This is a genomic window from Aeromonas enterica, from assembly GCF_054052465.1.
This window is the reverse complement of the sequence record NZ_JBSTYL010000020.1, coordinates 1-56,364: the sequence shown is the minus strand read 5'-3', so window position 1 is coordinate 56,364 and position 56,364 is coordinate 1. Positions and strand designations below refer to the sequence as shown.

Annotated in this window: 55 protein-coding genes, 1 tRNA gene and 1 pseudogene (1 of these 57 only partly in view); 44 read left to right on the top strand and 13 right to left on the bottom strand. The window is 59.1% G+C overall.

What is annotated here, in order from left to right; all coding sequences use genetic code 11:
• Positions 1–1,511, top strand: the 3' portion of a protein-coding gene (locus ACW5XD_RS18010) for a replication endonuclease (RefSeq protein ID WP_456496048.1). It extends 937 nt beyond the left edge of the window; only the last 1,511 of its 2,448 coding nucleotides appear in the window; the start codon falls outside the window, past its left edge; the stop codon is at positions 1,509–1,511.
• 281 nt (positions 1,512–1,792) lie between these two features.
• Positions 1,793–3,433, top strand: coding sequence for a methyl-accepting chemotaxis protein (locus tag ACW5XD_RS18005; RefSeq protein ID WP_456496047.1), 1,641 nt, complete (start codon positions 1,793–1,795; stop codon positions 3,431–3,433).
• A 239-nt stretch (positions 3,434–3,672) separates the two neighbouring features.
• Here ACW5XD_RS18005 and ACW5XD_RS18000 read toward each other — a convergent pair whose 3' ends face one another.
• Both ACW5XD_RS18000 and ACW5XD_RS17995 read right to left on the bottom strand, forming a co-directional pair.
• Positions 3,673–4,065: a DUF2158 domain-containing protein gene (locus tag ACW5XD_RS18000; protein ID WP_456496046.1), complete on the bottom strand. Its 393-nt coding sequence runs from the start codon at positions 4,063–4,065 to the stop codon at positions 3,673–3,675.
• Between the two features lie 40 nt (positions 4,066–4,105).
• Positions 4,106–4,300: a hypothetical protein gene (locus ACW5XD_RS17995; protein WP_456496045.1), complete on the bottom strand. Its 195-nt coding sequence runs from the start codon at positions 4,298–4,300 to the stop codon at positions 4,106–4,108.
• Positions 4,301–4,567: 267 nt separating this feature from the next.
• On the opposite strand from ACW5XD_RS17995, the gene ACW5XD_RS17990 reads away from it, so the two are divergent.
• On the top strand, positions 4,568–4,846 hold the full coding sequence (locus ACW5XD_RS17990; protein WP_456496044.1) for a hypothetical protein: 279 nt from the start codon (positions 4,568–4,570) through the stop codon (positions 4,844–4,846).
• A gap of 31 nt (positions 4,847–4,877) precedes the next feature.
• On the opposite strand, the gene ACW5XD_RS17985 is transcribed toward ACW5XD_RS17990, so the two are convergent.
• From ACW5XD_RS17985 to ACW5XD_RS17975, 3 genes and pseudogenes are all read right to left on the bottom strand, one after another.
• Positions 4,878–5,132, bottom strand: a complete 255-nt coding sequence (locus ACW5XD_RS17985) for an ogr/Delta-like zinc finger family protein (RefSeq protein WP_456496043.1) — start codon at positions 5,130–5,132, stop codon at positions 4,878–4,880.
• Between the two features lie 55 nt (positions 5,133–5,187).
• Entirely contained in the window at positions 5,188–6,141 is a 954-nt protein-coding gene (locus tag ACW5XD_RS17980; RefSeq protein WP_456496042.1) for a phage portal protein, read from the bottom strand.
• A gap of 106 nt (positions 6,142–6,247) precedes the next feature.
• A pseudogene (locus ACW5XD_RS17975) lies at positions 6,248–8,050 on the bottom strand (terminase large subunit domain-containing protein); the annotation flags it as partial.
• 180 nt (positions 8,051–8,230) lie between these two features.
• Between ACW5XD_RS17975 and ACW5XD_RS17970 the strand changes: the two are divergent.
• From ACW5XD_RS17970 to ACW5XD_RS17830, 29 genes are all read left to right on the top strand, one after another.
• Entirely contained in the window at positions 8,231–9,139 is a 909-nt protein-coding gene (locus ACW5XD_RS17970; RefSeq protein WP_456496041.1) for a GPO family capsid scaffolding protein, read from the top strand.
• Positions 9,140–9,148: 9 nt separating this feature from the next.
• A complete protein-coding gene (locus ACW5XD_RS17965; RefSeq protein WP_456496040.1) occupies positions 9,149–10,204 on the top strand; it encodes a phage major capsid protein, P2 family in 1,056 nt (351 codons plus the stop codon).
• A 38-nt stretch (positions 10,205–10,242) separates the two neighbouring features.
• Positions 10,243–10,929 carry a phage terminase small subunit gene (gene gpM / locus ACW5XD_RS17960; protein WP_456496039.1) on the top strand — a complete coding sequence of 229 codons (687 nt, stop codon included), beginning with the start codon at positions 10,243–10,245 and terminating at the stop codon, positions 10,927–10,929.
• A gap of 119 nt (positions 10,930–11,048) precedes the next feature.
• Positions 11,049–11,510, top strand: coding sequence for a head completion/stabilization protein (locus tag ACW5XD_RS17955; RefSeq protein ID WP_456496038.1), 462 nt, complete (start codon positions 11,049–11,051; stop codon positions 11,508–11,510).
• The gene (locus tag ACW5XD_RS17950) at positions 11,507–11,998 is read left to right on the top strand and encodes a phage tail protein (protein ID WP_456496037.1); all 492 of its coding nucleotides are present in this window, start codon (positions 11,507–11,509) and stop codon (positions 11,996–11,998) included. Before ACW5XD_RS17955 ends, ACW5XD_RS17950 begins: the two co-directional genes overlap by 4 nt.
• A gap of 11 nt (positions 11,999–12,009) precedes the next feature.
• Positions 12,010–13,158 (top strand): DUF2586 domain-containing protein, encoded by a 1,149-nt coding sequence (locus ACW5XD_RS17945; RefSeq protein ID WP_456496036.1) that lies wholly within the window; start codon positions 12,010–12,012, stop codon positions 13,156–13,158.
• Positions 13,155–13,616 (top strand): phage protein, encoded by a 462-nt coding sequence (locus ACW5XD_RS17940; protein ID WP_456496035.1) that lies wholly within the window; start codon positions 13,155–13,157, stop codon positions 13,614–13,616. The genes ACW5XD_RS17945 and ACW5XD_RS17940 overlap by 4 nt, the downstream gene beginning before the upstream one ends.
• Positions 13,617–13,619: 3 nt before the next feature.
• Positions 13,620–13,934, top strand: a complete 315-nt coding sequence (locus tag ACW5XD_RS17935; protein WP_456496034.1) for a phage holin, lambda family — start codon at positions 13,620–13,622, stop codon at positions 13,932–13,934.
• 5 nt (positions 13,935–13,939) lie between these two features.
• Positions 13,940–15,019, top strand: a complete 1,080-nt coding sequence (locus ACW5XD_RS17930; protein WP_456496033.1) for a DNA-methyltransferase — start codon at positions 13,940–13,942, stop codon at positions 15,017–15,019.
• Complete coding sequence (locus ACW5XD_RS17925; RefSeq protein ID WP_456496032.1) at positions 15,016–15,474, top strand: glycoside hydrolase family 24 protein; 459 nt, start codon at positions 15,016–15,018, stop codon at positions 15,472–15,474. Before ACW5XD_RS17930 ends, ACW5XD_RS17925 begins: the two co-directional genes overlap by 4 nt.
• Positions 15,471–15,893, top strand: a complete 423-nt coding sequence (locus tag ACW5XD_RS17920; protein WP_456496089.1) for a hypothetical protein — start codon at positions 15,471–15,473, stop codon at positions 15,891–15,893. The genes ACW5XD_RS17925 and ACW5XD_RS17920 overlap by 4 nt, the downstream gene beginning before the upstream one ends.
• Complete coding sequence (gene lysC, locus ACW5XD_RS17915) at positions 15,781–16,029, top strand: Rz1-like lysis system protein LysC (RefSeq protein WP_456496086.1); 249 nt, start codon at positions 15,781–15,783, stop codon at positions 16,027–16,029. The genes ACW5XD_RS17920 and lysC overlap by 113 nt, the downstream gene beginning before the upstream one ends.
• Positions 16,026–16,298 carry a putative phage tail assembly chaperone gene (locus ACW5XD_RS17910; RefSeq protein ID WP_456496031.1) on the top strand — a complete coding sequence of 91 codons (273 nt, stop codon included), beginning with the start codon at positions 16,026–16,028 and terminating at the stop codon, positions 16,296–16,298. The genes lysC and ACW5XD_RS17910 overlap by 4 nt, the downstream gene beginning before the upstream one ends.
• Before the next feature lie 5 nt (positions 16,299–16,303).
• A complete protein-coding gene (locus tag ACW5XD_RS17905) occupies positions 16,304–16,480 on the top strand; it encodes a DUF6890 family protein (RefSeq protein ID WP_456496085.1) in 177 nt (58 codons plus the stop codon).
• Between the two features lie 11 nt (positions 16,481–16,491).
• A complete protein-coding gene (locus tag ACW5XD_RS17900) occupies positions 16,492–18,405 on the top strand; it encodes a phage tail tape measure protein (protein ID WP_456496030.1) in 1,914 nt (637 codons plus the stop codon).
• Complete coding sequence (locus tag ACW5XD_RS17895; RefSeq protein WP_456496029.1) at positions 18,402–18,725, top strand: DUF2590 family protein; 324 nt, start codon at positions 18,402–18,404, stop codon at positions 18,723–18,725. The genes ACW5XD_RS17900 and ACW5XD_RS17895 overlap by 4 nt, the downstream gene beginning before the upstream one ends.
• Positions 18,722–19,903 (top strand): baseplate J/gp47 family protein, encoded by a 1,182-nt coding sequence (locus tag ACW5XD_RS17890; protein ID WP_456496028.1) that lies wholly within the window; start codon positions 18,722–18,724, stop codon positions 19,901–19,903. Before ACW5XD_RS17895 ends, ACW5XD_RS17890 begins: the two co-directional genes overlap by 4 nt.
• Positions 19,900–20,493, top strand: coding sequence for a phage tail protein (locus ACW5XD_RS17885; protein WP_456496027.1), 594 nt, complete (start codon positions 19,900–19,902; stop codon positions 20,491–20,493). The genes ACW5XD_RS17890 and ACW5XD_RS17885 overlap by 4 nt, the downstream gene beginning before the upstream one ends.
• The gene (locus tag ACW5XD_RS17880; RefSeq protein ID WP_456496026.1) at positions 20,490–22,229 is read left to right on the top strand and encodes a phage tail-collar fiber domain-containing protein; all 1,740 of its coding nucleotides are present in this window, start codon (positions 20,490–20,492) and stop codon (positions 22,227–22,229) included. Before ACW5XD_RS17885 ends, ACW5XD_RS17880 begins: the two co-directional genes overlap by 4 nt.
• A 9-nt stretch (positions 22,230–22,238) precedes the next feature.
• Positions 22,239–22,784 carry a hypothetical protein gene (locus ACW5XD_RS17875; RefSeq protein ID WP_456496025.1) on the top strand — a complete coding sequence of 182 codons (546 nt, stop codon included), beginning with the start codon at positions 22,239–22,241 and terminating at the stop codon, positions 22,782–22,784.
• 14 nt (positions 22,785–22,798) lie between these two features.
• Positions 22,799–23,680, top strand: coding sequence for a hypothetical protein (locus ACW5XD_RS17870; protein WP_456496024.1), 882 nt, complete (start codon positions 22,799–22,801; stop codon positions 23,678–23,680).
• Positions 23,677–24,219 (top strand): baseplate complex protein, encoded by a 543-nt coding sequence (locus ACW5XD_RS17865; protein ID WP_456496023.1) that lies wholly within the window; start codon positions 23,677–23,679, stop codon positions 24,217–24,219. Before ACW5XD_RS17870 ends, ACW5XD_RS17865 begins: the two co-directional genes overlap by 4 nt.
• The gene (locus tag ACW5XD_RS17860; RefSeq protein ID WP_456496022.1) at positions 24,216–25,829 is read left to right on the top strand and encodes a hypothetical protein; all 1,614 of its coding nucleotides are present in this window, start codon (positions 24,216–24,218) and stop codon (positions 25,827–25,829) included. The genes ACW5XD_RS17865 and ACW5XD_RS17860 overlap by 4 nt, the downstream gene beginning before the upstream one ends.
• A 382-nt stretch (positions 25,830–26,211) precedes the next feature.
• Positions 26,212–26,865 carry a phage virion morphogenesis protein gene (locus tag ACW5XD_RS17855; RefSeq protein WP_456496021.1) on the top strand — a complete coding sequence of 218 codons (654 nt, stop codon included), beginning with the start codon at positions 26,212–26,214 and terminating at the stop codon, positions 26,863–26,865.
• 642 nt (positions 26,866–27,507) lie between these two features.
• Positions 27,508–28,269 (top strand): COG4705 family protein, encoded by a 762-nt coding sequence (locus tag ACW5XD_RS17850; RefSeq protein ID WP_456496020.1) that lies wholly within the window; start codon positions 27,508–27,510, stop codon positions 28,267–28,269.
• A 129-nt stretch (positions 28,270–28,398) separates the two neighbouring features.
• On the top strand, positions 28,399–28,803 hold the full coding sequence (locus tag ACW5XD_RS17845; protein WP_456496019.1) for a DUF6979 family protein: 405 nt from the start codon (positions 28,399–28,401) through the stop codon (positions 28,801–28,803).
• A gap of 273 nt (positions 28,804–29,076) precedes the next feature.
• A complete protein-coding gene (locus tag ACW5XD_RS17840) occupies positions 29,077–29,607 on the top strand; it encodes a phosphatase PAP2 family protein (RefSeq protein WP_456496018.1) in 531 nt (176 codons plus the stop codon).
• 362 nt (positions 29,608–29,969) lie between these two features.
• Positions 29,970–30,302, top strand: a complete 333-nt coding sequence (locus tag ACW5XD_RS17835; RefSeq protein WP_456496017.1) for a DUF6506 family protein — start codon at positions 29,970–29,972, stop codon at positions 30,300–30,302.
• An 18-nt stretch (positions 30,303–30,320) separates the two neighbouring features.
• On the top strand, positions 30,321–31,133 hold the full coding sequence (locus tag ACW5XD_RS17830) for a helix-turn-helix domain-containing protein (RefSeq protein ID WP_456496016.1): 813 nt from the start codon (positions 30,321–30,323) through the stop codon (positions 31,131–31,133).
• Positions 31,134–31,412: 279 nt separating this feature from the next.
• Here ACW5XD_RS17830 and fadR read toward each other — a convergent pair whose 3' ends face one another.
• Positions 31,413–32,126, bottom strand: coding sequence for a fatty acid metabolism transcriptional regulator FadR (gene fadR, locus ACW5XD_RS17825; RefSeq protein ID WP_456496015.1), 714 nt, complete (start codon positions 32,124–32,126; stop codon positions 31,413–31,415).
• A 332-nt stretch (positions 32,127–32,458) separates the two neighbouring features.
• Here fadR and nhaB point away from each other — a divergent pair, with 332 nt between their 5' ends.
• Entirely contained in the window at positions 32,459–34,039 is a 1,581-nt protein-coding gene (gene nhaB, locus ACW5XD_RS17820) for a sodium/proton antiporter NhaB (RefSeq protein WP_456496014.1), read from the top strand.
• Positions 34,040–34,124: 85 nt separating this feature from the next.
• Positions 34,125–34,646 (top strand): disulfide bond formation protein DsbB, encoded by a 522-nt coding sequence (gene dsbB, locus ACW5XD_RS17815; RefSeq protein ID WP_456496013.1) that lies wholly within the window; start codon positions 34,125–34,127, stop codon positions 34,644–34,646.
• A gap of 76 nt (positions 34,647–34,722) precedes the next feature.
• Here dsbB and ACW5XD_RS17810 read toward each other — a convergent pair whose 3' ends face one another.
• The 3 genes from ACW5XD_RS17810 to uvrB form a co-directional block, all read right to left on the bottom strand.
• Positions 34,723–35,376, bottom strand: a complete 654-nt coding sequence (locus tag ACW5XD_RS17810) for a DedA family protein (protein ID WP_456496012.1) — start codon at positions 35,374–35,376, stop codon at positions 34,723–34,725.
• A 168-nt stretch (positions 35,377–35,544) separates the two neighbouring features.
• Entirely contained in the window at positions 35,545–35,802 is a 258-nt protein-coding gene (locus tag ACW5XD_RS17805) for a YkvA family protein (protein WP_456496011.1), read from the bottom strand.
• On the bottom strand, positions 35,799–37,811 hold the full coding sequence (gene uvrB, locus ACW5XD_RS17800) for an excinuclease ABC subunit UvrB (RefSeq protein ID WP_456496010.1): 2,013 nt from the start codon (positions 37,809–37,811) through the stop codon (positions 35,799–35,801). Before uvrB ends, ACW5XD_RS17805 begins: the two co-directional genes overlap by 4 nt.
• A 133-nt stretch (positions 37,812–37,944) precedes the next feature.
• Here uvrB and ACW5XD_RS17795 point away from each other — a divergent pair.
• The 5 genes from ACW5XD_RS17795 (at position 37,945) to ACW5XD_RS17775 (ending at position 43,720) form a co-directional block, all read left to right on the top strand.
• Positions 37,945–38,020, top strand: a tRNA-Asn gene (locus ACW5XD_RS17795).
• A gap of 773 nt (positions 38,021–38,793) precedes the next feature.
• The gene (locus ACW5XD_RS17790) at positions 38,794–40,479 is read left to right on the top strand and encodes an aspartate:alanine antiporter (RefSeq protein WP_456496009.1); all 1,686 of its coding nucleotides are present in this window, start codon (positions 38,794–38,796) and stop codon (positions 40,477–40,479) included.
• Positions 40,480–40,704: 225 nt separating this feature from the next.
• Positions 40,705–41,670: a tripartite tricarboxylate transporter substrate binding protein gene (locus ACW5XD_RS17785; protein ID WP_456496008.1), complete on the top strand. Its 966-nt coding sequence runs from the start codon at positions 40,705–40,707 to the stop codon at positions 41,668–41,670.
• 46 nt (positions 41,671–41,716) lie between these two features.
• Positions 41,717–42,178: a tripartite tricarboxylate transporter TctB family protein gene (locus tag ACW5XD_RS17780; protein WP_456496007.1), complete on the top strand. Its 462-nt coding sequence runs from the start codon at positions 41,717–41,719 to the stop codon at positions 42,176–42,178.
• A 9-nt stretch (positions 42,179–42,187) separates the two neighbouring features.
• Positions 42,188–43,720 carry a tripartite tricarboxylate transporter permease gene (locus ACW5XD_RS17775; protein WP_456496006.1) on the top strand — a complete coding sequence of 511 codons (1,533 nt, stop codon included), beginning with the start codon at positions 42,188–42,190 and terminating at the stop codon, positions 43,718–43,720.
• Positions 43,721–43,816: 96 nt separating this feature from the next.
• Here the strand turns inward: ACW5XD_RS17775 and ACW5XD_RS17770 are convergent, their stop codons facing one another.
• The 4 genes from ACW5XD_RS17770 to ACW5XD_RS17755 all read right to left on the bottom strand — a co-directional run bounded on the left by ACW5XD_RS17770 (position 43,817) and on the right by ACW5XD_RS17755 (position 49,073).
• Complete coding sequence (locus ACW5XD_RS17770) at positions 43,817–44,482, bottom strand: response regulator (RefSeq protein WP_456496005.1); 666 nt, start codon at positions 44,480–44,482, stop codon at positions 43,817–43,819.
• Positions 44,483–46,066 carry an ATP-binding protein gene (locus ACW5XD_RS17765; protein WP_456496004.1) on the bottom strand — a complete coding sequence of 528 codons (1,584 nt, stop codon included), beginning with the start codon at positions 46,064–46,066 and terminating at the stop codon, positions 44,483–44,485.
• A complete protein-coding gene (locus ACW5XD_RS17760; protein WP_456496003.1) occupies positions 46,063–47,274 on the bottom strand; it encodes an ROK family protein in 1,212 nt (403 codons plus the stop codon). Before ACW5XD_RS17760 ends, ACW5XD_RS17765 begins: the two co-directional genes overlap by 4 nt.
• A 131-nt stretch (positions 47,275–47,405) precedes the next feature.
• The gene (locus ACW5XD_RS17755) at positions 47,406–49,073 is read right to left on the bottom strand and encodes a methyl-accepting chemotaxis protein (RefSeq protein ID WP_456496002.1); all 1,668 of its coding nucleotides are present in this window, start codon (positions 49,071–49,073) and stop codon (positions 47,406–47,408) included.
• A 128-nt stretch (positions 49,074–49,201) separates the two neighbouring features.
• Here ACW5XD_RS17755 and ACW5XD_RS17750 point away from each other — a divergent pair, with 128 nt between their 5' ends.
• The 5 genes from ACW5XD_RS17750 (at position 49,202) to nrfA (ending at position 56,280) form a co-directional block, all read left to right on the top strand.
• On the top strand, positions 49,202–49,657 hold the full coding sequence (locus ACW5XD_RS17750; RefSeq protein WP_456496001.1) for a YchJ family protein: 456 nt from the start codon (positions 49,202–49,204) through the stop codon (positions 49,655–49,657).
• Positions 49,658–49,867: 210 nt separating this feature from the next.
• A complete protein-coding gene (gene glpA, locus ACW5XD_RS17745; RefSeq protein ID WP_456496000.1) occupies positions 49,868–51,562 on the top strand; it encodes an anaerobic glycerol-3-phosphate dehydrogenase subunit A in 1,695 nt (564 codons plus the stop codon).
• Positions 51,559–52,836 (top strand): glycerol-3-phosphate dehydrogenase subunit GlpB, encoded by a 1,278-nt coding sequence (gene glpB / locus ACW5XD_RS17740; protein ID WP_456495999.1) that lies wholly within the window; start codon positions 51,559–51,561, stop codon positions 52,834–52,836. The genes glpA and glpB overlap by 4 nt, the downstream gene beginning before the upstream one ends.
• A gap of 103 nt (positions 52,837–52,939) precedes the next feature.
• Positions 52,940–54,142, top strand: a complete 1,203-nt coding sequence (gene glpC, locus ACW5XD_RS17735; protein WP_456495998.1) for an anaerobic glycerol-3-phosphate dehydrogenase subunit GlpC — start codon at positions 52,940–52,942, stop codon at positions 54,140–54,142.
• A gap of 695 nt (positions 54,143–54,837) precedes the next feature.
• Positions 54,838–56,280, top strand: coding sequence for an ammonia-forming nitrite reductase cytochrome c552 subunit (gene nrfA, locus ACW5XD_RS17730; RefSeq protein WP_456495997.1), 1,443 nt, complete (start codon positions 54,838–54,840; stop codon positions 56,278–56,280).
• Positions 56,281–56,364: the final 84 nt, after the last annotated feature.

The following is a 56,364-nucleotide window of genomic DNA, read 5'->3' as shown; positions in this document are numbered from 1 at the left end:
ACCCCTGGAAGACTGTCAAGGCTTCCCAAGCCGGCAAGACTGACAGCACAACAGAAAATCCCAAGCACGATGGCTCATCCCCTCGCGACTCACAGCACTACATCAGCGAACTGTGGAAGCGCTGCCGCTCAGCCCTCGACCGCAACGTGTCACAGCGGGTGGAATTCCTGGTGGAAGACCCCATCGACTATTTCGGCTTTCGAGTGGTCGAGCCTCACCACGATGGCACGCCCCACTGGCACTTGCTGATCTGGGTCAAGCCAGAACACCAGCACCGCCTGATCGGTATCCTGCAGCGTTACGCCCTGAGCCATGACAAGGATGACCTGGTGCGCAAGCGCCACCCCGACAGCAAGCAGCCCTATAGCGATATCACACCCCGCTTTGACTGGAAGGTGATGGACCCAGAGAAAGGCGGCGCCGTGGGCTATATCGTCAAGTACATCGCCAAGAACATCGACGGCCACCGGGTCGGCGACGAGGGCGACCTGGAAGCCGAAACCGCCGCCACCGAAGGCGCCCGCCGGGTGCGAGCCTGGGCCTCACTCTGGGGCCTGCGCCAGTTCCAGCCTTTGAAGGGCCCGCCGGTCGGGATCTGGCGTGAACTGCGCCGCCTGCCTGGCCGCCTGCAAGAGGCCAAGGGGATCCCCGTTGCCCCGCTGGCCAGCCCTATCATGGAAGAGTGCCGGCGTTATGCCGACGCGGTGGACTGGAAGAACTTCACCCAGGCCATGGGCGGCCCCTGCTGCCGGCGTGATGAACGCCCCCTGAGCATCCATCGCACCGCCCTAGCTGAGCACTACAACCAATATGGCGAACTGCAAACCAAGCTTGTGGGCGTGCGGGCCACTGACGGCCTTATCCAGCAAACCCGCACGGGGGAATGGGTGCTGCGTAAATGTGGCACACAGAACGCCACCAAGGCCCAGGGCAGCGAGTTTTGGGGTGTGGACGAGCGCAGCGAGTTAAGTGTTTGCGAGCGAAGTGAAGCCCTTCCCCCCCTTGGAGCTCTGGCAACAACTGTACGGGACGATCACCGAGGATCTAAAGAGGATCCATTGAGTGAGAAAAATCTATTTCATTTGGGGCTTGATACCGAAGAAGTGACCATGATCCGGCGAGGGTTAATTGTGAGGACGGAGGATCGCTTCGTATGCATCCGAAACGGAGAGCTGAAAGTGACCGAACGGCACCCGTACTCACAACCAAACGAGCCATCGCCGTACCAGATTAAGACCGAGGCCAGACTCAGGGAGGCAAAACTCCAGGCGGCCCTGGAAGATGTAAGGGACCTGCTGGTCCAATCGGGGGATCCAGCAGTCTGGCTAGCAAGTATGACAGCTGCAGGTACCGACGATGCCCTGATGCTACTAGATGCTCTCGGGGATGGAGACGCTGAGCAAGCTTGTGCCCAACTTGACCGACTGCGTGATAATATCAACCTTCAAACGTGGCCACTCCCTCCTGCCGAAGTGCGGCAAGAGGCCATAGTAAATGCTGAATTTTTCTGAGCACCAGCCGATGGCATGCTACTAAATTCATAGATATCGTTTCAATTTGCTAAGTTGTAAATCCTACCTCTTAGACTACCTGTTAGAAAGCTCTTGTATTGTCACTACCGAAAGCAGAAAAAACATTCATTTCATAACTGATTTTGGCAACAACGCCCGAACTATGTCACCCTGACATTGAATTAGTCGATGAAAAAAACTCAAGTTTTTACCAACAAGGTCGATGAATTGACATTGTTTACATTTTTAAATTTTTACGGGTAAACCAAAGGTATATAAATATGTTAAAACATATGACAATAGGACAAAAATTAATAGCTGGTTTCTCCATGTTAGCCCTCATGGTGTTGATGCTTGCTTGGTTTTCTGTATCTCAACTTTCAACCCTGCATCGAGATACTACTGAGATAACAGGAAACCTGATTCCTTCTATTCGAGCATCAAGTCAAATGCACATAGCTTTGTTAGATGCTCGTCGTGCAGAGCTAACAATGATTATTGGCGCACTCAATAGTGATGAATCAGAAATTAACACAAGTGCACAACGTTACGATACGGCTAAGCAGGAATTTAATTCTGCACAACAAGCATACAATCAACTTTCATTTGTCTCTGAGAGAGATAAACAAGACTTCTCAGAATTGAGCATGAAAGCCAATGAGTATTTTTCATCCCACGAAATACTGCTGACAGCTATGCAACAAGGGGATCTAAATCGCATTCAAATCTTACGCAAAAATGAAACAAAATCCTCACTTGAGCAAGCTGGGCAGAAAGCTATGAGCTTGCGAGAAGAAAATGATAGAATCGCAGCAGAAATGACATCCCATAACCAAACTTTGTATGAAAGTGCTCGTAACCTGAACATCGCAGTAGGGCTTGGAACTGTCATCTTTGTTGTTATTGTTGCGCTGCTGTTGATCCGCCAAATCCGTCATCCGATTATGACTTTACTTGAGCAAACTCGTCAGGTATCTGAGGGCAACCTTTCTAACCAGTTAGATATGAAGGCCTTTGCTCAGGATGAACTGGGACAGCTGGCGAAAGGCTTTAATGTAATGCAAGAAAACCTGCGCTCTTTGGTCAATGAAGTTTCCGGCTCTGTTGTTCAGCTCGGTTCATCTGCTGAGGAAATTAGTGCTGTAGCTTTGCAATCTGCTCATAATATGGAAACTCAAAAGCATGAATTGAATCAGTTGGCAACAGCAATGCATGAAATGCAAGCAACAGTGCAAGAGGTCGCTCGTAATACTAACGACGCAGCTACTGCTGCAACACAGGCAAGTACGACTGCCGCGCAAGGTAGCAACACAGTGAACGATTCTATTGTGCGGATTGAGAAAGTCGCAGGAGCCATTGAAAATACTGCCGTGGTGATCCGCCAGTTAGGTGAAGATAGCCGTAATATTGGGATGGTATTGGAAGTTATCCAGGGCATTGCTGAACAAACCAACCTTCTGGCACTTAATGCGGCGATCGAAGCAGCTCGTGCTGGTGAACAGGGGCGTGGTTTTGCAGTGGTTGCCGATGAAGTTAGAACCTTGGCAAAGCGAACTCAGGATTCTACGTCTCAAATTAATGGCATTATTTCTGAGTTACAGCTTCGCGCAAATGAAGCGGGTATTACCATGCAACAAAGCCAAAATATGATGGTGGAAACGGTTAATACTGCACGTGAAGCTGGCACATCAATAGCTGAGATTAGCGGTTCTGTCAGTAGTATTTCACAAATGAATATCCAGATTGCCACTGCCACAGAAGAGCAAGGAGCGGTAAGTGAAGAACTAAACCGTAATGTGGTTAACATTAGTCATGCTTCGGAAGAAGTAGCCACCGGCGCCAAACAGATGGCGCAGGCATGTAATGACTTAAACCATCTGGCTACTCAGTTACAAGATGTGGTAAGGAAATTCCGCATTTAAATAAATTATTTATTTAAAAAAGATCTTTGCTCGAATCGGCTGTACAGATTTAGTTATCACCTGACACCACAGTCAAACCGGTGTCCTAATTACAGCTACTTTGGGGGCGCATCGATGCGCCCCTTTTATTATTCAAGATTAAGCTCTCTCTACCGTTCGCCGGAATGATACCAACCAGCGCAGTTGGGAACCGGTGCATCGTCAAGGCCGGAAGGCCCCTCGATACTTAGGTCTTAGCTCTAAACTGCCTGTGCAGCGATAAGAGTCTCAGAAGGAAATAAAACTGACAAAGGGTTTCGGTTGTCCTTATCAAGCCATATGCACGTAACATGAGACATACCATTAGCCCTCTGCACACCCAGAACGGTCATTGACGGCCCACCACTACGAAGTTGCGCAACCTGACCTGGCTCAAACCGTGTGGGTGCATAGCCATGTGGTTCCTGATTTTCTTCCAACCTCAACACATGACTCGGGAAAGCCCATTCTACAGGCTCTCCGCCCAGTTCAAGATTGAACCATGTGCAGTAAACCTCATCGCTATCATCAACCGTCGGTTTGACGGTCATACGCTGGCCGCCACTTGAGAGTGTCACTACCTGGCCAGGATAGAAATATTGGAATCTTTGCATCATCGATCCTTAACTATGCCAATAACTAACTTTATCGGCATCAAAGTGGTCTACTCAACGAAGGCTCTTTTGAGTTAGCCTGAATGTCGATCTCATCCTCATCATATGCACCGTAAGACAGGCCTGCATCATTTTCGACAGCACACCACATCTTATGCCCATCTTTGGTAACAACCGTCATAGCCTGGCTGTCTAATTTGCGGATAACAGCATCACCCCGCTTGTAGTTTGTCACACACCCTCCCTAGTACATCTGATCACTCCTGCCACAGTACAAATATACAGTGAAATGAGAAATAACCACCTACTCTGTAGCGGTATTAAGTACGTGGTTGAATCCTCTCACATTAATTCAGGTCAACAGTTCAATACATCGATAGCGTCACAAAAAGTGACTAGCGAGCGCTGTCTGTCACTTTTTTCTGGTGATAGCCAAGCAACACACGACAGAGCTTCAAGTGAGCATCTATATTCAAAGGAATGAAGACATGGAGGTGCATACATGAACTTGGACCAAGAGAAGATGACGACGTTAGTGCTGCAGTATGGTTTTCACAATTGGTTTATATGCCCCTGTAACCAGCTTGATGATCCCCTATCAGGGCACTACAACTTCACGACCGATGAGTTCGTTCAATGGTGTGAAGAAGATGGTGGACAGACTTCCCCGATCCCTTCTTTGGCAGAAATTAACATCGCGCTCAAAGCATTGCCCAAATGCACGCTACTCGTCTCTGATAACGACCCTAATGATCTGTGGTGCTGGCGATTAGATCCGTAAATCAAAAGGGGGCGCATCGATGCGCCCCCTTTTACTGTCCCAGGTTAAGCTCTCGCTGCAGGATCTGCCGCCCATCCGGGCTAAGCGAGTTGATAAGACTCAAGGCCAACTGGCTGGTCGTGCGTCCCGATGGGCTCAATGGGTGGCTGTACGACATCTGTGACACCCAGCTATGTCCGCATTCCGCATCGGTGCACTGGCAATATAAATCCGATGTATCCCGGCTCAGACGGTGCGTTTTGGTGATGCGCCCCAGCGCGCCACACTCCCGACAAAATACCCGCATACTTCCCCCCTGCCCTGACGATAACTCCGCCCGATTATAACCATCCGTTGGGGTTTCACACAGCAGTGACATCCTCCAGGCTGCGGTTGAAACTGACCTGCAACCGAGACGGCAAGCCCGCCCCGTTGATGGCATCCGCCACCAGTTCACACATCGGGATCACTTCATTACGTGCATAGGTCCGGTCGTACTGCTCCGGGTTGCCCAGCCCCCCGCTGCCGTTCGCCGGGATAATACCCGCCAATGCCGCCGGGAACCGGTGCGCCGTCAGCACATCCTGGGCGGTGATTGCCTTGATGGCCGCAAACTCGTCCTTGGTCGCAATGTCCCCCACCGGAATAAGCTTGATCCCGTCCGGCTTGCCGTTGGGGATGTTGACGAACATCGAGCGAAAATTCCCGACCCCTTTACTGCTGGCGATCATCTCCTTCATTTCATCCTCCTGCTCATCGTCCATGTTCGGATCGGTGGCGTAGAAGATAAAGCCCATGTGGGCGCCATTGAGGAAATACTTGCGCCGAAACAGGGTGGCATCCTGGTTGAGCAAGGCCGACTGCAACCCGCCCAAGTAATCGGGCTGGCCATAGACCTGCTGCACCGGATCGTATTGGGCCAGCCAGATGATGTCCCGCGCGGGGTAGCGCTTGTGATTGCCGTCGCGCTCCAGCATCAAAAAATCCCCTTCAGGGCAGCGGCGCAGATATAACCCTGACAGTGGGTGCAGCCCCACCACCTGGCCAAAGCCATTGCGCAGTTTGAGCAGTGCCCCATCCCCGAACTGCAGCAGGTTATGCACAAAGGCGGTGATCACCTCTCGGGGCACGCCCTCGGTACTGATGAACCGACCCGACACCATGTTGCGCCGCGCCATCAAAATGGCGCCATGGTGTGCATTGGCGCGCGCCACCTTGGCCAGGCCATGCCGATCGAGCGGCGGCATGTAGTATTCCCCCCACGGGCTGTAAAACACGTCTGTGTAGTCGGTCATCCAGGCTGTGGGATCCACCATTTCCGGAATAGAAAAGGTCACTGCCGAGCGGGCGCTGACCACATTGGATGGGATGGGCCGCTGGGCCCGCTGATGAAAGCGCTGTTTGCGGCTCATGTGTTCCTCGTTGGCTGATAGCCCAGGTGGATTTACGCCGGCGCGACGTATCGAGCGGCTCGTTGTCCACTGCGTGAGCGATGGCAAAGAACACGTCGGCGTGGCCGGTCTCACTGCTGCGCGATGCCCTGAACGTCATCTGACCGCCACCGGTGGTGCTGCGCTTGATACTCATGAAGGCGAGCGGGATCTCGGTATCTTCCTGATCCCACTCGATACGGTTTGACTCGACCACGTCCACCATCTTGAGGACCAGTCGAGCCTTGCTCTCGACGTTGTAGTTAATCGGGGTAATGGTGGACTTGAACACCGGCTGCAGCAGGTCATAGACCCCACTGCCTACGCCGGACACGTCGATCCCCAAATACGTCACCCGAAACTTCTTGGCGATCTTCTCTATCTCGCCAGCCTGATAGCGAAAGTTCATCCCGCGCCAGAAATGCTTCTCCAGCACCCGGAATTTCTCGCCAGGGAACAGCGGTGGGGCAACCACCACCAGGGTGGCGTTGTCGCGGGTTCGGCTCGGGTCGTACCCCAGCCACACCTCCCGCTTGCCAAAGGGCTCGGGCAGTCCCTGGGTGTAGTCGTTCCAGTTACTGATCTCAGTGCCGGCCCGCTCCATGTGCTGAAACTTGAACACCGAGGCTTCATCGTCAACGAACTCGCACATGTAGAGGTGATCAAACACCTCAACAGCGGTCTCTTCACGCAGCGCCTCGATGTCGATCATGTCAAAGCCAGCTGTCACCACATCTTCCAGCGTCATGATGTAGCGCCATACCCGGTCCGGGCAGACACGGCCCCCATCGCGCAGCTCGGTATCGGTCGGGAAGTCCATCGCCTGGCGCGCCGGATCTTTGCCCTTCCAGTCGTCCCCGGTCCACAGCCGATAACCGCCGTGGGCCTTGCTGGACGGAGTCGAGAAGTAGGTTTTACGCCAGCGCGCTTGTGTGCCCATGCCGGTGGCCACGTCGGTAACTGCCTTGAAGTTACGGATCCAGAAATACTCGTCGGCGTAGAAATTACCGGTGTAGCTCTGGGCACTGTTGGCACTGGTTGAGCAAAACACCAGGGTGGCGCCGTTGGACAGCACAATCGGGTTGCCGGTGAGCTCAACCCCGAGGAAGGTACGTGCCAGGCTGATGATGTAGGCGCGGAAGATCTCCGCCTGGGCGCGGGTGGCCGACAGGAATATCTGGTTACCACCGGTCAGCACCGCATCTTCCAGCGCCTCGCCGGCAAAGTAGTAGGTCATGCCGATCTGACGGGCTTTGAGGATGTTGCGAGTGCGCGGCATGGCCGGATCATTTTTGACATCCCGCACATATAACTGATGGGGATAGAGCGAGGCCAGCCAGCCGGCAAAATCGTCGGGACCCAGGTCACCTACCCAGTTCTTGGCCTTTTTGCCGCCCTTCTTACCCGCCTTTCGCTCACCCGGCCGACCCCCACCCTCAGCCTGCGTAGCGTGGCCGCCCGCAGTCTCATCTTGTTGGCGGGCGTTGAGTGCAACCTCTCGCTCTTTGAGCTTGGCGGCTTGCTCTTTGAGTTTGACGTGCTGATTGATAAGACCGTGCAGCTCCTCCAGCTCGCCGGCAGTTTTCTTTTCACGCTTGAGCAGGGCCTGCACTCGCCGATCAATGGCATCTTCGATCGCCTCATCACCAAGCAGGGCCGCCCAACTATCCTTTTCGGCCCACAGGTACACCACCCGCACGCTACCCAATCCCAGCTCACGCATGATCTCCCGGGGGGTGCAGCGTGCCAGGTAAAGCCGCTTTGCCGCTTTTCGTATCTCTTCGGTATAGGCCACGAACGCCCCTCAGTGTCATCTCTGAGGGCCATGATACTGAGCGCGGCTGACGCATCCCGCCGCCTTCATTCGGATGAGTTCGGATAACCCTCTCTATCCGAAATCACCCGAACGCATGTGAGTGCTCCCCCTACCCCGCCCCGATAACCTGACACCAATTCGACGCAACAGGGGGCCGCTGTGCCAACTCCGACAGACTCATCACTGCGCACCGGCTGGGTGGCCATCGCCACCGAAGGCGAATCCATCGACGGGCGCCTCATTTCGGCGCAGTGGATAACCGACATGGCCGAGACCTACGACCCCGAGTTCTATTGCGCCCAGCTCTGGCCTGAGCACATCCACTACGCCGAGAACATGGGCCACGTACAGGCACTCAAGAGTGACACTGTCGACGGCAAGATGACCCTGTTTGCGGTGCTGAGCCCAACCCGCGATCTCATCTATTCCAACTCTCGCGGCCAGATGAAGTTTTGCTCCATCGAACCCTGGGAAAATTTCGCCAGCACCGGCAAAACCTACCTGTTCGGGCTGGGGGTCACCGACCTGCCCGCCAGCACTGGCACCACCATGCTCAAGTTTTCCGCCAAGCACCCCCACCGCCTGGTGGGACAGAGCATGCCACTGGACTTGTCCGGCTTCACTGCCGAGCCCCAAGCGCAGATGCGCCCCAACCTGGCCCAACAGTTTTTCCGCTTCCTCGCCGGCCCCGGTGACGCCCCAGCGTCCACTCGGCAGGAACCCCACACCGTCCCCGACGAGGAAACCGATGATATGAAAGACGAACAATTCACCGCCTTAAACGACACCCTCACAGGCCTGGGCACCGCGGTTGCGTCATTTAGCACCAAGCTGGATGCCCTGGGCAAAGACGTGCCCACCACCGATCCGGATAAATCGGACGCGAAGGGAGGCGATGACAACCAAGCCGACGACGGCGCCCAGTTCACTGCGCTCAATGACACCCTCAAAGGGCTGGGTGAGAAGTTCGACACCCTCAATCAGAAAATCGACGCCTTCTCCGCCGAGGTGCCGGGCCAGCGCCCAGGCCAGCTTGGCGGCAAAGACACCAAGCTCAAGGCATTTTAAGGACTCACCATGTCACAAAACCTGACCCCGCTTGCCCGAGAGCGCATCACCCAATATTTCTCGGTCCTCTCTGAATCGTTCGGCGTACCCCTGCCCGATCTCGCCAACCTGTTCAGTGTCACTGATCCGGTAGAGACCAGCTTTCGTGACGCCCTGCTCGAGGCCACCGACTTTCTGAGCCTCATCACCTGTGTGGATGTGGATCAGGTCAAAGGCCAGGTGGTGCAAACCGGCATCGGTGGCCTCTACACCGGCCGCGTCAAGGGCGGGCGCTTCAAGCGCAAGCTCGGCGTGGATGGTGACAGCTACGAGCTGGTGTCGGTCGATTCGTGCGCCTCGCTCGACTGGGCCACCCTCTGCACTTGGGCTAACGCCGGCAGCGACGGCGAATTTGTCCGCCGCATGAATGACTTTGTCACCAAGTCCTTTGGCCTGGACATGCTGCGCATCGGCTGGAACGGCATCGAGACCGCCGACGACACCGATCCCGCCACCAACCCGCTGGGCGAAGACATCAATAAAGGCTGGTACCAGCTCGCCCGTGAGTGGCACGGCGGTAGCCAGATTGTGGCCGCCGATGCCGGTGACAAGCTCTATTTCGACCCGGATGGCGCAGGGGATTTTGCCACCCTGGATGCCATGGCCTCCGATCTCATCAATGCCACTATCCACCCGGCGCACCGCACCGACACCGGCTTAGTGGTACTGGTCGGCTCCGGGCTGATGGCGGCAGCGCAGCACCAGCTCTACAGCGAGGCCACCAAGCCGAGCGAGCAAAAGGCCGCGCAAGACCTGGCCAAGTCAGTCGCTGGCCGCCGTGCCTTTGTGCCACCGTTCTTCCCGGCCAACGGCATGGTGGTCACCCGCCTGGCAAACCTGCACATCTACACCCAGCGTGGCACCCGCCAGCGCAGCGCCAAGAACAACCAGGACACCCTGAGCTTTGATAACCAGTACTGGCGCATGGAAGGCTACGCGATCCCCGATTACGAGGCGTTTGCAGGCTACGAGCCAGCGGATATCGAGATTGGCCCGCGCCCTGAGCCACCGCCCGCTGAGGGTTAATCATGTTGTCCCCGGCGCTTAAGCATCGACAGCGGATCATGGCGACCCAGGCCGCTGAAAAGGCAGCCGTGACCGGCCAGGCCACCGGCATGGTGGCCAACAGCCTGCACCTGCAGCTCATCGCGCTGGAGCAGGACATGGTTCGGCTCAAAGCGCTGGCCCGGGTCAGTGACAAGGTGGCGATGAAACGCACCGAGCTGCTGCCCAAATACCGGCCCTATGTCGAGTCATACCTGGCGCTGGCCACCCAGGGCACTGTGTATCAAAACGCCTTGTTTCAACGGCTGATCATCTGGGCCTTTGACGTGGGCGATCTGGACACCGCCATCAACTGGGCACTGCTGGCCATCGAGCAGAACCAGCGCACGCCGAGCAACATCAAGCGCGACTGGGCGCACTTTACCGCCGACACCGTGTTGGCCTGGGCCGAGGAGCAAGCTGCCACGGGGCACGCCGTCGAGCCCTGGTTCTCCCGCATTTTTGACAAGGTGCGCGGACAGTGGCGCTTGAACGAACAGGCCACAGCCAAGTGGTACAAGCTAGCCGGCTGCCTGCTGCTTCGAGACAAAGACGGGGTGCCCCGCCCCAGTGCGCTGGCTGACAGCGCCACCCTGGAGCAGGCCGACCACTGGCTGGCATTGGCAGACAAGACCCACCGCAAGATTGGGGTGGGCACCTTGCGCCAGAAGATTGCGATGCGCCTGCGGGCACTTGAGTCCACATAACGACTCCCACGCCACCGCGCCCCGGCGGGAATGAGCCTGGCAACCCAGGTTCGCCTTGCGCTCAATTTCGTGGCTTCAGGGGCGCCCCATTCGTTACGACACGTTAAGGCGAGATCAGCATGTTTGCAGGCGGCGATATCACTTACAGCGCAGACGTCATCACCAATGACGGCTTTTGGCCTGACATCAGCGCGGCGGACTTTGAAAAGCGCCGCGCCGTGCCGGCAGAACAAGACCCGGGCGCCATCACCGCCGCCTTGCTGGCAGCGGCCAGTGAAATCAACCTGCAGTTGGCCCGCTATCAGGACACGCTGCGAGTGGCGGGCTATGAAACCGCCAAGGACGTGCCCGGCATCAGCATCCAGGGCGGAAACAACGCCCTGACCGAACTCTATCTGTGCGCCGTGTTTGCCCGCGCCAAGGCCGCCATGCTGCCGGAGTTCGCCAGTACCACCGAGCGCGATGCCGCCAACAACCTCAACGAGCGCAGCGTGGACACCCGCGAGCAGCTGCTGGCCGAAAGCCAGCAGGCCATCCGGGCCATCAAGGGCAAGCGCCGCACCGGGGCCGTGCTGATATGACCCCGCCATTGGCACAAGGCGCGTTCCTGCATGCCCTGCATGCCGAGTTCAGGCGGGTGCTGCCAGACAACCTGCACAAGCAACTCGACAGCTGGATGGAAAGCGGCACGGTCAAACTTGAGCCCAAGAACATGGGCAGCGGTGGGGTCATCGTGGCCTGGCTCAGCTATCAGGCAGTGTTCACCGTTGAGGGTCTGCCGTTTCGCCTGGTCGACCCGGCCATGTTACTGGCGGTGGCGGCGGCCTGGGTGCAAGAGCACGACCAGGACCGCGACATGCGCGGCTTAGACGACCCGAGTTACACCGTCACCCCGCAGGATGAACACACTGCCGACATGGAGCTGACCGTGGACTTTATCGAGCCACTTTCCCTGGTCCCCGATGTGGATGGCCTCATTCACTGGCAGGGCCAACGCTGGACCGTCGCCCCCTATGAAGTGTGGGTGGCCACCGACGCCGATATCACCGTGAGCATTGCCCACGATTAACAGGAGTCCCTATGACCGTTCCCTTTGTCGAGGTCAACAACCTCAACCAGATGCAGGGCGAGACCGCCGAGATTGAGCGGCACTTTCTTTTTATCGGCAGCGGCGCCACCAACACCGGCAAGCTGCTCAGCGTCAACGCCCAGACCGATTTTGATGCGGCCCTCGGTACCGTGGATACCCCGCTGAAAATCAACCTCACGGCGGCCCGTGACAACGCCGGCCAGAACTGGACGGCGGCCGCCTTTGTGCTGCCCACCGACATGGATTGGATGGACGCGGTGCGCGCCGCTCAGGCCACCCAATCGTTTGAAGCCGTGGTGGTGCTCGAGCAAGTGTGGGATGAAGCGGCCATCAACGCCGCCGAGGCGCTCAACAAAGAGCTGCTGGCCACCTTCTCGCGCTGGACCATCATGCTGCTGGCGGTACCTAGCATCCGGGCAGAAGACGACGCCGAGGATGAGACCCTGCTGGCCCAAGGCTGGGCCGATTACGAGGCCGAGCTGACCACCCTGCAAGATGGCATCGCCGCGCCCTCCGTGGGCCTGGTGCCCATGCTCTGGCCCAACCTCATCGGCATCTATGCCGGCCGCCTGTGCAACCGGGCCGTGAGCGTCGCCGACAGCCCGTGCCGGGTCAAAACTGGTGCTCTGGTCGGTCTTGGTGATACCCCGGTCGACATGGACGGCATCGTACTGCAGCTGGCCACCCTGGTGACGCTTTCCACCAACCGGCTGTCGGTGCCTATCTGGTACCCCGACTATGACGGCGTGTACTGGTCCGATGGCATGCAGCTCGATGCCGAGGGCGGCGATTACCAGGTCATTGAAAACCTGCGGGTCGCCTACCAGGTCAGCCGCCGGATGCGCCTGATTGCCATCCCGCGCCTGGGGGATCGCAGTTTCAACTCCACCCCGCAGTCCACCGCCGCCAACATCGTCTATCTGGGCAAGCCGCTGCGCGCCATGTCGCGAGTCACCACCATCAACGGCCAGCCGTTCCCGGGCGATATCAGCCCGCCCCGTGACGGCGATATCACCATCACCTGGGTCAGTAAAACCAAGGTGTCCATCTACGTGGTGGTGCGCACCGTCGATTGTCCCAAAGGTATCTCCATCAACATCATCCTCGACACCAGTCTGAATACGGAGGCAAGCGCATGAGCGGCAGCAAACGCATTTCCGGCATGAACATCGACGTGACCCTACTCGGGGTCGATGTGCAGGCCAACAAGGTGACTCTCACCATCACCGACAACACCGCCGTCTCCCCCACTGGCGGTGTGCCGGATGGCTTTGTCGATGGCGATGTGACGGCCGAGGTTGAATACGAGTTCACCACCAAGTACCTCAGATTCCTGCTCGATGCGGCCAGAAGCCACGGCAGCTTTCGCGGCATCGAGCCCGATGATTGCCTGTTCTACGCGAGCACCGGCGGCGAGGAGCTCAAAATCGAGGTGTTCGGCGTGAAGCTCATCATGACCGACCTGCTCGACTCGGACTCCCAGGGCGGCAGCGCACTGGTGCACAAGGTCAAGGGCCTGGTCACCTCACCCGAGTTCGTGCACATCAACGGGATCCCGTACCTGTCCGATGACGACACCCGCCACCTGCTGGGGTAACCGATGCCGTATCGAGACACCGCGCTCTGGGAGAGCCTGGCCACCTGGCTCGCCGCGCACTGGCCGACCGTCTACGCCGTGGCACTGGCCGTGTTAACCGCCTGGCTACGCATCACCTACGGCGGCGGCACCGGCCGCGCCCGCACCCTGGAAATGCTGCTGTGTGGCGCCATCACCCTGGCGGCCAGCAGTGGGTTTGCCTGGATAGGGATCCCCGATCAGGCCGGTGGCTTTGTCGGCGGCATGGTCGGCCTGCTTGGGGTCGATACCCTGCGCGGCGCGGCTACACAGTTGCTCAGCAACAACGTAAAGGAGTAAGCCTCGTGAAGGCAGCCAACATCACCATTCATCAACTCCACGAGCGACTCCAGCTGGTGAACGCCGATTCACTGGACTATCTGAAAACACTGCCCGCCCATGGACTGGATCTGGTAGCCGTCGACCCGCCCTATTACCGAGTCAAAGATGTCGACTGGGATAACCAGTGGCCGAGCGTCACCGCCTACCTGGATTGGCTTGAACTGTGTGTGACGGAGTTCGCCCGCATCCTCAAGCCAAACGGGTCGCTCTACCTGTTTTGTACTCCTCGCCTGAATGCAGATATCGAAATGCTGGTACGCCGGCACTTTAACGTGTTGAGCCACATTGTCTGGGCCAAGCCTTCCGGGGTCTGGAACCGGATGGACAAGTCCACCATGCGCAACTTCTGGCCCGCCAGCGAACGGGTCATCTTTGCCGAGCAGCTCAATGCCCACGGCGCAGCCGACGCCAGTGGCTATCGCCAGGCTTGCCACTCCCTGCGTGGCCAGGTGATGCGCCCCCTGATTGACTACTTTCAGGCAGCCAAACAGGCCGCCGGTGTGACAGCGCAGGAGATCAATCAGGCCACCGGCACCCGCATGAGTAGCCACTGGTTTGGGGCCAGTCAATGGCAGCTCCCCACTGAACAGCAATACGCCCAACTGCAGGCGCTGTTTGCGCGCAAGGCAGGCGGCTTGGGCCGCCCTCATGACGCCCTGAAAGAGACCTATCAGGGGCTGCATAAAACGTATCAGTCTCTGGTCGCCAGTTACGACCAGCTCAAGACCGAGCACGCGCGACTGCGTCGCCCCTTCGCGGTCAGTAAAGAGGTGCCCTTTACCGACGTCTGGCACTACCCCTCGGTGCAGGCTTATCCGGGTAAACACCCGTGTGAGAAACCCGCCGCCATGATGGAACACATCATCCGTACCAGCAGTCGCCCGGGCGGTGTGGTCGGCGATTTTTTCATGGGATCAGGGGCTACCGGCAAGGCAGCCTGGCGCCTTGGTCGCCGCTTTGTCGGGGTCGAACTGGAAGCCCCCCGCTTTGCCCAGACCTGCCAGGAGTTTGATGCCCTCATCAATCAGGAAGCGTGCCAATGACCCGCCCCTACAGCGTCAATCTCAACGCCTTTTTGGACATGCTCGCCTTCTCGGAGGGCACCAAGGGGCGCGGCGATGATGGCTACAACAAGCTGGTCAACCCGGGCGGCTTCTTTGACAGCTACGCCACCCACCCCAACATCAAAATTGAAGTGCGGCCGGGGCTCATCAGTACCGCTGCAGGACGCTATCAACAGCTCGGAAAGTATTGGCAACACTATCGCACCCGATTAGACCTGCCCGATTTTGGTCCGGCTTCACAAGATGCCTGGGCGGTGCAACTCATCCGTGAGCAGCATGCCTTGGCAGATGTGGAGGCCGGCCGCATCGAGCAGGCCCTCATCAAATGTAGCAACATCTGGGCAAGCTTCCCCGGCGCTGGCTACGGCCAGCCCGAGCACCCGCTTGAGGTCCTGCTGGCCAAGTTCACCGAGTTCGGCGGGGTGCGCGCATGAAAACCACCTTGATCCCGGTGGCGCTGCTGGTCGCCCTGTTCAGCACCCTGGTGTGGTGGCAGGGCAGGCGCATCGATGAGGCCCGCGAGCAGATAGGCCAATCCAGTCAGCGCATAGCGGACTTGGCACAAGCCAACACCGACCAAACCACTCAACTCAAACAGGCCGCCCAAGAACGCGCCCAGGCTTATGCCTGGCTTTCGCAGCTCGGCACCCGGCTTGATGAGATTGCACAGCAAACCAACCGGAGCACCCATGCCGTCAAAGAGAGTCTGGCACCGACCCAGGGCCGCCCGAACTGCCGTGATGAGCCTCTGCCTGCTGACACTGTGCGCCTGCTCAAGCCGCCCGCTGCCGGCCACAGTGGTGCAGCGGGTACCGGTACTGCCCCCGGCCGGACTGATGCCCCGCTGCCCTGAACCGCCGTTCACCGGTCGCACCTTTGGTGACGCGGTGGCCTTTATTCCCGTCCTGCAGGGTGCCTTGCGCCGCTGTCAGGCCCAGATAGACACGCAAACACACTGGTTCATTCAACAACAGGAAATCACCCCATGAGCAAAGTTACCCCTATCACGCTGGCCATCGCCGGTACCGATGTTCGCTTTACCCCGAACATGACCGCCCATAACGGCTACATCAACGAGCTGACCCCCCACGACAAGGTCGGCCCCAGCAAACGCTATCTGGACCGGGTGGTGCATCCCGAAGACAAAAGCTCCCTCAAGGGGCTGCTCGACACCCACCCGGGCCTGGCCTTCCAGCTGGCCCAGAAGGTGGTAGAAGAGTACGCGCCGAACGTGGAGATCGAGGTAAAAAACTCCTAGGCCGGCTGGACGCCATCACGGCCAACCCCTTCGAGCAGGCGCTCATCCTGCGCCGTCAGTACCTGCCAGGTGAGGGGGATGACACGCAGACGCTGGCCCGCGCCCTGTGGCTGGACCGCCACCATCATGACAACCAGGTGAATGCCGTGGCCAACGGCATCGCCAAGGCATTCAACAGCTGACAAGGAGGGGTATGAGCGGCTCATTTGAAAAACTGATGCTCCAGATTGGTATCGTGGACAATGTCACACGCCCACTGGCCAACATCGACAAGGGCATTGCCCGCACGTCCGCTGGCTGGGGCAAGATGGCTGGCGGCGCGGCGGCCATTGCGGCGGTCGGCATGGCGATCGCCGGGATCATGGATCCGGCCATTCAGATGGACCGGGCACTGGGGGAAGTGGCTTCCCTTGGGGTCGCACAAACAGCGCTGCAGGGCTTAAGCCAGACCGCGCTCGCGTTCTCCATGGACTACGGCAAATCGGCGACCGAGTTTGTCCGGGCCTCCTACGATATCCAGTCCGCCATCGCGGGCCTCAGTGGCTCGGAGCTCTCCACCTTCACCAAATCGTCCGCCGTGCTGGCTGCCGCCACCAAAGCCGATACCGGCACCATCACCAGCTACATGGGCACCATGTACGGCATCTTCAAACAACAAGCGGCCCAGATGGGCAAGGCCAACTGGGTGCAAGCCGTGGCCGGCAAAACCGCGCTGGCCGTGCAGATGTTCAAGACCACCGGTGCGGCCATGAGCGAGGCATTCAGTAACCTGGGCGCACAGGCAACCACTGCTGGCGTCAACATGAACGAGCAATTTGCGATCCTGGGCACGCTGCAGGCCACCATGAGCGGCAGCGAAGCCGGTACCAAATTCAAGGCGTTTCTGGCCGGCCTCACCGGCGCCGGTAAAAAACTCGGCATGACGTTCACCGATGCCAAGGGCCAGCTGCTGCCCATGCTCACTATCCTGGACAAGCTCAAGGGCAAGTTTGGCAGCGGGACGCTGAAAAATGCCGACATGGGCAAACTCAGTGATGCGTTCGGCGGTAAAAATGGCCTGGCCTTTGTCTCCTTGCTGATGAAAGAGACCGGCGGTCTGCGCCAAAGCATGGACTCGCTGGGCAAGACCACGGGATTGAGTAAGGCCGAGGAGATGGCCGGCGCCATGACCGACCAGTGGCAACGGCTGGGCGCGGTCAGTACCGCGCTGAAAACCAAACTCATGGGCTCGATACTGGCCCCCATCAACAGCGTGGCCAGGGCCTTTGCCGATGGCGGCGCCCAGGTTGAGAAGTGGATGGACATGTTTCCCCACCTGACCAAGCTGCTCGGCACCGTCACTCTGGTCGTGCTGGGGCTGGCCGGCGCGGCCGGGGTGTGGGCAGTGATATCAGGGGTATCAGCACTGGCCACCGGTGTGCTGGCCAGCGCCGTCGGCATCGCGGCCACCGCCTTCAGCGCCCTGCTCTGGCCCCTGCTGCTGATCGCCGGCGCCATCGCCGTAGTGGTGGCCTATTGGGCCCCATTGAGCGCCTTCTTTAGCGGGATCTGGGACGTGCTCGGCCCGGTCATCTTTGAGTTGTTCCAACCCTTTGTCGAGGTGCTCGGCGCGCTGGCCAGCAGCTTTGGCTCGCTCATCAGCTGGGTGGGCTCGTTCTTTGGCACCTTGGACACCGGCGCGGCCTCACTCAACGACATGAAAAGCGCCGGCCAGTCGGTCGGCGAGGTGCTGGCCTGGATGTTCAAGATTGCCCTGTGGCCCATGAATACCCTGATGAAAGGGGTACTCAAGCTGCTGGACATGATGAACCTCATCCCCGGCGTGAGCGTCGATACCAGCGGCATAGGCGCACTGCCCGACCTCACCCAAGCGGTGTCGCTGCAACGGCAAAACCAGCAAGCCACCGCGCCACTGGCCAGCCAGATTTCACCCGGGCAAACGGCGGTACCCGCCGGCGGGCTGGGTCAAAGCCTCATCCAGGCCAACGCCAGTGCCCAGCGCGGCAATGCCGGCAAGACCATCACCGTGGGCGAGCAGCATTACTACTTCCAAAACCCAATGACCCCCGCCCAGCTGGCGCAAGAAGATTACATGGTGGCGCCATGAGTGAGCCGCTTTATACAGATATCCGGGTCGAGGGCGGTGCCTGGCTGCTCGATGACGGCAGTCAGCCGCGCTACACCGCCGACCGGCACAGCATCGGCCAGGACATTCAGCACACCATCATGGAATCAGGCCTGGCCCGCAAACTGGTCGGCGAGCGCAGCCCCACCCAGCGCGCCGACGTGATGACCGAGATTGAATTGCTGGTCGAAGCCGATGTGCGCCTGGTACCGGGCACCATTGAACTGATTGAAGCCCGTGCCGGCCTGATTGGCCTCACCGCCCAAACCTATGATTTTGGATTGCTAGAGGTAACCCTATGAGCGCCCGCCCCAGTGTGGACTTTGTCGCCCTGCTCGATGACGCGGGGATCCCCACCACTGACGAGGCGATCACCGCCGAGCTCAAACGCCAGGTCACCGCCAGCGGTTCGTTGATTTCCAATGACAGCGCGGTCAGTCCGTTCTGGCGCCTGGTGCAAGGGGTGGTGGTCACCCCGGCCGCTTTCCTGCTGCGCACCCTGCTCGCCGGCTACGTGATGCCCAACAGCTTTGCCGCCACCGCCAAGGCCGTCTATCTCGACCTCAAGGCCTGGGATGTGGATCTCACCCGCAAACCGGCCCAGAAAACCCGGGGCCTGGTCAATTTCGTCAAGGCCAACCCCGCCGACACCGTCACCATCCTGGCCAGCATCTGGGTCAGTACCGAGCGCATCAACGGGGTGGTCTACCGGCTGCGTCCGGTGCAAACCGTGGTCAGCCCCGCCGGCGAGACCGTGGCCCAGGTGGTGTGCGAGGCCGAAAAGGCCGGTGTGGCCTACAACCTGGCGCCGGGCTATTACAACCTGCTGAGCGAACCCATCACCGGCATTGTCTCGGCCAGCAATGGCCAGGACTGGATAACCCAGGTGGGCAGCGATGAAGAGGATGACGACTCCTTGGGCCTGCGCATTCAAAACCAGTTTTCGGCGGTGTCCCATTACCACATCGATTCGGTGTACCGCAGCATGCTGGCCAGTGTCGCCGGCGTGCGCCCGGATCAGATCTACTTTGAACACGACGGTCCCCGTGGGCCCGGTACTGCCAACGCCTATATCCTGCTGGACGTGGGGCCCACCCCTGACACCCTGACAGCCCAGCTCAACGACTATGTGACCGTGCAGGGCAACCATGGCCACGGCGATGACCTGCAAATCTTCCCGCTGGCCGATACCCCGGTGAATGTCAGCGTGACCCTCTGGCCGGTGGCCAACCTGGATGCGTCCGAGCTGGCTGCGCTCCTGGCCGATGTTGAGGCGCTGATCCGGGCCGCCTTTCGGGAGTCCACCGCTTACCCGGAGGTGACCCGCACCGCGCCAAGCTCGCGCTTCTCATTCAGCCAGCTGGGGCGCGAGTTGCACGAGGCCTTCCCGGCCCTGGCCAGTCTCGACTTTGCCAACACCGATATCGTCTCGCCATTGGCGATCCCCCGTCTGGCCTCACTGGAGGTGACCCCGGCATGACGCCTACCCAGCACGACGAACAGGCCCCGCCGCTGCCCGCGCACACCGTGCCCTGGTGGGAGGATGGCCTGACCCTGCCCGAGGTGCCCCAGGAGCCCACCTTTCTGATACGCGGTGCCATGGGGTTCTGGCGGCAGGTGCGCAGCTGGTTGCTTTACCCGCTGGCCAGCCAGGATCCGCTGACCTGCTCGCCCAGCATGCTGGGGCTGCTGGCCTGGGAGCGGGACATTACCCGCTTTGACGGCGAGCCGTTGGACTTGTACCGCAAGCGGGTGAAGTGGGCCTATCTCAACGCCCGGGACGCCGGCGACGTGGCCGGCTTCAAGCGCATTTTTGAACGACTGGGGCTTGGCTGGTGTGAACTGCACGAGCGCCAGGCCGACACCGACTGGGACGTGATCACGGTCGAGGTGACCGACTCTGACGCCGCCAACAACCAGGCGCTGATGATGGAGCTTATCCAGCATTACGGGCGCACCTGCCGCCGCTACCGCTTTCAGGTGGTTTACCCCCAATCGGCGACCGTGCACGCGGCCCGCATCGACATGAGCCAGCAAGTCTTTGGCGCATCACTCAAGAGGACATCATGAGCCAAGTTATCACCAACGCCTTTGCCAGCTACTGGCAAGCCTGCCTGACCGACGAAGTCCCGGTGGTGCTCGATACCGTCGTGCTGGCCAATATTCCGGATCTTGATCCCGATGTGGTGATCAGCCCCGATGACGGCTTGCCGCCGGCGGCGCACATCGTATACCGCCAGGCGGTGGACCAGCGCGGGCACATCAATAACGACGCGGTGGCCTACACCATCGTGATGGACACCCGGGTCGGCGATTTCGAGTTCAATGCCATGTACCTCATCAACACCGAAACCAACCTGGTGGGGATGATTGTGCACAAGGGGCTAGAGGCCAAACTCAAGACCGATGAGGCCAACGGCCAGACCGGTAATTCCTTAGTCAAATCCATGCTGATGGAGTACGACCGGGCGAGCCTGGCCACCGTCACCACGGTCGATGCCAGTACCTGGCAGATTGACTATGCCGCCCGCCTGCACGGGCTGGATGATGACATGCGCGCGCTGGCGATGCCGCTCTATGGTCCCGCCTGGTTTGAGGGGGATGGCTTTGAGGTGTTCAGTAACGCCGGGATCTACCACGTGCGCCCGGGTATTGCGGTGATAGATGGCTTGCTGGCAGTGCTAAGCGACGATCAGACAGTGGCACCGGACGCCCTGCCGATGGGAGTCTGGGTCGATGTGTACCGCGCCGGCTCCTTGCTCGGTGCTTGGGAAAACCACGTTACGCTGACATTAAACAAAACGGATTTGATTGACTACACTGACAGCTGCGGGTATCAGCACCGGGTGGCCCACATCGCCACTCTGAGCAGCGACGGCAGTGTGACTGATACCCGCCGCCAGCGCACCCACGATCACTATTGGGACGAACTGGTCGATCCCCCCAGTGCTGCCGACCTTGGCGGCCTGCCACAAGCGTCCTACCGCCCCCGCACCGACAGCCTGAACAATCAGCAGGGGGCTATTCCTCTCATCCAAAATCAGGACATGAACACCTGTGTTGCCGGTGACGTTGGCTTGTATGACAAAGTAACCTGCGCCAATTCCCCCCCCAGTGCAGGCGAGAAGTTTTACTGCGAAACCAAATCTATCTATGCCAGTAACGCCCTCATCCAGTTGGCATACCCGAATGCGGGTTCTGGCGTGCTGGCTTGGCGAAACTATGGACAAAGTGCGGGTGCCTGGGATGCACTATGGCGTGAAGCTTATGACACGGGCAATCCGCCACCCATCCAGAACGCCCCTCCCGTCGTCGGAGCCGTGTTGATGTTTGATAGCCTGGACAACCCGGCAGCTATCTACCCTGGCACGACGTGGGGGCGAATAGCCGTCAATCAACACCTTCGGGGGGCGGCTGAGGGCGAAGGGATCGGGCTTTATGGCGGTAGCGATATTTCCACCCTTGCCGTTGAGCACATGCCGTACCACAACCACACAGTGGACAACCACGCCCACCACGTCCCCGGCCATGCTCACTCCCTCTTTTTGGACCAATACAGCGGCGATGCAGGCACGTTGCTGGAAAATGCACCGAGCTCAACAGTGGCTATCGCCAACGATTCCGCAACATCGGGTGCCTATTACATGCATGCGTCAGTAGGCGGGGATTGGGCAGGTGCATCAAGCGTGGCCGGTGAAGGCGACACCTGGGGCGCGTCACCTGATACCGATGCACGTGGCAGCGGGGCAGCCTTCTCCGTGCTCAATGCCTTCTACAAGCTGCACGTTTGGAAACGACTATCATAAGGAGTGGCTATGCAACGCTGTTATTACCTCTATCGCAAAGACCTTGTGCGTGGTTACCCGCGCGTCAAACTCATCGCTGACAATCCTCTCAAACTGACGGCCGACGAAAAGAAGCTGCTTTGCCTGTACCAGGGCGAGACGCTGCCGGAGCGGCTTACCTGGGACCCGATAAAAAAACGCTGCCGTGTGCCCGATGAGCAAGAAAAACTCGACCTCGACCAGGCGGCCTACCAACCGCCACCGAGTTGCTACGTCAAGGCCGGCCAAGTGCACCCCAAACCGGCCATACCGGCCAACATGCTGCGCCCCAGCTTTGACATCGAGGCCGAGCAGTGGACCGAGACCGCCAGCCAGGATCAACTCGAAGAGCAGGCCAACCGCGCCAAAAGGTGGGCTTATCTTGATGAGCTCAATCATTACGGTTATGCCCGCTCGGAACATGCGCTGGGACGGGTATCCGATGCCGAGCTGGCCAACGCCACCACCTACTTGACGGCGCTGTCTGCCGGCGAAGAGGCCACCCGCCCGGTATGGTTCAGCCGCTACACCGTATAAGGGGAAGCACCACCATGAACTGGACCGCAAGCCCTCTTAGCTGGCCCGCCAGCGCCGCCGGGATACGTGCCCAGGTGCAGCCCGTCCTTGCCCAGGTACCGGGCAGTAACACCGCCGCCCTGGCGCGCCTGGACGCCCTGGCCACACGTGCACACTACCCAGCCAATCCGCTATCGGGTCAGGCGGCAGCGCTGGCAAATCTTCGCACCGAGCTCGATGTCCTGCTGGCAAACGGCCGCGCCCTCAGTGTCACCCCCGAGCAATACGGGGTCGGCCAGGTGCAGGGCGCCGATCATGCCCTCTCCGCCCCCAATGCGGTGGTGCGGCTGGCGGCCAAGTTGCGTGACGGTGCCGATCCGATGACCCCGACGGGGTCTGGCCATGCCGTGGCCTGGCTGGTCACGGCCCAAAGCGGGAGCGAGCTGGCCAACCTGCTAGCCGCCCTGTGCCCCGTGCTGCCGATCCCGGCCTGGTGTGCCACCTTGCGCCGGCTACAGGCCAGCAATGCCACCATGACCCAGCCCACGGCGCCCATGGTGCCCCGCTGGCGCCAGAATGAGCCACTTATCTGGGATCCGCTGCGCCAGACCCGCAGCGCCCTGGGCGCCAGCCTCGCCCAGCTGGAGAGCCTGGCCGCAGACAACCAGACCCCCATCGCCCGGTTGCAGGCGCTGGCCACCCGTAGGGAGGCCCGCTTGAGCGAGCTTGCCCAGGCGCTGGACCGGATGGCCGCCCTCAGTGGCCAGCTGTGGTACTGGCAGGGCGAAGGGGACGCCGCCAGCCTCGCCAGCCAGCTGGAAGCATCGAATCCGCCCAGCCATGCCCACACCCACACCGTGGCCACCTTGCTGTTTTCGGCCACCCCGCTCACCTTCTGGCAGGAGCTCACCTCGTGAAAAACGCCTTGCTCACCCTGGACGGTCAGCCGGTTGCCATTCAGGGCATGAAAGTCTCTTTAGGCATGCAGTTCAAGGACAAAGACCAATCCGGCCAGACCAGCAGCGCAACCAGCTCGGAACAGGGCACCAAGGCCAAAGAGCTGACCGTGACCGGGCTTATTCCGTTCAAGCGTGAAGCCGACCTGACCGCGCTGTTTGCCCTGGCCAGCAGCAACGGAGACGGTGGCGAGCGCCATGTGTACCGCATCGGCTCGCTGCTGGCCCGCTCGGTGAAAATTCGCCAGGTCAAATTTGTGGGCCGCATCAGCGCCGACGAACAAGACGGGCAAATGGCCTGGCGCGTCTCGTTCACCTTGCGCGAATACAACTCGGTACCGGAGAAGCGCGAACAGCGCCTGAAACTTCCTACCGCCTCGCTCGGTTCGGGCACCGGCGGCGCCGAACCAGCAGCCCCGGCAGGCGACACCCGGCAACCTGCCGAGCAGCTGACCACCTTTGAACAATTTCTGAAAGGATGGGATGACTCACTCGCATGAAACTGGCCACCTACCTGACCCTGGCGGGCACGCCCCGCCCGCTGATAGAACATGACACCGTGCTGGACCTGTCCGCCGGCGGCCGGGCGGTGCTGGTTATCCAGGGCGCGGCCACCAAGGGGGATACCTTCACTCTGGACCTCGGCTACAACAACGATCTGCGTCGCTGGTTCACCGGCTACGTGGAGGAGGTGCAGCCGGCCGACAATGGCAGCAGCCGCTTGATGTGCCGGGAGCTTGCCGGCGCGCTGGCAGCTCCACTGCCGATCAGCCAACAGCACGCCACCTTGCGCAGCCTGCTGGCCTGGTTGACCAAACAGACCGGCCTGACCTTTCTGCTCCCCCAGGGGAGCGATTACACCGACACCCCGATCCCCAACTTCACCAGCGCCGGTACCGGCTATCAGCTGCTCAACAACGCCGGCCGCGCCTTCTCGGTACCGGACTTTATCTGGTACCAGCAACCAGATGGCGCCCTCTTTGTCGGCAGCCATGCCCACAGCCGCTGGGCGGGCAAGGCGGTGTCGATGGACTCAGCCTGGGTGCGAGACCAGGCCGGCAATCAGTTCACCATGCCCCCCTCGCCGGTGCTGCGCCCCGGGGCCACCGTTGACGGCAAACGAGTTACCCGGGTCAGGCTTACCGGTGAAGACATGACGATCACCACGGCTACCCCGGGGAAGGTGGCCAAGAGTGCCCAGCAGCGCCAGACCGAGCAGCAGTTTCCGGAGCTGGCCGCCGGTACCCACCTGCCGCAGTTTGGTACCGTGGTGAGCGTGAGCGACCAGGCCCACGCCGGCCAAACAGCCGATCCATTTCGGCCGCGCTATGCGGCCGATGTGCAGGTGCTGGGAGAAGATGGCAAGCCGGACACCCAGACCCCGCTTTATCGGGCGGTGCCGCTGCCAGTGCTGTTTGGTGGTCAGGAACAAGGACTGCTGCAGTATCCGCTGGAAGGCACCGTGGTCGAGCTGGGCTTTGCCTTTGGCCGGGTCGACCGGCCGTTTGTGCGCACTATTCTGGGCCAGGGCTGGCCCCTGCCCGATATCGCCCCGGGCGAACAACTGCAACAACAGCGGGCCGAGGTGAAAACCCGCATCGATGCGGTAGGCAACCGCACAGCAATCACCGATCGCACTCACACCGACACCGCCTGGCAGCTTCGCCAGCAGGCCGACGACTACCTGGGGGAATTTGGCCAGCATCAGATAAGCACGCAGCAACACAGCGTGGAGCTGATAGGGGCCATGAAGCGCATCGAGGCGCTGGGCGGCATCGAGCTGCTCGCCGGCGATGCGTTCACCCTGGGGAGCCTGGGCAACATGAGCCAGACCACGGCGGGCAGCCTCACCGAGGTGGTGGGTGAACTGCGCCGGGCCATCGCCGGCACGGGTCAGCACCTGGAAGCGCCGCAATCCTGGATGGGGACCGACAGCACCAATATTTTTCAGCTGCTGCTCCAGCTGATGAGCCTGGTGGAGCAACTGGCCACCACCACCGCGACCCACACCCACCCCAGCGTGGGCCCCCCGAACGAGGCGGGCGACCTGCAAGAGCACGCCCAAACGGCCAGCTCACTGGCCAATACCCTGGAACCGATCATCGAATAAAAATGGCCACTCAAACGAGTGGCCAAAGCGACAGATCACATATTAGGAAGGGATACATCTCTCAGCGCGAGCAAGGAGCCCACATGAAGAAGCATAGTAAGTACTGATTAAATGACAAATTCTCCATAACCAAAGTAGAGGCCTGATGGTCATTTCACCCGTGATATATGTCTTTTAAAAAACCAAAAAAAGGCCACTCGGTAGAGCGGCCCAACAAAACATCAAAATATCAGGATACGAAATGAATAGTTCTCAGCGAAAAAACCATTCTCCTCAAGAGAAACAATATCAATCCAAAGCTGAATGGCAGCTCAACCAACGACCGAAACTTGCATATAAATTAATCACTCCATCAGGGTGACCAATCCAGGAAAGAGAGCTGATGAATGATATATCCACGACCCAACGATCATTCCTGCGCTTGCGAGAACAGTTGGGCATGCTGGCGCTGACGCCCAAGAAACAACGCGCCCTCAATGCCGCGATTGGTAAGGCCATCGTCACTGCCAACCGTAAGACCATTCGCAAAAGCCAGGCCCCTGACGGCTCACCCTGGGCGAAGCGTCACAGCAAACGTAAAGACAAAAAGCTGAGCGGTTTTGCCAAACGCCTGCGCTCAAAGCCCACCGCTGATACCTTAACCGTGACCCTCAATCAACCATTCGCAGCCCGCATTGCCTATCAGCATCAGAAGGGGAACAGCTGGCGCATGACCAAACGCAGCGGCCAGCGCACGAACACCGCCCATGATGCACCGTGCTCTCGTTTCCAAGCGGTGCGCCTGCGGGAACTGGGTTACACCGTCAAGCGCAAGCAGGGCAAACGTACCCGCACGACTAAGCCCTCGCTCAAGTGGATGCAGACCAACCTGACCCAGGGCAAAGCCGGCATCATCATCAAGACCATGCGCCACCAGTCCAGCAAGAGCACATGGACACAGAAGGCCCCACCGCGCCCGCTTATCTTTGAACCCGGCGACCCCCTACTGCAGCGCCTCTGTGCTGAGGTATTCAGAGACATGACCCCACCTAACTAGCCCACCCTCGTTCATACCCAACGCGCCAGCCATGCTGCCGCGTTTTTTTTCACCCCTGACAACCTTGGCTGCAAGATGGGCACACGGCATTCTCTGTCCCACGGAATCCGCACTCCTCCCCGCCCACCTTCGTGCTAAAAATGTGGCATTTTTTGCAGAAATGGATTGATGAAAATCTACAGTCCAACCCGTACCGTGGCTGGGTTCTTGAGGGGAATTTAGAATTTCACAAAAATGCATATTGTGATCGCTTTTAGAGAAAACGATCACGCAGGATCTCGGAAAGGAAAGAGCTAAGTTATTGAGGATAAACAGATAGTGATTACTTTCCGTGAGGATCTGGGGTGGCGTAGTGGATCTGGTGCGACCACAAGGGAAAAACAGGTAAGCCCTATGGGGCAAGGCTTGGCGGGCAGTTTTGGCAAGGACCCAGAATTTCACAGATGAAGACGTTCAGGATCACTACCGACAACAGGCAAACTATGACGAGTCACTATCGGCTAGCCCTTTCCCTACATTCTGGACTAATATCTCGCCTAATGAGTGCCAAAGGACGCCAACTAATCTTAACCGTATCTTAAGAGTACCTGAGTAGATTCGGAAAGAACGAACGGACACTTAACTATCACCAGTAGGTGCTTTATGGATACAAACACCGTCAACTTGCCCAACAAAGTCCCCGAGGTCACCTTAACATTTTGGTTGATCAAAATGATGTCGACGACTGTGGGGGAAACAGCCGCAGACTTCTTGATCTTTAACCTGCATTTGGGATTAACAGTAACCTCCTTTCTTATCGGGATCCTCCTCATCGCGACACTCTTGATACAAGTTCGGTCGACCAGCTATGTACCCTGGAAGTACTGGCTAGCTGTTGTACTTGTGAGCATTTTTGGCACCTTGGTGACTGATAATCTTACTGACAAGGTCGGAGTACCTTTGGCCATGTCTACCAGTGTGTTTACGGTTGTACTACTGGGTACGTTCTGGGTTTGGTATGCACAAGAAAAAACCTTGTCCATCCGTTCTATTGATACCTGTAAGCGTGAACTATTTTACTGGGCAGCCATTCTAGTTACCTTCGCATTGGGCACTGCAGCTGGTGATTGGGTGTCGGAGGTTATGGATATGGGGTATATGAATGCCACATTGCTTTTCGGATCTCTGATCGCCGCAACCGCGATCGCTCATTACAAGTTCAACATAAATACTGTGCTGGCGTTTTGGATCGTTTATGTGCTGACTCGTCCACTTGGTGCGTCAATAGGGGATTGGTTATCACAGTCTGAAAAGCATGGTGGTTTGGGCTTTGGTGTTACCAGTACCAGCGTCGCCTTTTTTACCTGCATCATCATTTTGGTTATTTATCAGTCATTGCCGTACCGAATACCTAAAAATAAATGAAATATGCAATGTAAGTAGGCGGATATCAAACAGCATCGAACATACCTCATTAACAAGATGCTTTAGAATGCACTTAGCATATCACTACCAAGGGGGCTTCCGCCCTCTTCATTTTAAAAGGAGAGTTGGATGGGCTATGGAGAAGTGGCAGTTAATGCAGTGTTAATATGTAAATCAGATCACAAATATAATCCCTGTGATGCCTGGAGGCTTGCGGCGCAGGAACATTATCCATCAAGCCAGTCAGCTCAGTTAAAAGGTGGGCCAAAAGGCGCGTTCTTGGGATTATGCAGTGAAGGCCTGGTACGACATGTATCCAAACGATGTTATGCACGAGCCATCCAGAGTGGCAACTATGCAGTCAAAGCAGTACGTGTCCTTAAGCATTATGAAGATCAACATACTGAATTGCCTAACGCAGTGCAGCTCTGGGACACTGTGATGCGAAAGGTTGGTAAAGAGATTGTGCACAATGGCCAGATGGATGTTGCTTTAGCGCTTTGGAAGGCGGGATTGATTATTCCAAAGAAATAATAGGTAGTGTCGTGCAGAGAGAATATTGGTTATGTCTGCACGATATTTAACCTAGTTAATATTTTCATCGTAAACCTTGCAAAATGATTGCTTTATACACAGAAGAACAAAAAACAAACTGCGCAATTCAATAAACAGACACATGTCAACAAAAACACTGTAGATTATTAGCACTAATCTTGCGTCAATTCATAATTATCAAGTTTGTCATTTGACGTTGTTGTTATTACTGGTAGGGTTCCTATCGAGGACATCAATAAAAATGGAATTTTTATGAAAAAAAGCATTTTTTGTGCAGCAATAATCTGTGGCTTCAGTAGCTATTTGCATGCTTCCAGTACATTTGAAACATATGGTGATATTGGACAATTTGCGATCCCTGCCATTGCTGCGGGAGTCTCCTGGTATCAGGGTGATGATGAAGGGCTAAAGCAATTTGGATACTCTATCCTTTCCACAACCGCAACCGTTGAAGTGCTCAAAAATACGGTTGATGCAACCCGTCCAAATGGTGGTAATAAAAGCTTTCCCTCTGGCCACACTGCATGGGCATTTAGTGGCGCCAGCTATCTGCAAGTCCGTTATGGTTGGAGCTATGGCTTGCCAGCCTATGTTGCTGCTGGCGCGGTTGGCTGGTCTCGGGTGGATTCAGACAACCACTATTGGCGCGATGTCATTGCCGGAGCGGCGATCGCCACAGGATTTAGCTACCTATTTACCTCACCTAAAGGTCCACAATTGGCTTTTTACCCCACCCTCATGGAAGGAAATGCCAGAGGTGTCGGACTTAGCATAACTTATTGATCTAATATCATTAAGCCTCGATATTCACATTCATTTTGAACTTGCCAAGTTAAGATAAAAACTCCCGGCCATAAGCCGGGAGTTTTACTGTTGGCATGACCGAAACAAGGCCAGGGAATGGCGCCACATGAACTGGACATAACCAAGCAGCGCGGCATCATACCCGCGCAACCTCATCCCCTGCAATTGGCCGACTTGGGTTTTGTTCTCATCCGGATTCGCGGCAGGTTGCTCGCTCACAAAATGTGATATGAGAAGCGAATGACTATTTGCTTGCAAGGGGGTTAGATGTCGCCATGGTACAATCCCTATTTGCCAATCTCGGATAGATTAGCGACTCATTCATTTGAGGAGCTTTAGATATGTCCGATATTTTCAAGGCAGCATTCATCTTCGTCGCCCCATCGGCGGATCCTGCCCAGCATGTATCTTGGGTCAAAACAGAGAAGGTTCATGTGAAAATGATCGCCGTGCCCAACTACCAGCGAGCATGCGAGCTACTTGATGAGCTACATCAGGAGGGTATCCTAGCAGTGGAGCTATGTGCCGGGTTTGGGCACCTTGGGGTCGCCAGCATGGTCACAGCAGCCGCGAAACGTATGCCGATTGGTGTGGTACGCTTTGATTCCCACCCCTGTCTCGACCATGTCAGCGGTGATACCCTCTTCCTTTCACCCTCTGAACCGTGCCTGTGAAAAACACTGCCCTATATCATGCAATGCCGTAAATATCTGCCCGCTCCCGATCTGGCCCCTTGGCTGGTGCAAGGTTGGGAGTGGCACCTTGGCAAAAACCAGCCCATGCCAGAGATCTTCCCCGGCACGGGAGCCGAGATCCTGTTCAATCTGGGAGATCCCATCTCGATCACTAGTCTCTCGCAACAGAGCTCGCCTAGGACCAGCGTGGTCGATTCAGGCGCCGCAGTGTTGCTCTGTCCACGTTACGAACGCTTGCGCTTTGTCGCTCATGACCAGATCCATCTGCTGGCTCTGCGGCTACGATCCTCTGCCTGTTTCGATCTGTTTGGCGTGCCGCTGGAACACATTTGCGATCAGGTGCTACAGCTTGATGAGTTGGGAATAGCCTCCCCCTCGGCAGAGCAACTGCTCAAACAGGGGCCCGGGGTACTAGGCCACTGGCTGCGGCAGCAACTCTCCCAACAAGAGGGGCGGGATCTCTCTCTAGTCCGATCGATAGAGAGGCTCTATTACGGCATCCCAGGTGCTGAATTGCAGCAGCAACTGGGAATGAGTGCACGCACGTTTCAGCGGCGATTGCGGTGCTATGTTGGTGTAGATGCACGCTATTTCCTGCGCACAGCCCGTTTTCAAAGAACGCTGCGCCAGCTATTATCTGGATCACCCTTGCTCGATACCCTGCTGGCTCAGGGGTATTGCGATCAATCCCATTTCATCAAAAACTGCCATTTTTTTACCCAACGCACGCCAGGGCAGCTACTCACCCCGCCACATAAAGCCCTTAACCACTACAGCCCACAGATAAACAGGCTAGTTGGCTTTCTTTAAAAAAGCGGGTCGATAGCCAGCTCAAATCAATTTTTTTCCGTTTCCCCCAGTAAAATTGGTGCAATCAACCTCGTGGTATCCAAAGGATAAATTGCAGAAGTTTGGAGTGAAAGAAGTAATAGTACCAGTCAGGCTTGCCTGACTGGTACGGGGCTAGCAGCCCCCTGATTTCTCGATGTGGTCAACATGTGGACGCTGTAAGAAACAAATCCTTTTGTTTCAATAAATTATGTCTCATTTAAGGCGCGCCAGAAGGCGCGTTTTTCTTTTCATCAACAATCAGTTATCGCACAGATTGCTCGGCATGTCCTGGCGCAGACGGGTCCACAGCTTGCCGGACTCTATCCCGTACTGGCGCACCGTCATGAACACGGCTTCGTGATTCTTGGTCTCGGCCAAACCGAGCAAGGTCTTGTAATAGGCATCCGCGGTTTCACGAGCCTGCTTGTCAGAGAAGTAATAACGACCGACCCTGCTATAAAGCCCCTTGAAGCCATTGAGGATCAGGGCGTAGATGGGGTTGCCGGAGGCAAAGGAGAGCTGGTGATGCAGACGGTAATCAAACTCCGCATACGCTTCCGGAGTGCTATCCACAGCCTTGGCACCACGCAGTATCTCGGCAGCTTGCTCAGGATTGTTGCGGATCGCGCCACGGATGAAGATGGTGCAGATATTGGTGCGGGCCGACAGCAGCTGGGCCACCAAATCCGGTACCTTGTCCTGATCCAGACGGGCCAGGGTTTCCAGGATGTTGAGACCCGAAGTCTCCCAAAAATTGTTCACCTTGGTCGGTTTACCATGCTGGATGGTGAGCCAGCCATCACGGGCCAGACGCTGCAGCACTTCGCGCAAGGTAGTACGAGTCACCCCGATCAGCTCGGACAGCTCACGCTCGGCCGGCAATATGGATCCTGGAGGAAAGCGATTGTTCCAGATGGACTCGATGATGTATTCCTCGGCAAACCCTGCAGGGCTTTGCGCTTTTATGACCATGTAGTGACTCTGTTGTAGTACGAAAAAAGGCTCACGAATAATAGCAAAGCAGAGAGGGCTGGCAAGCAGAAGGTCGGTCCTCTGCTCACATAAGCAGGCGATTTTGTTAAAAAAATGTATTTCATTTTGCAGAGGGTGCCAGTCAACCCCGCCACCTGGCGATAAAACGGACAATCTCTTGGGCAAGGGGCATTATGTTATTTATAGTTAGAGCACTTTTTGATTAAAATCATGAGGAATCAATCTGATAAGGGACAACATCCGGATGTTCTGGTCGAGCCTGTCTTGACTGCATAGACGCAGATACCAATAACAAACAGAGACCCATTATTATGCCAATCAGCTTAGGCCAAGCCTTTGCCAAGAACTTCCTGGGCAATGCGCCCCAGTGGTACAAGGCCGCCATTCTGCTATTTCTGCTGATCAACCCGATCGCCTTTCATCTCGATCCTTTCGCCGCCGGCTGGCTGCTGGTCGTTGAATTCATTTTCACCCTGGCCATGGCGCTCAAGTGCTATCCCCTGCAACCCGGTGGCTTGTTGGCCATCGAGGCCGTGCTGATCGGCATGACCTCGGCAGAGCAAGTCAAACACGAGCTGGTGGCCAACATAGAGGTGTTGCTGCTGCTGGTGTTCATGGTGGCCGGTATCTACTTCATGAAGCAGTTACTGCTCTACGTGTTTACCAAACTGCTGATCCGGATCCATTCCAAGACCCTGCTTTCTCTGGCATTTTGCCTGGTATCGGCCTTTCTGTCGGCCTTCCTCGATGCCCTGACCGTGATCGCCGTGGTGATCAGCGTCGCGACGGGTTTCTACGCCATCTATCACAAGGTTTCCTCCGGCAAGGATTTCGGCAATCCGCACGACCACACCAATGACAATTCCGTCAACGAGCTCAATCGCCAGCATCTGGACGACTTCCGAGCCTTCTTGCGCAGCCTGATGATGCACGCCGCCATCGGTACCGCGCTCGGCGGCGTCTGCACCCTGGTGGGAGAACCGCAAAACCTGATCATAGGTGAACAGGCTGGCTGGCATTTTGGCGAATTTGCCATCCGCATGTCGCCGGTTACCGTCCCCGTGTTTCTCTGCGGCCTGCTCACCTGCATCCTGGTCGAGAAGTGCCGCTGGTTTGGCTATGGCGCCAAGTTGCCGGATGCGGTGCGTCGCATCATGGAAGATTACAATCGCTACGAAGAGGCCGAGCGCTCCCCACAAGACAAGGCCAAACTGATCGTACAGGCGCTTATCGCCCTCTGGCTGATCACAGGACTGGCCATGCACCTGGCGGCGGTGGGGCTGATCGGGCTATCTGTGATAGTACTGGCCACCTCACTGACCGGTATCACTGATGAGCATTCGCTCGGCAAGGCGTTTCAGGAGGCCCTGCCCTTCACCGCCCTGCTCGCCGTGTTCTTCAGCGTGGTGGCCGTCATCATAGATCAGCAGCTGTTCAAACCCGTGATCCAGTGGGTGCTGGCCGCCGAGCCGGACGATCAGCTCGCACTCTTCTATCTGGCCAACGGTCTGCTCTCCATGGTCAGTGACAACGTCTTCGTCGGCACCGTCTACATCAATGAGGTGAAGACGGCCTTGCTCAACAACGCCATCAGCCGTGAACAGTTCGATCTGCTGGCCGTCGCCATCAACACCGGCACCAACCTGCCTTCGGTCGCCACCCCCAACGGCCAGGCGGCCTTCCTGTTCATGCTGACCTCGGCACTGGCTCCCCTGTTGCGCCTCTCCTATGGCCGTATGGTATGGATGGCGCTGCCCTATACCTTGGTATTGGGACTGGTGGGTTTCGTCTCGGTGGAGATGCTGCTCGGCCCGGTAACCGAGTGGTTCTATCAGGCTGGCTGGCTGGTGCTCGACAACGTCACGCCTACGGTTCTGCCTGCGCTGCATTGATCCCATAAGGGCCCGCCTGGGCCCTTTCTTTTTAGCCCTTGCTCTGCTCTAATTCAGCCACTGTTTTTTCTGTGAGATCAACCAGATGATTGAGTTTCTGCGACGTATCGCCGCCCATCGGCTGGCATGGGGCCTGCTTGCTGCGTCAGCCCTGTTCCTCGAGTTGAGCGCCCTCTTCTTCCAGCACGTACTGGGTCTGCATCCCTGCGTCATGTGCATCTATGAGCGGATCGCCACGCTGGGAGTCCTCACGGCAGGTCTGCTCGGCATGGTCGCGCCGCAGAAATGGTACGTACGCTGGAGCGCTCTGCTGCTATGGGGCGTCAGCGCCTTCTGGGGCCTGAAACTGGCACTCAAACATGTGGATTATCAGATGAACCCCTCTCCGTTCAACGTATGCGAGGGCTTTGTTGATTTCCCGAGCTGGGCACCGCTCGATCAGTGGCTCCCCTGGATGTTTTTCCCGGACGGTGACTGCAGCGAAGTCAGCTGGCAGTTCCTGAGTTTCTCCATGCCTCAGTGGCTGGTCGCCATCTTCGCCGCCTATCTGCTGGTCTTCGTGGTGGTAGCCATCGGCAACCTGGTCAAGGGCCGCTGCTGCAGCTAATGCAGACAGTGCTACATAAAAAGGGGGAGCCATTGGCTCCCCCTTTTTCAATCCTCTCACCTACACAAGGTAAGCATCAGGATGCAGCCTTGCTGGCGTTCATCTTGGCCTTCACCATGCCGATCACCATGGGCAGCAGCGAGATGCCGATGATGCCGAAGATGAGCAGCGTAAAGTTCTGACGTACCACTGGCAGATTGCCAAAGAAGTGGCCGGCGTAAACGAACGAAAGAACCCACAACAGCCCCCCCACCAGGTTGAACACCAGGAAGCGCGGATAGGTCATGGCGCCCATACCCGCCACGAAGGGGGCAAAAGTACGCACGATCGGCAGGAAGCGGGTGATGATGATGGTTTTGCCGCCATGACGCGCATAGAAGGCATGAGTCTTGTCCAGATAATCCCGACGGAAGATCTTGGAGTCAGGATTGCGGAACAACTGCTCCCCGAAGAAGTGCCCTATGGTGTAGTTGACCACGTTGCCGAGCACGGCGGCGATGATCAGCACGGCAGCCAGGGTATGTACGTCAAGCACACTGCCGACGGTGAGCGCACCGGCGGCAAACAGCAGGGAGTCCCCCGGCAGGAAAGGGGTGACCACCAGCCCTGTCTCGCAGAAGATGATCAGAAACAGGATGGCATAAACCCAGATGCCATAATTTTCAAACAGCTCTTTCAAATGCACGTCGACGTGCAGAATAAAATCAATCGCAAACAGGATCAGATCCATTTTCTCATACCCATAAAGTGAACGGCGTGGAGTCTACGCCAATGCATACCGAGCCACAATCTTCCCACAATCCTCTTTTTCATCCCGGTTAAGCGCAACCCGCATGACGCTATCTCCGTCACGACAATGCCTCATCAAAGAGGGAGATACGTCCTTTTTAAGGTGGGTTCAGTCGCGCTCATCCAGAGCCACTCTGACGGGCTCTGGCAGGCACTTTTCCCAGCCCCACAGCAACACCAGCAGCAGAGTCACATCATCGAGCCAGCCGAGCAGGGGCACCACATCGGGGATGAGATCCACCGGACTGATGCCATAGAGCAGGATGAGGATCACCAGTCCCCTCGCCCACCAGGGGGTGGCCGGGTGGCGAAAGCCCAGATAGAGGCGGCGCACATGCCGCCAGATGAGCCAGCGTTTGCGACTCAACTTTCGATCAACTCGTGACGCAGCCGCTGGATCTGGTCTCGCAGCGCGGCCGCCTGTTCGAACTCCAGATCCCGCGCGTGCTGGAACATCTGCTCTTCCATCCGCTTGATCTCTTTGGCGATCTCGCTGGCGGAGCGGGCATGGTACTCCCCTTGCGGCTCGGCGGCCTTGCGACCGCTCCTGCCCGCCTTGCCCGCGCTGCGGCTGCCCCCCATGTCCATCACATCCCCCACCGACTTGTTGAGCCCCTTGGGGGTGATGCCGTGTTCGAGGTTGTGGGCATGCTGCAGGGCGCGGCGGCGCTCCGTCTCCTCGATGGCCACCCTCATGGAGTTGGTGATGGTATCCCCATAGAGAATGACCTTGCCGTTGAGATTGCGGGCGGCGCGGCCAATAGTCTGGATCAGCGAGCGGGTGGAGCGCAGGAAACCCTCCTTGTCCGCATCCAGTATGGCCACCAGGGAGACCTCCGGCATGTCGAGCCCTTCGCGCAGCAGGTTGATGCCCACCAGCACGTCGAACTTGCCGAGGCGCAGATCGCGGATGATCTCCACCCGTTCGACGGTATCGATGTCGGAGTGCAGGTAGCGCACCCGCACGTCGTGATCGGCCAGATACTCGGTCAAATCCTCCGCCATCCGCTTGGTCAGCGTGGTCACCAGCACCCGCTCCTCCACCGCGACCCGCAACCGGATCTCGGAGAGCAGATCGTCCACCTGGGTGGTGACAGGCCGCACCTCGATCTCGGGATCGAGCAAGCCGGTGGGACGCACTACCTGCTGCACCACGTCGCTGCCGGACTTGTCCAGCTCGTAAGGACCTGGGGTCGCCGAGACAAACACCGTCTGCGGCATCAGGGCCTCGAACTCATCAAATTTCAGCGGCCGGTTGTCAAGCGCCGAAGGCAGCCGGAAACCGTACTCCACCAGGGTCTCCTTGCGGGACCTGTCCCCTTTGAACATGGCGCCTATCTGCGGCACAGTGACGTGGGACTCGTCGATGATGAGCAGGCCATCCCCCGGCAGGTAGTCAAACAGAGTGGGCGGCGGCTCCCCCGGCGCCCGGCCCGAGAGGTAGCGACTGTAGTTCTCGATGCCGGAGCAGTAACCCAGCTCCTGCATCATCTCCATGTCGAACTGGGTGCGCTGGCTGATGCGCTGCTCCTCCACCAGCTTGCCCAGCGACAACAGCTGCTCACGGCGGCTCTTCAACTCCGTCTTGATGTGCTCGATGGCACCCAGAATGGTCTCGCGCGGGGTGGCGTAGTGGGTCTTGGGGTAGATGGTATAGCGCACCACCGTCTGCTCGATGGCACCGGTCAGAGGATCAAACTGGGAGAGCCGCTCCACCTCCTCGTCAAACAGCTCCACCCGCAGCGCAAGCTTGTCCGATTCGGCGGGATAGATGTCGATCACCTCCCCCCGCACCCGGAAGGTGCCGCGCTGAAACGCCATGTCGTTGCGGGTGTATTGCAGCTCGGCGAGGCGGCGCAGTATGTCCCGCTGGTTGATCACGTCCCCGACTTTGAGGTGCAGCATCATGCTAAGGTAAGCTTGGGGGTCCCCCAGACCATAGATGGCCGACACAGACGCGACTATGATCACGTCCCGCCGCTCCAGCAGTGCCTTGGTGGCCGACAACCGCATCTGCTCTATGTGATCATTGATGGAGGCATCCTTCTCGATGAAGGTGTCCGTGGTCGGCACATAGGCCTCGGGTTGGTAATAGTCGTAGTAGGAGACAAAATACTCCACCGAGTTCTCGGGGAAGAACTCCTTCATCTCGCCATAGAGCTGGGCCGCCAACGTCTTGTTGGGAGCCAGTATCATGGTGGGACGGTTCAGGGTCGCGATCACGTTGGCCATGGTGAAGGTCTTGCCCGAGCCAGTCACTCCAAGCAGGGTCTGATGGGCGAGGCCGGACTCGATGCCATCGAGCAGGCGGGCGATCGCCTCTGGCTGATCTCCTGCGGGTTCAAACTGGCTGGCCAACTGGAATAACTTGCTCATGACGACTCCCGACAAAAAACGGCAAGGCAGAAGTGTACTCCGAGTTGGGGTTGCCTGGGTATCCACTCTCCTGCCCAAGCGGCTATTGACCTCGAAAAGCGAGCTCTGTATAGTGCCCCTCCTTGCCTGATGTTCCCCCGTAGTTCAGTCGGTAGAACGGCGGACTGTTAATCCGTATGTCACTGGTTCAAGTCCAGTCGGGGGAGCCAATTCCTCACCATCTCGGTGCAAGTTATCCACTTTAGTGCTTTCCTCCGCCAATTTTAATGCACAAGCCGCGCCCTGCGGTGACGATCTCTTATTGCTCCCTCGCCACCTCGACAGTGTTTTGTTCTGTCGCATATAACTATTTGATTTTTATAGAAACAATTTTTAAGCGGTATTTTTTGAACAACCCTTGCACCCCAGTGTTGGCGCGGCCTGCAGGCTGTTCACCAAGTTTCATGAACAGGGTTATCCACAGATTCTGTGGGTAAGTCTGCCAAAGCCAGTCACGGCCTAGTCTCGCAGGCACTCACCGCCAGCAACGCTCCATGTTCCTTGCCGCCCTCATTTTCTGCTGTTTTTGAGCGCCCCCCCGAATGGGTCAAAAGGCCACCGATCAGATTCCTTTTGCAGATATCTTTTCGCCATCCCTTGTGCAATGGGTCACCTCCCACTCAACCCCTCACTGCCAGTTTCCATTACAGTCCGTCGCCCTCAGTTAAATATGCTGAAAAATCGTAAAACCTGTCTGCCAAACAGCAGGGAATAAATTTTCAAGCGGGTTGTGCGGGCCGGGATCACAGATAGCAGGAATCACTCATTGACAGCGGGGTAGACAGAGAAAAATAGAGGTTATTTCCCTGTCAGCCCCGATGTTTCCCTCGGCCATGGCGGCGGCGGTACGCTTTACTGCCGATTAATCCTCCTTTGACGCTTCTTTATTGGCGAGGGATCCGGCACAATATCGGCCCCACTTTTTTCCTCGGTTTTTCCGGGCATGACCATAGATTTCGTGACACTGCTACATCAAAGCGACTCCCTGCTGCTGTTCGTGGTACTGGCCTTCGGCCTGCTGCTGGGCAAAGTCAAACTTGGCAATTTCCAGATTGGCAACACCATAGGCGTGCTGTTTACCGCCCTGTTGTTCGGCCAGATGGGCTTCGAGTTTACCGCCACCACGGAGAACGTCGGCTTCATGCTGTTCATCTTCTGCGTGGGCATAGAGGCGGGACCGCACTTCTTCAGTGTCTTCCTGCGCGATGGCATCCACTACATCACCCTCACCCTGGTGATCCTGCTGACGGCGCTGCTGTTGACGGTGGGGCTGGCCAAGTTCTTCAACCTGGGACCAGGCATGGCCGCCGGTATATTGGCCGGTTCGCTGACCTCGACCCCGGCCTTGGTGGGGGCACAGGATGCTCTGCGCAGCGGCCTGCTCAACCTGCCCCATGGCACCGACATGCAACCCGTGCTCGACAACATGGGCATAGGCTACGCACTGACCTATCTGGTGGGGCTGGTGGGCTTGATGATGGTGGTGCGCTACCTTCCCTCCCTGGCACGACTGGACCTCAACACCGAGGCCCAGAAGATCGCCCGCGAGCGGGGGCTGTCGGACAACGAGAGCCGCAAGACCTATCTGCCCATCATCCGCGCCTACCGGGTCGGCCCGGAGCTCGCGGCCTGGATCGGGGGACGCACCCTGCGCGAGACCGGCATCTATCCCCACACAGGTTGCTATGTGGAGCGGATCCGCCGCAACGGCATACTGGCGAGTCCGGATGGTGACGCCGTCATCCAGGAGGGGGACGAGATCGCCCTGGTCGGTTATCCCGAAAGCCACGAGAAGCTCGACGTCAACTACCGCAACGGCAAGGAGGTCTTCGACCGCAACCTGCTTGACCTGCAGATCGTCACCGAAGAGATAGTGGTGAAAAACGATGCCGTGGTGGGTCGCCATCTGGTGGAGCTCAACCTCACCGAAAAGGGCTGCTTCCTCAACCGGGTGGTACGCTCCCAGATCGAGATGCCGTTTGATCGCAACATCATGTTGCAAAAAGGTGACGTGCTGCAGATCAGCGGCGAGAAGCAGCGGGTCAAGCTGCTGGCCAACAAGATCGGCTTCATCAGCATCCATAGCCAGACTACGGATCTGGTGGCCTTCACCACCTTCTTCGTGCTGGGCCTGCTGATAGGCTCCGTCTCCCTGGTGTTCGGCCAGCTCGAATTTGGTCTGGGTAACGCCGTCGGCCTGCTGCTGGCGGGGATCCTGATGGGTTACCTGCGAGCCAACCACCCCACGGTCGGCTACGTGCCGCCAGGCGCCCTGCGGCTGGCCAAGGATCTGGGTCTCGCCGTCTTCATGGTAAGCACAGGCCTCAAGGCGGGCGGCGGTATTCTGGATCACCTGAGCCAGGTTGGTGCCGTGGTGCTCTTCTCCGGCATGCTGGTGACCACGCTGCCGGTGCTGGTGGGCTACCTGTTCGGAGTTTGGGTGCTGAAAATGAACCCGGCCCTGCTGCTGGGGGCCATCACGGGTGCCCGCACCTGTGCCCCGGCCATGGACGTGGTGAACGAGGCGGCCAACAGCTCCATCCCGGCGCTCGGCTATGCTGGCACCTATGCGGTGGCCAACGTCATGCTGACCCTGGCGGGCTCCTTCATCATCGGCTTCTGGTTCTAGCGCTTATCGGATCGCACCACAACAAGAAGGGAGCCACTTTGGCTCCCTTCTTCATTTCATCCCCATCCCCCAGCCTTGACCCCGTTTTGCCAAATTGAGCATGCCACCCGGCATGACCAGAATGAACACAATGACCACAACAGCCTTAATAGCCATTACGACCAGATTGTTTTCCGACCCGCCATGATTAATTAACCTTCCGGCAACAATCACAAGGAGTACACAATGTTGCAAGGAACCCTCAAACGCACCCTGCTTTGCTGCCTGCTGGGCGCCAGCCTCGGCGTCCAGGCCAAGATCGATGAAATCCACTTCCTGATCCCGGGCGGCGCCGGGGGTGGCTGGGACAACACGGCCCGGGGGACTGGCGAGGCGCTGACCAAGTCCGGCCTCATCACCACCGCCTCCTATCAGAACATCTCGGCCGGCGGCGGCGCCAAGGCCATTGCTTATCTTATCGAAACCTCGGCCCAGTCCGACAAGACGCTGATGGTCAACTCCACCCCCATCATCGTCAAATCCCTCTCCAAGGAGCTGCCGCAGTCATTCCGGGATCTCACCCCGGTTGCCGCCATCATTGCCGACTATCAGGCGCTGGCCGTACCGCTGGACTCCCCTTACCAGAGCTGGCCCCAGCTGCTGGCAGCTTATGAAGCCAACCCCGCCAAGGTGAAGATCGCCGGCGGCTCTGCCCGTGGCAGCCTGGATCACCTGGTGGCGGCCATGACCTTCAAGAATGCCGGTGCGGATGCCAGCAAGTTGCGCTACGTGGCCTATGACGCCGGCGGTAGTGCCATGGCGGCGGTGCTGGCGGGGGAAACGCAGGTGCTCTCCACCGGCTTTGGCGAGGCAATGGAGGCGGTCAAGTCTGGCCAGATGCGGATACTCGGCATGACGGCTTCCGAACGGATGCAGGATGCCAGCGAGATCCCCACCTTCAGCGAGCAAGGCAACCCGACTGTCTTTGCCAACTGGCGCGGCTATTTTGCCTCTCCTGCCGTCAGTGCCGAAAAATCCGCCGAATTCGCCGCCCTGCTCAAGCAGATGTATGACAAGCCGGAGTGGGAAGTGGTCCGTGCCCGCAACAACTGGACCAATCTCTACCAGTCCGGCCCCGAGTTCACCGCCTTCCTCAACCAGCAGGAACAGCAGATTGGCGGCCTGATGCGCGAACTCGGCTTCATCAAGTGATCTTTCAACCTGTGGCGGGTCAACCCCGCGCATCGGAGTCATCGTCATGCACCTGACCAAGGAGCGACTCGGAGGGCTGCTGTTTTTGCTGCTCTCCCTCGCATACGGCTATCACGCCACCCTGATCCCCGGCTACCCCGGGGACGAATATGAACCCTTTACCGCCAGCACCCTACCCTATGCTCTGGCTGGCGTTGGCGCCCTGCTCTCTGTGCTGTTGATCTGCTTTCCGGGCGGAGAGCGGCTGCACAAGGAAGAGGGCAACTGGCGGCTGGTATTTGCCCTGTTGCTGTTGATGCTGGTCTATGGTGTGGCCCTCAGCTGGCTTGGTTTTCTCATTGCCACCACCCTGTTTCTCATCGGCGGGATCCGCTTGATGGGCGAGCAGAGCCTCGCCTTCGCCTGCAAGGTGAGCCTGCCCTTCACCCTCATCTTCTGGGCACTGCTGACCAAGGGGCTCAACGTATACCTCGAGCCGGGTCGGCTATTCACGCAACTGCTGGGATAAGGAGAATCCATGTTAGACGGCATTCTGCAAGGACTGGGCACCGCCATGATGCCCATCAACATCTTCATGGTGATCGTCGGCTGCTTCGTCGGTACCTTCATCGGCATGCTGCCCGGTCTGGGACCGGTCACCGCCATCGCCCTGATGATCCCCATCACCTACGGGCTGGACCCGGCCTCCGGCATCATCTTGATGGCCGGAGTCTACTATGGCTCCATGTTTGGGGGCTCCACCTCCTCCATCCTGATCAACACGCCGGGCTGCTCCGCCAGCATGATCACCGCCATCGACGGCTATCCCCTCGCCTGCAAGGGTCAGGCGGGCAAGGCGCTGGCCATCGCCGCCTACGCCTCCTTCATCGGCGGCACCCTGTCGGCCATCTTCCTGATGGTGGCGGCGCCCTTGCTGGCCAAGGTCTCCCTCTCCTTCCAGTCGGCGGACTACTTCGCCCTCATGGTGCTGGGGCTTTCGGCCGTGGCGGCGTTTGCCGGCAAGGGCCAGGTGCTCAAGGCGCTGATCATGGCGCTGTTTGGCATCATGCTCTCCACCGTCGGCATCGACCGCAGCGTCGGGGTAGACAGATTCACCTTCGGCCTGCCCGATCTGCGCGATGGTTTCTCCTTCCTGCTGCTGGCCATGGCCACCTTCGCCCTGGCAGAGATCCTGATGACGGTGCTGCGCCCGGGCAAGGACACCAGCAAGGAGGAGGCGAGCAAGATCCAGCAACTCGGCTCCCTCAAGTTGAGCAAGGCAGAGGTAAAAGAGATAGCGCCTCCCATAGCCCGCTCCTCTGTGATGGGCTTTCTCATCGGTGTGCTGCCGGGGGCCGGCGCCACCATCGCCTCCTTCATGGCCTATGGTGCCGAGCGCAACTTCTCCCGCAAGAGCAAACGGGATGAGTTCGGCAAGGGCAGCCTGACCGGCATTGCCGCGCCGGAAGCGGCCAACAATGCGGCGTCCAGTGGTGCCTTCGTGCCGCTGTTGACCTTGGGGATCCCGGGCTCGGGCACCACGGCACTGATGCTGGGCGCCCTCATCGCCTACGGCATCCAGCCGGGCCCACGGCTGTTCATGGAACACCCGGATGTGTTCTGGTCGGTGATCATTTCCATGTATCTGGGCAACGTGGTGCTGCTGATCCTCAACCTGCCGCTCATTCCCTATCTGGCCAAAATACTGCAGGTGCCACGCCCCGTGCTCATTCCCATGGTACTGCTGTTCTCGCTGATCGGGGTTTATCTGGTTTCATTCAACACCATGGACATCTATGTGATGGCGTTGGTGGCACTCATCGCCATTGGTCTGCGCCTGTTGGACTTCCCCATGGCCCCCATGCTGCTCGGCTTCATCCTGGGTGGCATGCTGGAGGACAACCTGCGTCGGGCACTGGTGATCAACGACGGTTCCCTGAGTTTCCTGTGGGAGCGGCCCATCACCCTCGGCTTCACGCTGGTCACCCTGGTGATGTTGCTGTTGCCCGTCTGGCAGTGGTGGCAGGCCCGTCGTGCACCGGCAGCCTGTCTGCAGTCCGAACCGACCTGATCCCGCGGGTCTAATAAGATAAAAGAGCGCCGAAAGGCGCTCTTTTTTTATAGGCAGGCATGGCCACCTCATGGCTGATATATCAACGCTGACGCGTCAGTGCTGACGATAGCGCCGCTCCGGCCGCCCGACAGTGCCATATTCCAGCTCAGGGCTCGCCAGCTGCTGGCCCACCAGAAACTCCAGATAACGGCGCGCCGTCGTACGGCTCACCCCCACCCGGTTACCGATCTCCTCGGCGCTCGCCCCGACACCAGTCAATGCCGCCAGCACCCGTTGCAGGGTGAGTGCGTCGATTCCCTTGGGCAGGCCACCCGCCGCGACCTGCTGCAACGGCGTACCCAGCAGGGCATCCACCGCCTGCTGATCGATGTCGGCCAGGGCCGCCAGGGCTGCGCGGTTCTGGCAATATTTGTCGAGAGTATCGCGCAGCCGCTCGAACACCACGGGTTTGAGGATGAAGTCCACCACCCCGAGCCGCATTGCCTCCTGCAGGGCAGTGGCTTCCCGTGCCGCGGTGAGCAGGATGACGTCGAGGTGGGCCCCGCTCTGGCGCAGCTCCCGCAACAGGGAAAAGCCCTCGCCATCGGGCAGCCATACATCCAGCAGCACCAGATCGGGCTTGAGGATATCGATCTGCTCTCTCGCATCGAACAGGGTGAGCGCCACCCCCAATACCTCGAACCCCGCCAGCCGCTGCACGAAACGACAGTGGATCTCGGCGATGGCCGGATCATCTTCGACGATCAGGATCTTGACCACTCACACCTCCTTGGGAATGTAACAGACGACGCAACTTCCCTGCGTCGTGGCTTCGATGGTGATCTGCCCCTGCAGGGCATCCAGAGTTCTGCGTACCAAGGCCAGGCCGATACCGTGATCCGGCTCGGCCTTGCTGCTGACCCCACGCTCGAACAGCCTGTCCGCCAGCGCGGGATCTATTCCCCCCGCCCCGTCTTCCACCTCCAGAATGAGATCCTGACCGAGATCGCTCAGCGAGACCCGGATCGGTTGGTAAGGCGCACCGTGGCGACGGGTAGCCTCGAAGGCATTGTCGATGAGATTGCCCAGCACTGTCACCAGCTGGGATCCGCTGACGCGAAGGGGAATGTCGTGCAGATGGGAGTCAGGGTCCACCTGCAGCACCAGCCCCAGCTCGCGGGCCCTGTGATACTTGCCAAGCAGCAGCCCCGCCACCTTGGGCTTGGCGATGGCCTCCATCAGGAAGCTGAGCAGGCTCTGCTCGGTGGCGGCCTCCCGTCCGATGAAGGCGAGCGCCTCTTGAGTGGCACCGAGTTCTATCAGGCCGGCTATGGTGCCGAGTTGGTTGTGGTGTTCGTGGGTCTGCACTCGCAGCAGATCGCTGTAGGCTTGCACTTGGGAGAGCTGGGCACTGAGCTCGGCCAGCTCATCCTTGCGACGAAAGCTCGACACGGCACCGATCAGCTTGCCATCGCGCACCAACGGCAACCGATTGACGATGAGCTGCTGGCCGTTGAGCACTATCTCCTCATCAAACTGGGGACGGGGATCCTGAATGAGGGAGAGCATGCGACTCTCCGGCAGCAGCCGAGTGACGGGCTGGCCAATGGCGGCCCTGGCAGTTTGCTCGTCGAGGCGCAGCAACCGGATGCCATTGGGATTGAGGGAGGTGAGCCGCCCCTGTTCGTCGATGGTGAGGATCCCCTCGCGCACCGTACGCAGAGTACAATCCAGCTCGGTATAGAGGCGCCCTATCTGTTCGGGCTCGAACCCCAGCAGGGCCCGTTTGTAGCGGCGAGCCAGCCAGGCGGCGGCGAGGCTGTTGAGCAGCACGATGAGCAGTGTCATGGCGAGGCCAAAACGCAAAAAACCCTGCAGGTCCGCATCGATATCCCGCACCAGATAACCGACCGACACCACACCGATGATTTGGCCCAGTTCATCCCGTATGGGGCTCTTGCCACGCACCGAGACACCGAGGGACCCTTGCGCGCGGGAGATGTAAGCCTCCCCCTGCAATGCCCGACTCGGGTCATCCCCCATCATGGGTTGGCCAATACGATCCGCATTGGGGTGCACCAGCCGCCGCGCCTCGTTGTCGCCAATGACGATATAACTGGCGCCAACCTCGGCGCGGATCCGCTCCACCAGGACGTTGAGCCGCGCGGTGTCGGCCCGCTTCACCCCGGCAAGAACACCGGGCTCGCGGGCCACCAGACGCGCCACATCGAGGGCCTGATCCCCTACCTCGCGGTAACGCTGCTCGGAGACATAGTAGTAACTGGCACCGCTCAGCAACACCAGTTGCAACAGACTGAGCAGACAGAGCATGAGCAGGATGCGTCCTTGCAACCCCAACCTCATGACTCCTTGTCGCCTCGCAACAAGTCGAGCAACAGGCTGCCATCGCGCAGTGCCTTGTGCACCTGCACCGAGGTGGGCTTGGTGGGATCTTCGTAGAAGTGGGTGGATTCAATCTGCAGTCGCACCAGGTATTCAGCTGGCAACTGACTCGCCAGCGACTGGTGCAACATGGGGAACAGCAGCCGATCGGCACGGGTGATCTCGCCCCCCAGCAACAGCTTGCCCGGATTGAGCAGGCAGATGAGGTTGGAGAGCACCCGGGAGAGTCGCCCCGCCGCCTGATGCAATATGTCCTGACAGAGGCTGTTGCCCGCCAGTGCCAGCTCGCACAACTCGCGGATGGTGACGCTCTCGGGCAGATCGTACTCCTGCATCCGCTCGCGCAGATCCCGGTATTGCGCCTCCAGCGCCTGGTTGGTCACCAGAGTACAGGCGCAGCCAAAGCCGCCACAGTAGCAACGCTGGCCGTAGGGTTCGAGCTGCAGGTGGCTGAGATCGCCGAGCAGGGCCGACTCGCTCTCAATGAGTTGGCCATTGACCACCATGCCGACACCGATGTCGTTGTGCACGAACACCAGCACCGCATCGGCGCAGTTTTTGGCGGCGCCCCACTCGCGCTCGGCCTGGATCCAGGTGCGCACATCACCGCTCACCAGCACGGGCACCGCAAAAGCCTCCTGCAGGGTCGGCCCGAGCGGCCAGTTGCGCAGATCATAGAAGGGAAAGTGTTTCACCATGCCGGAGTGGCGCTCCACCTGCCCGGGCAGGCAGAGGGCAATGCAGGCCAGGCGCAGCGCCTTCTTGGGTAAAAAACCTTCGATGGCACGCACCAGACTGGCCAGCAGATCGACGCGTTCCACTTCGCTGAAAGTATGTCGATGGCGAGCAAGGGAGCGACCGGCCAGATCAAACAGGGCCATGTCCACATAACCACGGCCCAGACGCATGGAAAGAAACTGGAAGCGACGCTCGTTGATGCGCAGCAGGGTCTGACGGCGACCGCGGCCCACCGAGCTCTCGCCACAAGTCACGACCAGACCGCCATCGAGCAGTTCACGGGTGATCTTGGTGATGCTGGCCGGCGAGAGGCCGGTCAAACGGGACAGATCGGTACGGGACAGCTCCTTGTGCTCCTCCAGGCTGGCATAGACCAGGCCATAGTTGAGCTGACGGATCAAATCGATACTGCCTTTCACGATCTCATTCATAGGGTATGGGACAAGGGCTGACACAGAGGGTGACAATTTTCACATATTATTGGTCAATCCCCAAATAAAGTGCGGCCTGAACCCCAGTTCAGGCCGCATCTTGTGAGGGACATCCCCCTCTTGTCACCCCATCAGTAGCGGAACTGAGAGACCAGCTTGCGCAGTTTGTCACCCGTGTTGGCCAGGTCGCGGGTTGTGCTGTTGGACTCGACCGCCGCGTCGGTCAGCTCGCTGACGATCTGCTGGATCGCCACCAGGTTCTTGTTGATCTCCTCGGAGACCGCGTGCTGCTCCTCGGCGGCGGTGGCTATCTGGATGTTCATGTCGTTGATGGTGCTGACCGCCATCACCATGCTGTCGAGGGAGCTGGCGATGTGGCTCGCCTCCTGTACTGTCTCCTGGCTGCGCTCCTCGCTCGCCTGCATCACGTCCACCGCCTGTTTGACGCCGCTTTGCAGCCGCTGCAGCATCTCGTTGATCTCCTTGGTGCTCTGCTGGGTGCGACCGGCCAGCGAACGGACTTCGTCCGCCACCACCGCAAAGCCGCGCCCCTGCTCGCCGGCCCGGGCCGCCTCGATGGCGGCGTTCAGCGCCAGCAGGTTGGTCTGCTCGGCAATGCCGCGAATGACCTCCACCACGGATCCTATTTTGGCGGTCTCCTGCGCCAGCTGTTCGATGACGCCGGAGGCGGTGTGCACTTCGCCCACCAGCCGGTTGATGCTGTTGATGGCGGTGCCCACCACGCCGCGAGCGGCATCGGATTCGCGCGCCGCATCGCTGGTGGCGGTGGCCGCGTTGGAGGCGCTGGCCGCCACTTCCTGAGCGGTGGAGCTCATCTCGGTCACGGCGGTGACCACCTGATCCGTCTCCCGGCTGTGGCCGTGCATCTGATGGTCATAGTGCTCGCTCAGGTGGTGCAGCTTCTCTACCGCGCTGAACAGATGATTGCTGGTCTCCCCCACCTGGCTCACCACCGACTGGATCCGCTCGACGAAGCGGTTGAAGGCAGTGGCCAGCTGACCAATCTCGTCATGACTCTGCACCTTGAGGCGCTGGGTCAGATCCCCCTCCCCGTCGGCGATGTCATTGAGGGCCGATACCGCATCCGCCAGCGGCCGGGTGACCCGATTGCCGATCACCACAGTCACCGCCAGGGTGATCCCCAGGATCACCAGGATCAGCAGCACACTGCTCTGCAGGGAGTCGTGCATGTTGCTCTCACGCTCGGTGCGCAGCGCCGCCAGCTCGTTGTCGATGTCATCGATATAAAAACCCGTGCCGATGATCCACTGATACTTGTCGAGCACCAGATTGAAAGAGAGCTTGGGCGCATCCCGCCCGATGGAAGGCTTGGCAGTCCAGTATTCGGAGAAACCATCCCCCTGGCGCGCCGCCTTGACGATCTCCTGGATCAGCAGCTTGCCCTTGGCATCCTTGTCCTGCCAGCGGTTCTTGCCCTCCATTTCGGGGCGGGTCGGCAGCAATACCGTATTGCCCTGAAAGTCATAGACGAAGAAGTAGCCGTCACTGCTGTAGCGCAATGGCCGCAGGATCTCGGTGACTTGCTTGCGCGCCGCCGGGGTATCTGGCTGGTTGTAGGCCGTGTCGATGGCCGTCTTGGCGAGCATCAGATAGCTGCTGAGCAACGCCTTGCGATCCTTGATCGCATTTTCCCGCGCAGCTACCAAATCGGCTTCCAGATCGCTCTTGGAAATCATGTAGTTGCTGAAGTTGACCACCAGGGCCATCAGGAGCACGGGGATAGCTCCCAGCAACAAAATTTTCTGCTTTAGCGTCATCTTTCACATCCTTGCAGCTGTTTTTATTGGTGTTCCGTCCTACTAACCAGTATAGGGCGCTGGTCGACGGAGACCCGCTTTCGCTACAATCCCCGCACCTTTATCTATCGACCCTGATGGGCTGACACATGAACAAATGTCCTTGCGGTTCAACTCTTTCTCTCGAACTGTGCTGTGGATCACTGCACCAGGGTGCCGAGGCGCAGACCCCGGAGCAGCTGATGCGCTCCCGTTACAGCGCCTTCGTGCTGGGGCTGGGCGATTATCTGGTGCATAGCTGGCACCCTGATCATCTGGGGGGATTGACGGCTGGACAACTCTCCCAGACCGACACCCGCTGGGACGGGCTGGAGATCATCGCCGCCCGCGGCGGCCCCTCGGACGAAACCGGCGTGGTGGAGTTCAAGGCCTGGTTCAAGGAGGGGGATGAGCGCCACTGCCTGCATGAGCGCTCCCATTTCGTACGCCATCAGGGACGCTGGGTCTACACAGATGGCGAGCAGGATCCGGCACCGCTGCAGGCAGGGCGCAATGACCCCTGCCCCTGTGGCAGCGGCAAGAAGTTCAAGAAGTGCTGCGGTTAACGGATCGGCCATCAAGCATCTGGGGCGCTCGGCGCCCTTTTTCTTTATTTGCCGGTCAAGCCTGTGGCGGTCTCTTGTGACCCCTGTCACAAAATGCTCATATCCTTGTCATCAATGCGCGTTTACGAACATTAATTTGGCCCATATCAAACATTTTTGGCCGAAGAGGCGCCACACTGGCGTCATCTGGAAGAGATGAGACGGGCAAGAATGAAAAGAATAACCACACAAGTCGTCATCATAGGGGGTGGCGCCACCGGAGCCGGCATCATGCGCGATTGCGCACTGCGCGGCATCGACTGCATCCTGCTGGAGCGGGATGACATTGCCGCCGGCACCACGGGCCGCAACCACGGCCTGCTCCATTCGGGCGCCCGCTATGCGGTGACGGATCCGGAATCCGCCCGCGAATGCATTCAGGAAAACCGCATCCTCAAGCGGATCGCCAGCCACTGCGTCGAGGACACGGGCGGCCTCTTCGTCACCCTGCCGGAAGATGACATCACTTTTCAAAACACCTTCATGGACGCCTGCGCCCTGGCGGGCATAGATGCACGCCAGCTGGATCCGGCCGATGCGCTGCGCCTCGAGCCCAACGTCAACCCGGCGCTGATCGGTGCCATTCAAGTGCCGGACGGCACTGTCGATCCCTTCCGCCTCGCCGCCGCCAACGTGCTGGATGCGAAAGAACACGGCGCGCGCATCTTCACCCACAGCAAGGTGCTGGGGCTGCTCCGCAATCAGGACAGGGTCCATGGCGTCAAGGCGATCAACACCCGCACCGGCGAAGCGTTCGAGGTGGAGTGCCAGGAGGTGATCAACGCCGCCGGCATCTGGGGCCAGCAGATCTGCGAGTACGCCGATCTCGGCATCCGCATGTTCCCGGCCAAGGGCTCGTTGCTTATCATGGATTACCGCATCAACCAGATGGTGCTCAACCGCGCTCGCAAACCGGCGGATGCGGACATTCTGGTACCGGGCGATACCATCTCCCTCATCGGCACCACCTCGAGCCGCATCGACTACCACAAGATTGACCAGCTCACCGTGGATCCGGACGAGGTGGAAGTGTTGCTGCGCGAGGGGATCAAGCTCGCCCCCGTCATGGCGCGCACCCGTCTGCTACGTGCCTACGCCGGGGTTCGCCCGCTGGTGGCGGTGGATGGCGACGAGACCGGCCGCAACATCAGCCGTGGCATAGTCCTGCTCGATCACAGCGATCGTGACGGCCTGCAGGGCTTCAACACCATCACCGGCGGCAAGCTGATGACCTATCGGCTGATGGCCGAGTGGGCCACCGACCTCATCGCCAGGAAGATAGGCAACACCAAGCCGTGCCGCACCGCCGAACTCAGCCTGCCAGGCTCGCGGGATCCGGAGAAGGTCTCAGCCCCCGGTCTGTCGGCCCCGGCAGAAGGCTCGGCCCAGTATCGCCACGGCGAGCGGGTCATCGCCTTCTTTCGCGACAACCCCAAGGCCAACGCCCTCATCTGCGAATGCGAGATGGTGACGGCCGGCGAAATCGAGTACGCCCTGCGCGAGCTGGACGTGGACAACCTGGTGGATCTGCGCCGCCGCACCCGTCTGGGCATGGGCCCCTGTCAGGGTGAGCTCTGCGCCTACCGGGCCGCCGGCCTGATGCAGGAGTACGGCAAGGCCGATGGCCGCCAGGCCTGCGTCATGCTGCGCCAGTTCCTGGAAGAACGTTACAAGGGCACCCGTCCCGTGCTGTGGGGCGATGCCCTGCGCGAGGCGGAGTTTACCTACTGGATCTACGAAGGACTGTTTGGTCTGGGAGAGTGGACGGCGCCCCACCTGGTGGCCGAGCCCCCCTTTCCCCTCGACCCCGTGAGCAGGACAGAAGACCACAGCCAGGCCCCATTGACTCAAGGAGTCCAGTCATGAAATTTGACAGTATCGTGATAGGTGGCGGCATGGCGGGCCTCTCGGCGGCGCTGCGCCTCGCCGAGGCGGGTCAGAAGACGCTGCTGATGGCCTCTGGCCAGAGTGCCTTGCACTTCTCCTCCGGCTCCATCGATCTGCTGGAGAGCGACGGCGATCCCCGCGCCGCCCTGCCCGCCTTCATGGCCGAGCACCCTGATCACCCTTACAGCAAGGTGGGCCTGACCAACATAGAGGCGAGCCTCGCCGATCTGCAGCGCCACTGCCACGAGCAGGGGCTGCCCCTGTTTCGCCAGGAGACCAACCACCAGCGGCTGACTCCCATCGGCACCCTGAAATCCACCTGGCTGTCGCCCCATACCTGCGCCTGCCAGACAGATGCGCCCGCCCCCGATGCTATCCTGCTGGCTACCCTGGAAGGGTTTCGCGACTTTCATCCCGAGCTCGCGGCTGCCAATCTGGCGACTCACCCCCGCTTCGCCCACTGCCGCATCATGACGGGTGAAATTCGCCTGCCCCAGCTCGCCGAATTCAGCCGCAATCCCCACGAGTTTCGCTCCGCCGACATAGCCCGCCTGTTTGACAAGCAAAAGGGCGACCAGCCCGATCTGCTGGCCGATCTGGCCCGCGAGATCTGCCGCATGGTGCACGAGAGCAGCGATCCCGGTTGCCGCCATGTGGTGTTGCCCGCCTGCCTGTCGCTGGGGCTGGTCGGCCCCCGTCTGGCGGAGCTGGAAAAACGCACCGGCTGCACCATCAAGGAGGTGGCCACCATGCCACCCTCACTCATCGGCATGCGGATGCAGGAGGCGCTCAAGCGCCGCTTCCTGGCCCTTGGTGGCACCTTCCTCACCAGCGAGCGGGTGCTGGGCGCCCGCTACGAGGGAGACAGAGTGATAGGTGTGCACAGCCAGAACGGCGACGATCAGCTGTTCGAGGCGGACCACTTCGTGCTCGCCTCCGGCAGCTTCTTCAGCCGCGGCCTCGAATCCCGGCTGCGCGGCATTCGCGAACCCATCTTCAACGCCGACGTGCTGAGCCTGGAAGAGCGTGATGCCTGGGCCGGTCGCCGCCTGTTCGACCACCACCCCTTCATGGGCTTCGGGGTCAAGACGGACGACAAACTGCGGGTGATGCGCGGCGGCAAGCCGCTTACCAACCTCTATGGGGCGGGCAGCGTACTGGCGCACTATGACCCCATCAAGGAAGGCTCAGGCTCCGGGGTGGCGGTTGCCACCGGCTGGCAGGCCGCCGGCCATATTCTGGCAGGGGGGTGAGATGCCCACCCTTCATTTCCTGACTGCGGGCAGCCCGCTGCCCGCTCGACAATCCCATTGCCGCGTCCCTTGCGCTTTCAATCCGGCCCGGGAGGAGTAAATCATGCTACTGGATCACGCCAACCAAACCTTCGATCAGTGCATCAAATGCACCGTCTGCACCGCTTACTGCCCGGTGGCCAAGGCCAATCCCGCCTATCCGGGCCCGAAACAGGCCGGTCCCGATGGGGAGCGGCTGCGCATCAAGAGCCCCGAGCTGTTCGACACCGCCCTCAAGTACTGCACCAACTGCAAGCGCTGTGAAGTGGCCTGCCCGAGCGGGGTGCGCATCGGCGACATCATTGCCAAGGCCAAGCACAAATACAGCGATTTCAAGCCCGGGATCCGCGAATTCGTGCTCTCCCACACCGATCTGATGGGCGGCATGTCCACCCTGATGGCGCCCGTGGTCAACTTCACCACCGGGCTCAAGCCGATGAAGCTGGTGCTGGACAAGGCGCTGGGCGTCTCCTCCCACCGCGACCTGCCCAAGTATTCGCAAGGCACCTTCCGCGGCTGGTACAAGAAGCAGAAAGCCAGCCAGGCCCGATATGAGCGCCAGATCGCCTATTTCCACGGCTGCTACGTCAACTACAACCACCCGCAACTCGGCAAGGAGCTGGTGCAGGTGCTCAACGCCATGAACATAGGCATGCAACTGCTGGAGCGGGAGAAGTGCTGCGGCGTGCCACTGATTGCCAACGGCTTCATGGACAAGGCCAAGCAGCAGGCGGCCTTCAACATCCAGCAGCTGGAAAACACCCTGCTTGGCAACGAGATGCCGCTCCTGGCCACCTCCTCCACCTGCGGCTTCACCCTGCGCGACGAATATCCCCACCTGCTGGAGCAGGACAACCACAAGGTGCGCGATCGCATCTCGCTGGTGACCCGCTTCCTGTGGAACGAGTTCTACCAAGGCAACAAGCCAGCCATGAAGCCACTCAATCTGCACATTGCCTACCACACCCCCTGCCACATGGAGAAGATGGGCGGCGTCATCTACACCCTCGAATTGCTGCGCGCCATTCCCGGGGTCAAGGTGACGGTACTTGAGTCCCAGTGCTGCGGCATCGCCGGCACCTACGGCTTCAAGTCGGAGAACTACGAGACCAGCCAGGCCATCGGCGAGGGGCTGTTTGATCAGATAAACCGCCTCAAGCCTGATCTGGTCATCACGGACTGCGAGACCTGCAAGTGGCAGATAGAAATGAGTACGCCGTTCCGTTGTGAACACCCGATCCACCTGCTGGCCCAGGCGCTGGCATAAGAGACCACTGTGGGGGATGCAACACTCAGCTGGCTATCGAGACGAGCCGCTGTGAACACCTCATCCACCTGCTGGTACTGGGTTGATAGGTATCGCCACGGGTCATCTCCCACAACGGGATAAACAAAGAGAGCCGGCAATCGCCGGCTCTCTTTATTCTGCTTCTCCATCGAGGGACTGGGTGATCAGGCGCCGTTCTCCCTGCATGGAAACGGGCCATGACAACGGCACTCAACATGATTGAATCCGCTGGTTGAGCCCTTGTTTTGCCTCTCTTTGGCGCCATCAAGATTGAGTATTTATGCAAATGATTTTTTATATCCCGAAATAGATAGACTACCCCCTACCCCGCAGAACATTCCTTGCAGGACAAGGCTTGCCGACGCTACCCACCGGCAAATGACAATAGTGTCGATTAACGGTGGCCCAATAAGTTGAGTTTCCTCATAATTTAACCGGGATCTCATTTCCGCTTGTTGCCAGCTCCGACAATTGATCTAGCGCAACCCCGCTCCCGATAAATCATCATTCGTTTTACCCATTTGGTAATATCCAGCCCGAGCAATCGCATAATTACATGGGTTTTATTCACTAATAACAATTAATCGGCCTGCCTGCTCCTGCCTAGTGCGGGGGCTGATGCCCACATCCAGGATGGAACGGTCAGGTCTGGCAATGAGATCGATTTGGGAGTGATGATCGTGAGTTCACACAACAGACAGACCAGACTGGGCCTCGCCGCCCTGCTGCTGACCACCTGCCTTGGCGCCAGCGGCTGGGCACAGGCCGAGGAGGCCGCCCCCAAGGGTAAAATAGAGGCGCGCAGCGAGCTGTTCGCCAAGGATCACGCCGATCAGTTCAGCAGCTGGCAAGGCACCAGCGAGAGCCGCGAGCGTACCGACGCTCTGGCGGAAGATCCGCAGATGGTGGTGCTCTGGGCCGGCTACCCCTTCTCCAAGGATTACAACAAGCCACGCGGCCACTTCTATGCGCTGACCGACGTGCGGGAAACCCTGCGTACCGGCGCCCCCAAGACCACCGAAGATGGTCCGCTGCCCATGGCCTGCTGGAGCTGCAAAGGCCCGGACGTGGCCCGCGTCATCGACGAGAAGGGTGAGGATGGCTACTTCAAGGGGATGTGGGCAAAAGGCGGCCCCGAGATCGTCAACACCATCGGCTGCGCCGACTGCCACGACACCGCCTCGAAAGAGTTCAAGGAGGGGAAACCTGCCCTGCACCTCTCCCGTCCCTATGCCGACCGCGCCATGACCGCCATCGGCAAGCCGTTCAAGGAGCAGGGGCGCTTCGATCAGCAGTCCCAGGTGTGCGGCCAGTGCCACGTGGAGTACTACTTCAGCGGCCCGACCAAGGCGGTGAAATTCCCTTGGGACAAGGGCACCACGGTGGAGCAGATGGAGCAGTATTACGATGAAATAGGCTTCGCCGACTGGACCCATGCCCTCTCCAAGACCCCCATGCTCAAAGCCCAGCACCCCGAGTACGAGACCTGGCGCGCCGGCATTCACGGCCAGAACAACGTCGCCTGCGTCGACTGCCACATGCCCAAGGTGCAAAACGATCAGGGCAAGGTCTACACCGACCACAAGGTGGGCAACCCCTTCGATCGCTTCGACCAGACCTGCCGCAACTGCCACACCCAGAGCAAAGAGATGCTGCAAGGGGTGGTCAAGCAGCGCAAGGATGCCGTCACCGAGATCAAGCTCAAAGTCGAGAAGCAACTGGTGCACGCCCACTTTGAAGCCAAGGCCGCCTGGGATGCCGGTGCCACCGAGGCCGAGATGAAGGACATTCTGCAGGACATCCGTCACGCCCAATGGCGCTGGGACTTCTCCATCGCCTCCCACGGGGTGCAGATGCACGCCCCGGAAGTGGCGCTGCGCATGCTGGGGACCGCCCTGGACAAGGCCGCAGACGCCCGCACCAAGCTGGCACGCCTGCTGGCCACCAAGGGGATCAGCCACGAGATCGCCATTCCTGACATCTCCAGCAAGGAGAAGGCCCAGGCCTCTCTTGGCATGGACATGAAGCAGATGAACAGCGACAAGGCCCAGTTCCTCAAGACCACAGTCCCCGCCTGGGATGCCGAGGCCAAAGCGGCCGGACGGCTCGCACAATGACGAGGCATGCGGGGCCCCCGGGGGGGGGCCCCCCCCGGGTGGGGGGGGGCGGTGGTGGGTGTTTAGGGTGGGTTGTTAGGGCGG

What these genes read in the sequence shown, in the direction of transcription:
- ACW5XD_RS18005 (WP_456496047.1), top strand. Translation starts at nt 1,793, where the DNA reads ATGTTAAAACATATGACAATAGGACAAAAATTAATAGCTGGTTTCTCC.
- ACW5XD_RS18000 (WP_456496046.1), bottom strand. Translation starts at nt 4,065, where the DNA reads ATGCAAAGATTCCAATATTTCTATCCTGGCCAGGTAGTGACACTCTCA.
- ACW5XD_RS17990 (WP_456496044.1), top strand. Translation starts at nt 4,568, where the DNA reads ATGAACTTGGACCAAGAGAAGATGACGACGTTAGTGCTGCAGTATGGT.
- ACW5XD_RS17985 (WP_456496043.1), bottom strand. Translation starts at nt 5,132, where the DNA reads ATGCGGGTATTTTGTCGGGAGTGTGGCGCGCTGGGGCGCATCACCAAA.
- ACW5XD_RS17980 (WP_456496042.1), bottom strand. Translation starts at nt 6,141, where the DNA reads ATGGTGGATCCCACAGCCTGGATGACCGACTACACAGACGTGTTTTAC.
- ACW5XD_RS17965 (WP_456496040.1), top strand. Translation starts at nt 9,149, where the DNA reads ATGTCACAAAACCTGACCCCGCTTGCCCGAGAGCGCATCACCCAATAT.
- gpM (WP_456496039.1), top strand. Translation starts at nt 10,243, where the DNA reads ATGGCGACCCAGGCCGCTGAAAAGGCAGCCGTGACCGGCCAGGCCACC.
- ACW5XD_RS17955 (WP_456496038.1), top strand. Translation starts at nt 11,049, where the DNA reads ATGTTTGCAGGCGGCGATATCACTTACAGCGCAGACGTCATCACCAAT.
- ACW5XD_RS17950 (WP_456496037.1), top strand. Translation starts at nt 11,507, where the DNA reads ATGACCCCGCCATTGGCACAAGGCGCGTTCCTGCATGCCCTGCATGCC.
- ACW5XD_RS17945 (WP_456496036.1), top strand. Translation starts at nt 12,010, where the DNA reads ATGACCGTTCCCTTTGTCGAGGTCAACAACCTCAACCAGATGCAGGGC.
- ACW5XD_RS17940 (WP_456496035.1), top strand. Translation starts at nt 13,155, where the DNA reads ATGAGCGGCAGCAAACGCATTTCCGGCATGAACATCGACGTGACCCTA.
- ACW5XD_RS17935 (WP_456496034.1), top strand. Translation starts at nt 13,620, where the DNA reads ATGCCGTATCGAGACACCGCGCTCTGGGAGAGCCTGGCCACCTGGCTC.
- ACW5XD_RS17925 (WP_456496032.1), top strand. Translation starts at nt 15,016, where the DNA reads ATGACCCGCCCCTACAGCGTCAATCTCAACGCCTTTTTGGACATGCTC.
- ACW5XD_RS17920 (WP_456496089.1), top strand. Translation starts at nt 15,471, where the DNA reads ATGAAAACCACCTTGATCCCGGTGGCGCTGCTGGTCGCCCTGTTCAGC.
- lysC (WP_456496086.1), top strand. Translation starts at nt 15,781, where the DNA reads ATGAGCCTCTGCCTGCTGACACTGTGCGCCTGCTCAAGCCGCCCGCTG.
- ACW5XD_RS17910 (WP_456496031.1), top strand. Translation starts at nt 16,026, where the DNA reads ATGAGCAAAGTTACCCCTATCACGCTGGCCATCGCCGGTACCGATGTT.
- ACW5XD_RS17900 (WP_456496030.1), top strand. Translation starts at nt 16,492, where the DNA reads ATGAGCGGCTCATTTGAAAAACTGATGCTCCAGATTGGTATCGTGGAC.
- ACW5XD_RS17895 (WP_456496029.1), top strand. Translation starts at nt 18,402, where the DNA reads ATGAGTGAGCCGCTTTATACAGATATCCGGGTCGAGGGCGGTGCCTGG.
- ACW5XD_RS17890 (WP_456496028.1), top strand. Translation starts at nt 18,722, where the DNA reads ATGAGCGCCCGCCCCAGTGTGGACTTTGTCGCCCTGCTCGATGACGCG.
- ACW5XD_RS17885 (WP_456496027.1), top strand. Translation starts at nt 19,900, where the DNA reads ATGACGCCTACCCAGCACGACGAACAGGCCCCGCCGCTGCCCGCGCAC.
- ACW5XD_RS17880 (WP_456496026.1), top strand. Translation starts at nt 20,490, where the DNA reads ATGAGCCAAGTTATCACCAACGCCTTTGCCAGCTACTGGCAAGCCTGC.
- ACW5XD_RS17875 (WP_456496025.1), top strand. Translation starts at nt 22,239, where the DNA reads ATGCAACGCTGTTATTACCTCTATCGCAAAGACCTTGTGCGTGGTTAC.
- ACW5XD_RS17870 (WP_456496024.1), top strand. Translation starts at nt 22,799, where the DNA reads ATGAACTGGACCGCAAGCCCTCTTAGCTGGCCCGCCAGCGCCGCCGGG.
- ACW5XD_RS17860 (WP_456496022.1), top strand. Translation starts at nt 24,216, where the DNA reads ATGAAACTGGCCACCTACCTGACCCTGGCGGGCACGCCCCGCCCGCTG.
- ACW5XD_RS17855 (WP_456496021.1), top strand. Translation starts at nt 26,212, where the DNA reads ATGAATGATATATCCACGACCCAACGATCATTCCTGCGCTTGCGAGAA.
- ACW5XD_RS17850 (WP_456496020.1), top strand. Translation starts at nt 27,508, where the DNA reads ATGGATACAAACACCGTCAACTTGCCCAACAAAGTCCCCGAGGTCACC.
- ACW5XD_RS17845 (WP_456496019.1), top strand. Translation starts at nt 28,399, where the DNA reads ATGGGCTATGGAGAAGTGGCAGTTAATGCAGTGTTAATATGTAAATCA.
- ACW5XD_RS17840 (WP_456496018.1), top strand. Translation starts at nt 29,077, where the DNA reads ATGAAAAAAAGCATTTTTTGTGCAGCAATAATCTGTGGCTTCAGTAGC.
- ACW5XD_RS17835 (WP_456496017.1), top strand. Translation starts at nt 29,970, where the DNA reads ATGTCCGATATTTTCAAGGCAGCATTCATCTTCGTCGCCCCATCGGCG.
- ACW5XD_RS17830 (WP_456496016.1), top strand. Translation starts at nt 30,321, where the DNA reads ATGCAATGCCGTAAATATCTGCCCGCTCCCGATCTGGCCCCTTGGCTG.
- fadR (WP_456496015.1), bottom strand. Translation starts at nt 32,126, where the DNA reads ATGGTCATAAAAGCGCAAAGCCCTGCAGGGTTTGCCGAGGAATACATC.
- nhaB (WP_456496014.1), top strand. Translation starts at nt 32,459, where the DNA reads ATGCCAATCAGCTTAGGCCAAGCCTTTGCCAAGAACTTCCTGGGCAAT.
- dsbB (WP_456496013.1), top strand. Translation starts at nt 34,125, where the DNA reads ATGATTGAGTTTCTGCGACGTATCGCCGCCCATCGGCTGGCATGGGGC.
- ACW5XD_RS17810 (WP_456496012.1), bottom strand. Translation starts at nt 35,376, where the DNA reads ATGGATCTGATCCTGTTTGCGATTGATTTTATTCTGCACGTCGACGTG.
- uvrB (WP_456496010.1), bottom strand. Translation starts at nt 37,811, where the DNA reads ATGAGCAAGTTATTCCAGTTGGCCAGCCAGTTTGAACCCGCAGGAGAT.
- ACW5XD_RS17790 (WP_456496009.1), top strand. Translation starts at nt 38,794, where the DNA reads ATGACCATAGATTTCGTGACACTGCTACATCAAAGCGACTCCCTGCTG.
- ACW5XD_RS17785 (WP_456496008.1), top strand. Translation starts at nt 40,705, where the DNA reads ATGTTGCAAGGAACCCTCAAACGCACCCTGCTTTGCTGCCTGCTGGGC.
- ACW5XD_RS17780 (WP_456496007.1), top strand. Translation starts at nt 41,717, where the DNA reads ATGCACCTGACCAAGGAGCGACTCGGAGGGCTGCTGTTTTTGCTGCTC.
- ACW5XD_RS17775 (WP_456496006.1), top strand. Translation starts at nt 42,188, where the DNA reads ATGTTAGACGGCATTCTGCAAGGACTGGGCACCGCCATGATGCCCATC.
- ACW5XD_RS17765 (WP_456496004.1), bottom strand. Translation starts at nt 46,066, where the DNA reads ATGAGGTTGGGGTTGCAAGGACGCATCCTGCTCATGCTCTGTCTGCTC.
- ACW5XD_RS17760 (WP_456496003.1), bottom strand. Translation starts at nt 47,274, where the DNA reads ATGAATGAGATCGTGAAAGGCAGTATCGATTTGATCCGTCAGCTCAAC.
- ACW5XD_RS17755 (WP_456496002.1), bottom strand. Translation starts at nt 49,073, where the DNA reads ATGACGCTAAAGCAGAAAATTTTGTTGCTGGGAGCTATCCCCGTGCTC.
- ACW5XD_RS17750 (WP_456496001.1), top strand. Translation starts at nt 49,202, where the DNA reads ATGAACAAATGTCCTTGCGGTTCAACTCTTTCTCTCGAACTGTGCTGT.
- glpA (WP_456496000.1), top strand. Translation starts at nt 49,868, where the DNA reads ATGAAAAGAATAACCACACAAGTCGTCATCATAGGGGGTGGCGCCACC.
- glpB (WP_456495999.1), top strand. Translation starts at nt 51,559, where the DNA reads ATGAAATTTGACAGTATCGTGATAGGTGGCGGCATGGCGGGCCTCTCG.
- glpC (WP_456495998.1), top strand. Translation starts at nt 52,940, where the DNA reads ATGCTACTGGATCACGCCAACCAAACCTTCGATCAGTGCATCAAATGC.
- nrfA (WP_456495997.1), top strand. Translation starts at nt 54,838, where the DNA reads ATGATCGTGAGTTCACACAACAGACAGACCAGACTGGGCCTCGCCGCC.